Origin of the sequence: Aeromonas sp. QDB23 (genome assembly GCF_027707745.1) — a bacterium.
GTDB lineage: Bacteria > Pseudomonadota > Gammaproteobacteria > Enterobacterales > Aeromonadaceae > Aeromonas > Aeromonas allosaccharophila.
The window spans coordinates 1-41,357 of sequence record NZ_JAPCJA010000046.1 but is presented as its reverse complement, the minus strand read 5'-3'; the positions used below and the strand labels follow the sequence as shown (position 1 = coordinate 41,357).

The 41,357-nt window shown below is 58.4% G+C and carries 37 protein-coding genes and 2 pseudogenes; 28 read left to right on the top strand and 11 right to left on the bottom strand.

The window, feature by feature from the left end; genetic code table 11:
* Nucleotides 1-427 (bottom strand): DUF6444 domain-containing protein (locus tag PG888_RS17390; protein WP_270815879.1); only part of this gene is annotated, 427 nt, incomplete at its 3' end.
* Between the two features lie 55 nt (nt 428-482).
* On the opposite strand from PG888_RS17390, the gene PG888_RS17385 reads away from it, so the two are divergent.
* Together PG888_RS17385 and PG888_RS17380 are read left to right on the top strand one after the other, a co-directional pair.
* Nucleotides 483-1,799 carry a leucine-rich repeat-containing protein kinase family protein gene (locus PG888_RS17385; protein WP_270693920.1) on the top strand — a complete coding sequence of 439 codons (1,317 nt, stop codon included), beginning with the start codon at nt 483-485 and terminating at the stop codon, nt 1,797-1,799.
* A 283-nt stretch (nt 1,800-2,082) separates the two neighbouring features.
* Nucleotides 2,083-2,730 carry a thiopurine S-methyltransferase gene (locus tag PG888_RS17380; protein ID WP_042062827.1) on the top strand — a complete coding sequence of 216 codons (648 nt, stop codon included), beginning with the start codon at nt 2,083-2,085 and terminating at the stop codon, nt 2,728-2,730.
* A 331-nt stretch (nt 2,731-3,061) separates the two neighbouring features.
* Here the strand turns inward: PG888_RS17380 and PG888_RS17375 are convergent, their stop codons facing one another.
* A complete protein-coding gene (locus PG888_RS17375; protein WP_270693894.1) occupies nt 3,062-5,848 on the bottom strand; it encodes an insulinase family protein in 2,787 nt (928 codons plus the stop codon).
* A gap of 162 nt (nt 5,849-6,010) precedes the next feature.
* On the opposite strand from PG888_RS17375, the gene sixA reads away from it, so the two are divergent.
* The 3 genes from sixA (at nt 6,011) to PG888_RS17360 (ending at nt 7,900) form a co-directional block, all read left to right on the top strand.
* On the top strand, nt 6,011-6,478 hold the full coding sequence (gene sixA, locus PG888_RS17370; protein ID WP_111808517.1) for a phosphohistidine phosphatase SixA: 468 nt from the start codon (nt 6,011-6,013) through the stop codon (nt 6,476-6,478).
* Nucleotides 6,479-6,611: 133 nt separating this feature from the next.
* Nucleotides 6,612-6,818: a DUF1107 domain-containing protein gene (locus PG888_RS17365; protein WP_005336998.1), complete on the top strand. Its 207-nt coding sequence runs from the start codon at nt 6,612-6,614 to the stop codon at nt 6,816-6,818.
* A gap of 164 nt (nt 6,819-6,982) precedes the next feature.
* Nucleotides 6,983-7,900, top strand: coding sequence for a DMT family transporter (locus tag PG888_RS17360; protein ID WP_182937618.1), 918 nt, complete (start codon nt 6,983-6,985; stop codon nt 7,898-7,900).
* 171 nt (nt 7,901-8,071) lie between these two features.
* Here PG888_RS17360 and PG888_RS17355 read toward each other — a convergent pair whose 3' ends face one another.
* On the bottom strand, nt 8,072-8,557 hold the full coding sequence (locus PG888_RS17355) for a cell division inhibitor (RefSeq protein WP_182970908.1): 486 nt from the start codon (nt 8,555-8,557) through the stop codon (nt 8,072-8,074).
* Between the two features lie 229 nt (nt 8,558-8,786).
* Between PG888_RS17355 and PG888_RS17350 the strand changes: the two genes are divergently transcribed.
* Together PG888_RS17350 and PG888_RS17345 are read left to right on the top strand one after the other, a co-directional pair.
* Nucleotides 8,787-8,984, top strand: coding sequence for a DUF4250 domain-containing protein (locus PG888_RS17350; protein WP_182970909.1), 198 nt, complete (start codon nt 8,787-8,789; stop codon nt 8,982-8,984).
* 375 nt (nt 8,985-9,359) lie between these two features.
* Nucleotides 9,360-11,834 carry a glycogen/starch/alpha-glucan phosphorylase gene (locus PG888_RS17345; protein ID WP_075112373.1) on the top strand — a complete coding sequence of 825 codons (2,475 nt, stop codon included), beginning with the start codon at nt 9,360-9,362 and terminating at the stop codon, nt 11,832-11,834.
* 66 nt (nt 11,835-11,900) lie between these two features.
* Here PG888_RS17345 and PG888_RS17340 read toward each other — a convergent pair whose 3' ends face one another.
* The gene (locus PG888_RS17340; RefSeq protein WP_270693897.1) at nt 11,901-13,283 is read right to left on the bottom strand and encodes an SLC13 family permease; all 1,383 of its coding nucleotides are present in this window, start codon (nt 13,281-13,283) and stop codon (nt 11,901-11,903) included.
* 161 nt (nt 13,284-13,444) lie between these two features.
* Nucleotides 13,445-13,879 carry a thioredoxin TrxC gene (gene trxC, locus PG888_RS17335; protein ID WP_182970910.1) on the bottom strand — a complete coding sequence of 145 codons (435 nt, stop codon included), beginning with the start codon at nt 13,877-13,879 and terminating at the stop codon, nt 13,445-13,447.
* 188 nt (nt 13,880-14,067) lie between these two features.
* On the opposite strand from trxC, the gene PG888_RS17330 reads away from it, so the two are divergent.
* The 4 genes from PG888_RS17330 to PG888_RS17315 all read left to right on the top strand — a co-directional run bounded on the left by PG888_RS17330 (nt 14,068) and on the right by PG888_RS17315 (nt 21,160).
* The gene (locus PG888_RS17330) at nt 14,068-16,872 is read left to right on the top strand and encodes a hybrid sensor histidine kinase/response regulator (RefSeq protein WP_182970911.1); all 2,805 of its coding nucleotides are present in this window, start codon (nt 14,068-14,070) and stop codon (nt 16,870-16,872) included.
* Nucleotides 16,873-17,039: 167 nt separating this feature from the next.
* Nucleotides 17,040-18,776 (top strand): ABC transporter transmembrane domain-containing protein, encoded by a 1,737-nt coding sequence (locus PG888_RS17325; RefSeq protein ID WP_270693901.1) that lies wholly within the window; start codon nt 17,040-17,042, stop codon nt 18,774-18,776.
* Nucleotides 18,773-20,524, top strand: a complete 1,752-nt coding sequence (locus tag PG888_RS17320) for an ABC transporter transmembrane domain-containing protein (RefSeq protein WP_270693902.1) — start codon at nt 18,773-18,775, stop codon at nt 20,522-20,524. The genes PG888_RS17325 and PG888_RS17320 overlap by 4 nt, the downstream gene beginning before the upstream one ends.
* Before the next feature lie 162 nt (nt 20,525-20,686).
* Entirely contained in the window at nt 20,687-21,160 is a 474-nt protein-coding gene (locus PG888_RS17315; protein ID WP_270693905.1) for a DUF4442 domain-containing protein, read from the top strand.
* Between the two features lie 33 nt (nt 21,161-21,193).
* Here PG888_RS17315 and ybcJ read toward each other — a convergent pair whose 3' ends face one another.
* Nucleotides 21,194-21,427: a ribosome-associated protein YbcJ gene (gene ybcJ, locus PG888_RS17310; protein ID WP_270693906.1), complete on the bottom strand. Its 234-nt coding sequence runs from the start codon at nt 21,425-21,427 to the stop codon at nt 21,194-21,196.
* A gap of 260 nt (nt 21,428-21,687) precedes the next feature.
* Here ybcJ and PG888_RS17305 point away from each other — a divergent pair, with 260 nt between their 5' ends.
* The 3 genes from PG888_RS17305 (at nt 21,688) to pdxY (ending at nt 24,155) form a co-directional block, all read left to right on the top strand.
* The gene (locus PG888_RS17305; protein WP_270693908.1) at nt 21,688-22,257 is read left to right on the top strand and encodes a VC2662 family protein; all 570 of its coding nucleotides are present in this window, start codon (nt 21,688-21,690) and stop codon (nt 22,255-22,257) included.
* A gap of 83 nt (nt 22,258-22,340) precedes the next feature.
* Complete coding sequence (locus PG888_RS17300) at nt 22,341-23,117, top strand: DUF429 domain-containing protein (protein ID WP_270693909.1); 777 nt, start codon at nt 22,341-22,343, stop codon at nt 23,115-23,117.
* 174 nt (nt 23,118-23,291) lie between these two features.
* Nucleotides 23,292-24,155 (top strand): pyridoxal kinase PdxY, encoded by an 864-nt coding sequence (gene pdxY, locus PG888_RS17295; RefSeq protein ID WP_270693910.1) that lies wholly within the window; start codon nt 23,292-23,294, stop codon nt 24,153-24,155.
* A 74-nt stretch (nt 24,156-24,229) separates the two neighbouring features.
* Here pdxY and PG888_RS17290 read toward each other — a convergent pair whose 3' ends face one another.
* Nucleotides 24,230-24,622: an NUDIX hydrolase gene (locus PG888_RS17290; protein ID WP_182937607.1), complete on the bottom strand. Its 393-nt coding sequence runs from the start codon at nt 24,620-24,622 to the stop codon at nt 24,230-24,232.
* Nucleotides 24,623-24,960: 338 nt separating this feature from the next.
* On the opposite strand from PG888_RS17290, the gene PG888_RS17285 reads away from it, so the two are divergent.
* The 4 genes from PG888_RS17285 (at nt 24,961) to PG888_RS17270 (ending at nt 27,308) form a co-directional block, all read left to right on the top strand.
* Complete coding sequence (locus PG888_RS17285) at nt 24,961-25,806, top strand: DUF5718 family protein (protein WP_182937606.1); 846 nt, start codon at nt 24,961-24,963, stop codon at nt 25,804-25,806.
* A gap of 151 nt (nt 25,807-25,957) precedes the next feature.
* Complete coding sequence (locus tag PG888_RS17280) at nt 25,958-26,290, top strand: YnfA family protein (protein WP_042063251.1); 333 nt, start codon at nt 25,958-25,960, stop codon at nt 26,288-26,290.
* Between the two features lie 52 nt (nt 26,291-26,342).
* Nucleotides 26,343-26,783 (top strand): acetyltransferase, encoded by a 441-nt coding sequence (locus PG888_RS17275; protein WP_270693913.1) that lies wholly within the window; start codon nt 26,343-26,345, stop codon nt 26,781-26,783.
* A gap of 114 nt (nt 26,784-26,897) precedes the next feature.
* The gene (locus PG888_RS17270) at nt 26,898-27,308 is read left to right on the top strand and encodes a GNAT family N-acetyltransferase (protein ID WP_182937604.1); all 411 of its coding nucleotides are present in this window, start codon (nt 26,898-26,900) and stop codon (nt 27,306-27,308) included.
* A gap of 177 nt (nt 27,309-27,485) precedes the next feature.
* Here PG888_RS17270 and PG888_RS17265 read toward each other — a convergent pair whose 3' ends face one another.
* The 3 genes from PG888_RS17265 to PG888_RS17255 form a co-directional block, all read right to left on the bottom strand.
* Nucleotides 27,486-27,806: a DUF4377 domain-containing protein gene (locus tag PG888_RS17265; protein WP_182937603.1), complete on the bottom strand. Its 321-nt coding sequence runs from the start codon at nt 27,804-27,806 to the stop codon at nt 27,486-27,488.
* Nucleotides 27,807-27,899: 93 nt separating this feature from the next.
* Nucleotides 27,900-29,186, bottom strand: a complete 1,287-nt coding sequence (locus PG888_RS17260) for a citrate synthase (RefSeq protein ID WP_042059419.1) — start codon at nt 29,184-29,186, stop codon at nt 27,900-27,902.
* Nucleotides 29,187-29,363: 177 nt separating this feature from the next.
* Nucleotides 29,364-29,564 carry a hypothetical protein gene (locus PG888_RS17255; protein WP_124929313.1) on the bottom strand — a complete coding sequence of 67 codons (201 nt, stop codon included), beginning with the start codon at nt 29,562-29,564 and terminating at the stop codon, nt 29,364-29,366.
* Between the two features lie 64 nt (nt 29,565-29,628).
* Here PG888_RS17255 and sdhC point away from each other — a divergent pair, with 64 nt between their 5' ends.
* From sdhC to PG888_RS17210, 9 genes and pseudogenes are all read left to right on the top strand, one after another.
* On the top strand, nt 29,629-30,006 hold the full coding sequence (gene sdhC, locus PG888_RS17250; RefSeq protein ID WP_182937602.1) for a succinate dehydrogenase cytochrome b556 subunit: 378 nt from the start codon (nt 29,629-29,631) through the stop codon (nt 30,004-30,006).
* Nucleotides 30,000-30,344: a succinate dehydrogenase, hydrophobic membrane anchor protein gene (gene sdhD / locus PG888_RS17245; protein WP_005333558.1), complete on the top strand. Its 345-nt coding sequence runs from the start codon at nt 30,000-30,002 to the stop codon at nt 30,342-30,344. Before sdhC ends, sdhD begins: the two co-directional genes overlap by 7 nt.
* A 1-nt stretch (nt 30,345) precedes the next feature.
* Nucleotides 30,346-32,112 carry a succinate dehydrogenase flavoprotein subunit gene (gene sdhA / locus PG888_RS17240; protein ID WP_042059423.1) on the top strand — a complete coding sequence of 589 codons (1,767 nt, stop codon included), beginning with the start codon at nt 30,346-30,348 and terminating at the stop codon, nt 32,110-32,112.
* A 16-nt stretch (nt 32,113-32,128) separates the two neighbouring features.
* Nucleotides 32,129-32,845 (top strand): succinate dehydrogenase iron-sulfur subunit, encoded by a 717-nt coding sequence (locus PG888_RS17235; RefSeq protein WP_005333549.1) that lies wholly within the window; start codon nt 32,129-32,131, stop codon nt 32,843-32,845.
* 115 nt (nt 32,846-32,960) lie between these two features.
* Complete coding sequence (gene sucA, locus PG888_RS17230; protein ID WP_270693918.1) at nt 32,961-35,768, top strand: 2-oxoglutarate dehydrogenase E1 component; 2,808 nt, start codon at nt 32,961-32,963, stop codon at nt 35,766-35,768.
* Between the two features lie 35 nt (nt 35,769-35,803).
* Nucleotides 35,804-36,994, top strand: coding sequence for a 2-oxoglutarate dehydrogenase complex dihydrolipoyllysine-residue succinyltransferase (odhB, locus tag PG888_RS17225; protein ID WP_270693919.1), 1,191 nt, complete (start codon nt 35,804-35,806; stop codon nt 36,992-36,994).
* 175 nt (nt 36,995-37,169) lie between these two features.
* Complete coding sequence (sucC, locus tag PG888_RS17220; RefSeq protein ID WP_042059430.1) at nt 37,170-38,336, top strand: ADP-forming succinate--CoA ligase subunit beta; 1,167 nt, start codon at nt 37,170-37,172, stop codon at nt 38,334-38,336.
* Entirely contained in the window at nt 38,336-39,208 is an 873-nt protein-coding gene (gene sucD / locus PG888_RS17215; RefSeq protein ID WP_005333542.1) for a succinate--CoA ligase subunit alpha, read from the top strand. Before sucC ends, sucD begins: the two co-directional genes overlap by 1 nt.
* A gap of 200 nt (nt 39,209-39,408) precedes the next feature.
* A pseudogene (locus PG888_RS17210) lies at nt 39,409-40,343 on the top strand (5'-nucleotidase).
* A gap of 364 nt (nt 40,344-40,707) precedes the next feature.
* On the opposite strand, the pseudogene PG888_RS17205 reads toward PG888_RS17210, so the two are convergent.
* Nucleotides 40,708-41,094 (bottom strand): annotated as a pseudogene (locus tag PG888_RS17205) (amidohydrolase family protein); the annotation flags it as partial.
* Nucleotides 41,095-41,183: 89 nt separating this feature from the next.
* Between PG888_RS17205 and PG888_RS17200 the strand changes: the two are divergent.
* Nucleotides 41,184-41,357: DUF4277 domain-containing protein (locus PG888_RS17200; RefSeq protein WP_270693922.1), on the top strand; the 174-nt coding region annotated here is incomplete at its 3' end.

The following is a 41,357-nucleotide window of genomic DNA, read 5'->3' as shown; positions in this document are numbered from 1 at the left end:
TGGTGACGCACCCACGGCAGGTGCCCCGATACAGCTGATGCTCTGTCACCACATAGCTGACCTCGGGCAGGTCAAACACCTGATGAACCCGGTAGGGCTTGTCATGGGACACCACCTGCTCACCACAGCAGGCGCACTGCCGGGCAGGATAGTGTGGTATTGCCGTCAGTCGGTCGTCCTCAGGATGACGTTCACGCCGCTGCCCCTTGTGGCCAGGCTGGGCACCACGAGCCTTGCCGGAAGCGGGGCGCTTGCGCGCAGGCGGGGTCCCCGAGCCATCAGTGGAGGGGGGCTTGGAGGAGTTATTGCTGTTTTGGTTGAGGCGGTCTTCAAGCTCGGCGATGCGCGCCATCAGCTTGTAAATCAGCTCGTTGGCTTGCTCGAGGGTCAGCGGCAGGCCGGGTGGTGGCGTAATGGGTTTGCTCATGACGTGATGGTGCCAAGCTGGCGGGATCAGGCAAGGGGCAACAGTGGATCAAGGGATGATCGTCTCACTTTTTCCTGTCAATGCCATCTGGGTGAACAGTTACAAAGAGACGTTGGAGGTGCTGGATTTGACCGGCAACCAGCTAAGCGCGCTCCCTGACGAGCTGGCCGGGTTTGGCAAACTGCGCATCATCTTCTGCTCCGAGAACCGCTTTACCGAGCTGCCCGAGGTGTTGGGGCGCTGCCCGGCGCTCACCATGGTGGGCTTTAAGGCCAACCGGATTGCCACCGTCTCGGCCAAGGCGCTGCCCGCCGGTTTGCGCTGGCTGATCCTGACCGACAATGCGGTGCAGCAGTTGCCGGATGAGCTGGGCCAGTGCGACGCCCTGCAAAAGTTGATGCTGGCGGGCAACCGCCTGCGCGAGTTGCCGGCAAGTCTTGCCAACTGCCGCAATCTGGAGCTGCTGCGCATCGCCGCCAACCGTATCGAACGCTTCCCCGAGTGGCTGCTCTCGCTGCCGCGCCTTTCATGGCTCGCCTACTCCGGCAACCCCTTTAGCGAAGGGACGGAGGCGCGGGCCATCGATGATGCCCATGTCGCTCCCCTTGCCTGGGAGACGCTGGCGCTCGGCGAACTGCTGGGGCAGGGAGCATCTGGCGTTATCCATCGCGCCACCCTTGTGGGTAATCCTGCTGATGCAGTGACTCAAGCGAGCGACAGAGCTGATGCCAGTCAGGTGGCGGTCAAGCTGTTCAAGGGGGCGGTGACCAGCGACGGGCTGCCCCGCTGCGAGATGGCGGCATCGCTGGCGGCGGGCAGCCATCCCAACCTTATCAAGGTGGTGGGCAAGGTGGCGGATCACCCCTCCGGCATTCCGGCGCTGGTGATGGAGCTGATCGATCCGGCCTTTGCCAATCTGGCCGGGCCGCCGAGCCTGGCCTCCTGCACCCGCGATATCTATCCAGAGGGGCTGCGCCTGAGTGTGCCGGATGCGCTGGCAATGGCCCACGGCATTGCCTCGGTGGCGGGCCATCTGCACCGCGCGGGCATCATGCATGGGGATCTTTACGGCCACAATATTCTGTTTGCCCGCGGGCCTGATACCCCGGCTCGCGCCCTGCTGGGGGATTTCGGTGCCGCCTCTTTGTATGAGCGCAGCAACCGCGAGCGGGCCGTGGGCCTTGAGCGACTGGAAGTGCGTGCCTTTGGCTGCCTGCTGGAAGAGCTGTTGGCCCATTGCGATACGCAAGGCTCACCGCTCGATGGGTTGCATCAGCTCAAAGCGGCCTGCCTCTCGGAACTCCCCGCCGATCGTCCCGATTTTGCTTATATCGAGCGCCAGCTGGCGGCCGCTCGTGCCACGCTGTCGTGATCTAATTGACGTTGGCAGGCGCTGTTTGGCCTGCCAACGTCATTCCCTTCTCTCATTAATGGCTATCAATGCATGACTCGTTCGCATGGATTGGCGCGCCTCTGCCCGTCATCAACACACCCGATAGTGCCCATTGCGACTGCGAGGTGTGCGGCAAGGGGACGTCCCGTCATTCACCTGATAACAGGCAGAGGCTACGTGGCAAAAAGGGGAGGGCAGAGGGTTGCGCGGTGCCGGTTAAGTTGTGATATTGATGCATCTTTAGTACAGAAGGGTAATAACGATGGAAGCTGCGTTTTGGCATCAGCGTTGGGAAGAGAACCGGATTGGCTTTCATCAGGCGGACTTCAACCACTGGCTGCAATCCTGGTGGTCGGCCCAGCAAGCGGACGAGCCGGTGCTGGTTCCCCTGTGCGGCAAGTCCCGCGACATGCTCTGGCTCAGCGGTCAGGGCCATCCAATCGACGGTTTCGAGCTATCGAGCCTTGCCGTCAGCCAGTTCTTCAGTGAAAACCAGCTCGCCGCGACCGTCAGCGAAGTGGGCCCTTATCAGTGCCATCAAGTGGATAGCCTGCGCATTTTTCAGGGGGATTTTTTCGCCGCACCCAGTCTGGGTCGCCGTTACCGGCTGGTCTATGACCGCGCGGCGCTGATCGCCCTGCCGACCGCGATGCGCCGCCAGTATGCGGCCCTTATCAGTTCGCTGGTCGAGACTGGTGGCCAGATCCTGCTGGTGACCCTCGAATATCAGCCTGAGCAGCAGAGTCAGCCCCCCTTCTCGGTGGGGGAGATGGAGGTGCGAGCCCTGTTCGAGCGCGATTTTCGCATCGAGGTGTTGGGGCGCGCCGCCGAGGTGGATCACCCGCGGGTGTTGTCGGGTCAGCTCTCCTACTTCGATGAGGTTGCCTACCGGCTGGTTCGCCGTGGCTAACGGGCAGCTAACGGGTGGGCAAAGGGTGATTTGCGCCGACAAATCATCGGGCCGCGCGCTCTTCGCTACCTCCTTTGACATAGATCAACGTGACTGTCGGGGGGAGTGCCTAATATGAGGCTGTTTCTCAATCACTGTTGGCATTGCAAAGCGAGTATCGGGTCCGTCCCGCTTGCTGATCAGCAACTCAGTGTCTGATTTTCACGCTCATGTTCACTTTTGGCGGCTTTGGTCGCAATTGTTATGGTTTTTCCAGCCGACCCTGATGGGTCGGCTTTTTATTGCCTGCGATTTGCCGTGGGAAGGAAAAACGGGGAATAGCGAGGCCTGATCAGGCCTCGAAGGTGGCGGCATTGAGCCGAAATGCCCGTGGATCATCGATAAACTGGCCGGTGATCCGCTCGTCATGTTCGTGCCCCAGGCCATAGCTACAGAGGATCAGTCGATCTGAGGTGCGCGAGCGCAGCTGGGTGATAAAGCGCACCAGATCGGCACGACTCAATTTGCCCACCTCATCGCAGACCCGTTCCCGTTGATCGAACCCCAGATCCTTGTTGCCGATGCTGACCCACAGCCGCTGGCCGCGACTGCGCAGGTTGGCATCCCGCTCGCTCAGCTGGGCTTGCAGCCCCGCCTTGCTCTCCTGCCACTGCTGCTCGGTAAATTCGAGCATGGCGAGCGGGAAGAGGTCGATAAACTCCTCCACCGCATCGAGCAGGATCTGCGGCCCCGCCACCGGTGACTGGATATAGAAGATCAGGCCCGGGTGGCGATTGAGGGGCAGGTTGCCGGCGCCCACCACATACCCCAGTTGCTGGCGGGTGCGCAGCTCATGGAAGAAGGTGGAGGACATGATGTGGTTCGCCAGGGTAAAGCAGGCGAGATCCCGCGCCCGGGTGGTGCGGGACTGGTAGTAGACCAGCAGTGCCGAGTCTTCGTGATCGCAACCCTGCTCGCGAATAAGGGTGCCCCTGTCCTGAATGGAGATGAGCGGGCGGCGGGTCTCGCCGCTCGGCTTGCTGCTGGTACCATTGATATCGCTCAGGTGGCGCTCCATCAGGGCGGCCAGCTCCAGCGCTTCGGCGGCAGTCCAGTCGCCATGCACCAGCGCCTCGACATGCACCTCGCCAAACAGTTGGGCCACGAAGGCGGGCATCTCGGATAGCTCGACGGTGCGCAGGTGGCGCAGCAGCTGCTCGAACGGCGGGTTGTTTGGTTGCAACAGGCTGGTGAGCTGGTTGAACAGCTGGGAGATGGGGCGCGCCTTGGACTGGTTGTCCCAGTTGCGAATGAGCTGCTCCTTGATCTCGCTAAAGCGGCCCGGATCCGGATATCCCAGTGTGCGGTTGCCGAGGATCATGTCGAGCAAGAGCGGCTGCTTGTCGGCAAAACCGCTCAGGTTGATGGTAAAGCCCCCCTGATGGGCATAAATCTGGTAGCCCAGCCCCGCCAGCTCCGCCGGATAGGTGAGGGCGTTGAGGTGATCGGCCAAGAGCTCCACGGCGAGGCGCGCCATGGCGATATTGCGCGGATTTTTGACCGCATGTTCGCTGTCGATGGAGATATAGAGATTGCCCTTGGGCACGTTGAACAGGTGCTCATGGAGGTGCCAGAGGCGAAAACCCGGGCGATCGATAAGGCATGCAGGCATGTCGGCAGCAAGCTCGGGCGTGCGCGGATCGAGCCGGTTACTGATAAAGGGGTTGGGCTTGGGCAGCGCCAGCGCCGGATCCGGTTCGCTCTGCTGCCAGCGAATTTTCTCGGCTTCAGTAATGGTCGCCACGCTGTAGGGGGTCTGATACCAGCGGGCCAGCCGCTCGGTCGCCACTTCCGGCGCGGTGATGGTGATGCGCAGATTGTGCGGGGTGAGCTTGGCGAGGAAGCGGCGGATCAGCACCTCGTCATATTCGCGCATCATGTAGTCGCCGTAGAGCAGATCCTCAGGCTTGTAGCTAAAGAGATTGAGCACCAGCCCCGACACCGTATCGAGGGGGCGGCCGCGCTCCTGAAAGCGAAACGCCGATTCGAGCACGGTCCGTTTTTCGTCATAGCGCCAGCTCTGCAGCCCTTCGCGGCCAATCAGTTTCAGATAGCCAAACAGGGCGGCGAGGATGTCGTCCACATGTTCAAGGCCCAGGGGAGTGAGGCCGAAGTTGACGCCAAAATCCTTGAAGTTGGCGCCGCTGATGCCACCGCCCGCCGAGAGCTGGTTGACCCAGCCTTTCGCCTTGAGCAGGGAGAGCAGGCTGCCATCCCCCTCGTAACCAATCAGATGGCTCAGGAAGGTGAGGGGCTTTTTGTCGTAAAACTCGTCCACATTGGGCAAGGGGAAGCTGAGCGACAGCTTGCGAGTCTCCTTGACCGGATTGATGTGGATGCGCACGCCGAGATCATCGAGCCGATAGAGCGGCATGGTGAGGGTCGGGGTTCCCAAATTGCGATTCAAAATGGGAGCAAAATAGCGACAGCACCACTGCAACTGGGTATCGATGGATTCCGGCGAGATCATCACCAGCGCCATGCGATCCGCGCTGTAGTGGCTTTCGTAAAACCGGATAAGGTCGGAGCGCAGATCCCGCCCCGGCAGATCGGCCAGGGTATCGAGGTTGCCTACCGAGAATTTGGAGAAGGGGTGCGCCGGGTTGACCGTCTCTTTATGCACCTGATAACTGCGGCGCATGTCGTCTTGCAGCTTGAGGCGATACTCGGAGTCGACTGCGTTGCGCTCCTTGTCCACCCACTCCGGATCAAACGTGGGGCAGATAAAGAACTGGGCGAAGCGATCCAGCCCCGCTTCGAAGAAGCCGTTGTCGATCTCGAAGAAGAAGTTGGTGAATTCCGTACCGGTCCAGGCATTGTTGCTGCCGCCATGACGGCTCATAAATTGCTGGTATTCACCTGGCTTGGGGTAAGTGGCGGTGCCGAGAAACAGCATGTGTTCCAGAAAATGGGCCATCCCCTGGCGGTCGGCAGGATCGTCAAAATGGCCGGTATTGACCGCCAGAGAAGCGGCGGATTTGTCGGTTTCGGGATCACAAATCAACAAGACCCTGAGCCGGTTGGCCAGCTCCAGAAAATGGTATTGCCGATGGTCATTGGGACTGGCATATGGGCTCATTGGCGTGTGACTCACGTTGGATTTATTTGAATTTAAACATGATTATCGACCCCGCTATCCCGTCAGGCAAACCCTTTTCTGAGAGGTAGCGCAATTGTTTCCACACCCGTAGCGGGGTAAGATCCCCCGGCTATCAAAACAGGCCCGTTGGGCGAGGTTGTAATGAAGATCTATATCATGCGTCATGGCCAGGCTGGCATGAATGCGAAAACAGATGAACAGCGTCCATTGACCGAGCAGGGTATTGAAGAGTCTATCCAGATGGCCCGCTGGCTGGCGCCTCAGCTGATTGGCCCGCTGGATCGGGTGATCCACAGCAACTATCTGCGGGCACGCCAGACCTGGCAAGCCATATGCAGTGAATTACCTGACGCAGCAGCCGTTGAAGAGAGTGGCGACATTACCCCTTATGGTGATCCCGCTTTCGTGGCCAGCTACCTCACCACTCTGGCTGAGCAACATGACCAGATCCTGATGGTCAGCCATCTGCCGCTGGTGGGTTATCTGGTGCAAAGCCTCTGCCCGGCCGCAGGAGCACCCATGTTCGCCACCTCAGGCATCGCCTGTATCGAGTGGCACCATGGCAAAGGAGCCTTGCTCTGGCTCGAAGGGCCGCATACAATAGGCTAAAAGTTAATAAAAAGTTATAGATTGAATTTTTTGGGAAGAGATGGGCGAGTTTTCCGGATTTTTATAAATATTTTACGGAATTAATTCGCAGAAGCTGCTGTCATACGGATACAACTGCAAGAGGTTGCAAACGATGAGAGTGTTCAAGAAGTACCTGCCACTGATGGTGGCAAAGCATGTCAAAACCTTCTTTAAAGGTCGGATTTACATCCATGGTCGGGGGCGGTTTGATTTCCAATCCGGTTTGTTGCTGATGCCGAATCCGGCGGATATTCCCCACCGCCAGACAGTCACCGAGGTCAACGAGCTGATCTCCAGACTGCACATGGATGCCGCGTGATGCGCTTCTGAACGTGTTTCTGCACTGATATGCCCGCACTTTTGCGGGCATATTTGTTTCTGGCCACGGGCTTTCGCGCGATGCACGGCCAGCTCCGCACCTTTGTTTATCTCCCGTCGCCCCCTATACTGGCTCGCTGTTGTCTCTTCGGTCTGGATCGTCTCATGCCCCTTGCCTTTCTGTTTCCCTTCTCCTGCATTGCCATCTGGGCTGGCAATGGCATCGTCAGCAAACTGGCGGTCGGCGTGTTGTCCCCCGCGGCCTTGGCCTGGTCACGTTGGGTGGTGGCAGCGTTGGTATTAAGCCCGTTTCTGGTCCGTCGGGTATGGCGTGTACGCGCTCGTCTTCGTGCTGGTCTTTGGCAGATCGCCATGCTGGCGCTGCTGGGCATGGTGCTCAACCAGACTTTTGGTTACTACGCGGCGCAAACCATGGGGGCCACCGAGATGGGGTTGATGATGGGGCTGACGCCACTGTTGACGGTGTTGCTCAGCATCTGGCTGCTGCGCGAGCGGCCCACCTGGGGTGCCGTGCTGGGGGCGCTGCTCTCCATCTTTGGCTTGTCTATCTTGCTGGGGCAGGGGGATCCGACCCGGCTGTTTACCCAGGGTATTCATATCGGCTCGGTCTACATGCTGCTCTCGGCGGGCACTTATGCCCTCTACAGCGTGCTGCTCAAGAAGTGGGATCTGGGGCTCGACAACTGGTCGCTGCTCTACGGTCAGGTGCTCTGCAGCGTGGTGATCCTGACCCCCTTTTTTCTGCTGGTGGATGGTCAGCTGCCCGAGGGGCGGGCGCTCTGGCTGATCTTTTATGCGGGGATCCCCGCGTCGGCACTCTGTCCCTGGCTCTGGATGCAGGGGATCACCCTGCTCGGCGCCAACCGTACCGCCATCTTTATGAACCTGTTGCCGGTGATGACGGCTGGCCTTGCCATCACCCTGCTGGGCGAGCGGCTGACCAGCTATCACCTGATCGGGGGCGGTCTGACTCTGCTGGGTGTCTTGCTGGCACAGCTGCTGGTGCGTCCGGTGGTGGTAGGTCGCCGCCGGGTGACGATGGCGCCCTGTCCCGAAGAGTAAGCTTGCGCGAACGCGTAAGTTGGCCCAATGGCCCGCTGGTCGCCAATGAAAAAGCGCCTGCAGCAATGCAGGCGCTTTTTCATGTTGTTTGTTTTTTCAGGGATTTTACTGAGTAATGATGGCAATGGCTTTGTCGTTGCAGCCATGTCCAACAATGGGCCAAATTTTAACTTAGTGATTGAGATAGATATCCTGCTCTGCATAGGCCAGCAGCGGCGTGCTGGGGTTAGCGCGTTTCGCGCCAAAGAAGCGGGTCAGTACACCGGATTGTTGCCCCAGACGCTGCAGCTTGACGTGATCCAGCTCGATCTGCTCGGGTAGCCAGGTAAACACAGCGGCGCAGTGACCATTGCCCAGGCTGCGTTCCAGGGTTTGCTGCCAGTTCTTGATTTTGGGGCTGTGCACTACCAGCACTCTGTTGGGATCGATGCCTCGCTCTTCCAGGTGGCTTGCTGTGGGGCGTCCCGGCGGGGCGATCAACAAGATCCAGCCGGTATGAGAGTCACCTAACTTGCTCAGCTCGCTGAGAAACTGATCCTCAGCCTGGATAGTCACACCATAATGAGCCGACTCTGCCTTGCAGGCGGTTCTGGTTGGCCAGGGGTTGCTCATGGCACGATTCATCGCAAAGGGCAGTGAGTGCAGGGGCTGGTTCATATACGGTTTCCTGTATGAATATCCAAGCTGTATGCGCATACAGTAGTTCTATCCTGAGGCAGTGACAAGGTGTTTTTGCTGAAAAATGTGATGGTGTTGGCATGAGCCATTAATAACATCATGTTTTTAAACGTTATTTAATATAAAACTGGCTGGGTGTTTTTCGTACTATGGACAAACCTTGTGTAACCGCCCATGGTTATACAGGTCATTTAAAGGAGGTGCCGCCATGGATATCAGTACCTTGCAGCGTCTGGATGCCAACATCTTGTTGGGCGTCATCAATGAGAAGCTAAGGCTTGAGTGTGACGGGCTGGAGGAGTTGCTGGCCTATTACGATATGAGTGAAGAGCAGTTGGCAGGGCGTCTGGATCAGATTGGGTACCATTACGATCCATTGAGCAATCAGTTCAAGGCACATCGCTGAGGGTGCAATGATTGCTTCATATTTATACGGTAATTTTTCAGGCGCATTGAAACCGGTTTCAATGCGCCGTCTTGCTGCCTATTTTCAGGGATTTTCAAGGCTTGGCAATCTCTGAAAACCTATTCATGTCATATTATTTTTATTTATCCATTAACGTGCTGATAAAAAAGGGAATTTTTGTTTTTCTGTAATCAGTTAAAGGAAAGGGTTTTCAAGCTTTTCAGGCTGTTTTTATCGGTTAAAGTGTGACTTGCGTTAACTTTTAATTCTGCCGCTTTAGTTAGTATTCTCACGCCGGTACATATTTTGAGATAACAACAGCGCCGGTCCCGCAAGCGGGATAACAATTTTATTTGTAACGAAGGAATATGGTTTATGGCTACCAAGAAGAAGACAGACCAGGATCTCCAACTGGATAAAGATCAGCTCAAGGCGAGTATCGTGCGTCACCTGCGTTCTACCTTGGGAACAAGCGAACAGAAAGCCTCTCCCGAAGCGTGGTGGAAAGCCACTGCGGCGGCCGTCAATGAACAGGTGTACGAGCGCCTGACCCGCACTCAGCAGACTCACTTCAAGAAAGATACTCGTGCGATTCACTATCTCTCTGCTGAATTCCTGATGGGACGATTGACCTCCAACAACCTGCACAACCTTTCCCTCTACAAGACTTGCGAAGAGGCACTGGGCGAACTCGGTCTGGAACTGACCGATCTGTGCGAACAAGAGCCCGACATGGCACTCGGCAACGGCGGCCTGGGTCGTCTGGCTGCCTGCTTTATCGACTCGCTGGCCACCCTGAACTATCCGGCGGTTGGCTACGGTATCCATTACGAACACGGTCTGTTCCGTCAGGAGATCCAGGATGGCCGCCAGATCGAGCGCCCGGACTCCTGGCGTGAATATGGCAACCCCTGGGAGATCTGCCGTCCCGAGTCGGTGCAAGAAGTGCCGCTCTATGGTTACGTCGAGACCGTGTTTGGTGACAATGGCGGCCTGAAGAAGGTGTGGCACGCCGGTCGCAAGATCAAAGGGGTGCCTTGGGATATTCCGGTGGTCGGTTTTGGCGGTCACACCGTCAACATCCTGCGTCTGTGGGAATCCCGTGCCTCCGAGTTTTTCGATTGGGACGTGTTCAACGCCGGTGGTTACATCGACTCCCAGGCTGAAAAAGCCCAGGCCGAGACCATCTCCAAGGTGCTCTATCCGAACGATGAGACCGATGCAGGTAAAGAACTGCGCCTGATCCAGCAGTACTTCTTCTGTGCTTGCTCCATCAAGGACATCATGCGCCGCTACAAGCGGGTCCATGGTGCCGATTTCAGCAACTTTGCCGCGCAAATTGCCATTCAGCTCAACGATACTCACCCGACTGTCGCCATCCCCGAATTGATGCGGGTGCTGGTGGACGAGGAAGATCTGAACTGGGATGCCGCCTGGGCCATCTGCTATCACGTATTCTCCTACACCAACCACACCCTGCTGCCGGAAGCGCTGGAGAAGTGGTCGGTCAGTCTGTTCGAGAAGGTGTTGCCTCGCCATCTGGAAGTGATTTACGAGATCAACGCCCGTTTCCTGAGCGAGCTGGTCGAGCCCAAGTGGCCGGGTAACGACGCCATCAAGGCCAAGCTCTCCATCATCGAAGAGGGAGATGTGCGCAAGGTGCGCATGGGCAACCTGTGCGTGATCGGTTCGTCCAAAGTGAATGGTGTGGCCGAAATCCACTCCAAGCTGGTGAAAGAAGATCTCTTCCCCGAGTATGCCGAGCTGTGGCCGGAAAAAATGTGCAACGTGACCAACGGGGTGACTCCGCGTCGCTGGCTGCTGGCCTGCAACCCCGAGTTGGCCGAGCTCTATAACGAAGTGGTGGGCAAGGAGTGGCCGTTGCAGCTCGACAAGCTGCGCGCCGTCACCAAGTTTGCCGACGACAAGGCGTTCCAGCAGCAGTTCATGACCATCAAGCGTCACAACAAAGAGAAGCTGGTCAAGGTCATCAAGGACGAAACCGGTATCGATGTCAGTGCCGAGGCGATCTTTGACGTTCAGATCAAGCGTCTGCACGAGTACAAGCGTCAGCAGCTGAACCTCATTCACATCATGGCGCTCTATCGTCGTCTGCTGGCCAATCCGGATTATGACATGCACCCGCGTGTGTTCATCTTCGGTTCCAAAGCGGCGCCCGGTTACAAGCTGGCCAAAGACATCATCTACGCCATCAACAAGCTGGCGGATCGGGTCAATAACGACGCCCGCATCCAGGGCAAGCTGAAAGTGGTGTTCATGCCGAACTACCGCGTGAGCCTGGCCGAGAAGCTGATCCCGGCGGCAGATGTCTCCGAGCAGATCTCCACTGCAGGTTACGAAGCATCAGGTACCGGCAACATGAAGATGGCGCTCAACGGTGCAATCACCATCGGTACGCTGGACGGCGCCAACATCGAGATCGCTGAAGAGGCGGGTGCCGAAAACTGTGCCATCTTCGGTCTGAACGTGGACGAGGTGAAGTCGCTGAAGGCGCGCGGTTACAACCCGTATGACTTCTACTATGCCAACTCCGAGCTCAAAGCCGTGCTGGACTGGTTTGATACTGACTACTTCACGCCGGGTCGTCCGGGTGAGCTGGCCTCTATCAAGCGCTCCTTGCTGGAAGGGGGAGACCCTTACCTGACCCTGGCGGACTTCCAGTCCTACTCGGATGCACACAAGCTGATCGATACCTGGTATCGGGATCCGGCGCTGTGGGCGAAGAAGGCTATCATCAACTCGGCCACCATGGGCAAGTTCAACTCCGACCGCTCCATTCAGGACTATGTGGATCGGATCTGGGCGCTGAAGCCCTGCAACATCGGCTAATAAGATGCAGAAATGAAAAAACCCCCGCAAACATGCGGGGGTTTTTGTTTATCGGGGGGAGGTGGATCAGAGGATATCGCCAACGAAGTAGGCCAGCAGGGCGAGCAACACGGTGAAGACCACGTTGAGGGCCATACCGGCTTTCATCATCTCCTTCTGGCGGATGTGGCCGCTGGCAAAGACGATGGCATTGGGTGGGGTGGCGACCGGCAGCATAAAGGCGCAGGAGGCACCGATCGCAATCAACACCGCCATCACGATGGGGGAGACACCCAGCGCCTCTGCCACACCGGCGAACAGCGGGATCAGCAGGGCTGCGGTGGCGGTGTTGGAGACCAGCTCGGTCAAAAACACCACGAATGCTGCCAGCATCAACAGGATCACGAAGATATTGGCGTGGGAGAGTACGGCCGACAGATGGCTGGCCAGGAAGGCGCTGGTACCGGTGGCCTTGAGAATGGCGCTCAGGGTCAAACCGCCGCCAAACAGCATCAACACGCCCCAGTCGGTGTTCTGGTTGACATCATCCCAACTGGCAACGCGGCTGACCACGATGGCCACGATGGCGCCCATGGCAATCAGAGTGTCGAGTTGCGGGATACCGCCAAAGGCGTTGGAGATAGGCTGCGAGCCGATCCACAGCACAACGGTGGTCAGGAAGATTGCCAGCGTCACTTTACGTTCGCGGGTCCAGTTGATGGTGACATCCTGGATCTCGACGCGGTGGTTGAGCTGTGGCCGGGTCACCAGATAGAGCAGGGCAATGCCGCAGGGCATCAGGATCAGCACCACCGGAATACCGAACTTCATCCAGTCGGTGAAACCGATCCCCATCTGGGCGGCCGCGATGGCGTTGGGTGGGCTGCCCACCAGGGTACCGATGCCGCCGATGCTGGCGCTATAGGCGATCCCCAGCAGTACGAACTCGAAGGTAGTGCGATCTTTTTTGCTATCGAGGCGAGCCAGCATACCGATCGCCAGTGGCAGCATCATGGCAGTAGTGGCGGTGTTGCTGATCCACATTGACATGGCGGCTGTGATGGTAAAGAGCAGGATGATGCCCCAACCCAGATGGCCATTGGCCAGGTGCATCACCTTGCCTGCCATCAGGGTATCCAGTCCCTGTTTAGAAAGGGCGGCCGCGAGGGCGAAACCGCCGAAAAAGAGGAACAGGATCGGGTTGGCGAAGTCGGTGAGGGATTTGCTCATGTCAAACACCCCGAGCACGGTGGCCAGCAGGGGCACCAGCAGGGCAGTGATGGTGACGTGCAGTGCTTCGGTCAGCCAGAGAATGGCGATAAAGACCAGAATGCCCAGCCCCTTGTTGACCATGGGATCAAACGGGAGCCAGGCGAGCATGGCACAAAGTAGCAGGACATCCAGGATGACGATCCCTGATTTGATGTCCAGCCAGCGAGATGGAGCAGAGGGTACAGCCGATGTGTGCATAATGTTCTCTCGGTTAATTTATGGTTGTTTTTGTGTTGCCGAGATTACATCCATTCACTTGTTTGAAACAGGCTCACATGTTGAAAATCAGCCTCGACTCACACAAGCATTGATAAAAATGAGGAAATGAACACATAAATAAAACATGTCTGAAATATAAATCAAACATCCATGAACTGCTCCAGCCACTGCTTGAACATGCTCTTGGGCAAGGAGCCATTTATCTGGTTCACCAGTTTGCCCTGTTTGAAGACCATCAAGGTGGGGATGCTGCGAATGGCGTAACGGGCGGCAATGGCGCTTTGCTGCTCGGTATCGACTTTGATAAAGCGCATTCTTGGTTCGAGCTCATGGGCAACATCATGAAATACCGGGGCAAACTGCTGGCAGGGGCCGCACCAGCTGGCCCAGAAATCGACCACGACCGGGATATCGGAGTTGATCAGGGTATCGAAGTTATCCGCCTTCCCGAGGCAAGGGGTCTGGCTGAACAGGGGGGCCTTGCAGTGCCCGCACTTGGCGGATGTATCGATATGGGTAATGGGCAGGCGGTTCCTGGTAAAGCAGTGGCTACAATAAGTAGTGACAAATGACATAATTGGTTCCTTCTCGATCTGCGCTGGCCGGAGATATGATGAGGGGCCAGAATGACGCAATAGCGAAACAACAGCGAAATATCAGAGCAATAACGGTAACACAGTGACCGGCGGGAGTGGATAATTCCCCCCAAGGTTCATTGCCCAACCGGATAATTCAGCGACCACCAGATGAGAGTCGAGACGGGATGAAAAAAGGATCACGGAAAAACCGTGCTGTGCCGGGGCTGATCGTTGCCCTGCTGCTTGCCTTTTCGGGCTACTGCTGGCAGTCGCTCAGTCAGCAGCAACAGGCCCACGACCTGAACGAAGCGGCCGAGGTGGTGCTGAACCGGATCAACGCCGATACCGTCTATCTGCTTGGGCGAGAGCAGGCCAATGACAGCAATGTCCAGCAGCGTCTGAACCAGTTATCCATCACCCTTGACGGTTTTGTGCGCAAGGTACGCAGTGATCCCGAGCTGGCGCAAGACGAGTTGTCTCAGGCGCTGCTTGAGGATATGGATACCTATCTGATGGCGCTGGCCAGCCTCCATGCCATGGAGATGGCCATCGAGTATATCAATGCGCCCCTGCAGGCCCAGATTAAAAAGGTGCGCGAGCTCAGCCCGTCAGACAGTGCGCTGCATCGCGATGTCGAGGAGCTGGCGCAGCTGAGCAACTATCTGCAGCGCAGTTGGGACAAACGTGAGCAGACTACGCTGGCCCAGTTGCAGCAACAGATGGTATCCCGTTACGGCCACCTGCCGGAAATCGCTACCCTGATCCGCCTGAGCAAGGACATGAGCCAACAGGTGGTCGCCTATCACGCCTTGCGTTACCAGCTGATCGACATGCATGTGATCGAGAGTCTGGTGCGCTGGAAAATCGACAAGCTGGAGCGCGCCTCCTCGCTGATGAACCGCTTCTATTTGATGGCGCTGTGCGGGGCCTTGATCTGCTTCGCGCTGGTGGCCTTCACACTGTGGCGCCGCAATCAGAAGCTGAGTGAATTGTCGCGCCAGACCGGCTTGCTGGCCCAGGCCAAGAGCGATTTTCTGGCCAACATGAGCCACGAGATCCGCACCCCCATGAACGCCATCATCGGCTTTAGCTCGCTGGCGCTGCAGACCGAACTGGATCAGCAACAACGGGACTATCTGGGCAAGATCAAATCCTCATCCGATACCTTGTTGCTGCTGATCAACGACATCCTCGATTTGACCAAGGTGGAGTCCGGCAAGCTGACCCTGGAGGAGATCGACTTCGATCTCAGCGAGCAGCTCGATTCGCTGGCGGGGATGTTTGCCGATCTGGCGGAGCGCAAACATGTGGAGGTGATCATTCGCAAGTCGCCTGAGGTGCCGGTCTTCTTGCGCGGGGATCCCCTGCGGCTGGGGCAGGTGCTGGTCAATCTGGTGAACAACGCCATCAAGTTTACCGAGCGCGGTGAAGTTGAAGTTTCCATCGAGCTGGCCAATCCCCATCCAATGCGGATCCGCTTCAGTGTGCGCGATACCGGCATCGGCATTGCCGAAGAGAAGCAGAGTCAGCTGTTTCAGGCGTTTACCCAACTGGAGGCGGGTAATACCCGCAAATATGGCGGCTCGGGTCTGGGTCTCAATATCTCCCAACGGCTGGTCGAACTGATGGGGGGGAGGATCATTGTCCAGAGCAAGCCCGGTGTGGGTTCCCTGTTCCAGTTCGATATCCCGATGGCGCAGGCGGTCTACGGCGTGGCAGGTCGGAAGGTCTTCTTCGAAAACCAGCCGTTGGTGATGGTGATGGATGATAACGAGCTGGTGCTGGATCTGGCCCGGGACATCCTGACTCGCGCGGGCGTGCGGGTGCTGCCGGTCAACTCCCTGTCTCGTGCCCGTCAGCAGCTCCGTGAAGAGGGGCCAAATTTGCGGCTGGCGATCCTCGACTGGCGCATGGGTCAGGAGGATGGGCTCGATCTGGCGCTGGAGATGTATCAGCACAGCCAGTGGCGGCGGATCCCTATCCTGATGATCAGCGCCTGGGCCAGAGAGGGGTTGCACGCCCGGATGGACAGCATGGGGCTGACCCACTTTCTGCCCAAGCCGATGACCGAGAACGCGCTGTTGGCCAAGGTGGATGAGCTGCTCAACGGCAGCTCCTATGAACTCAACCTGCGCAAGGCCGAGGCGCAGGGGGATCAGCAACACTTCAAATCCCTGCTGCAGGGTACCCGAGTGCTGTTGGCCGAAGACAACCGGGTCAATCAGCAGCTGATCATCGAGTATCTGCGGCGGGTCGATGCGGTGGTGTGCGTGGTCAGTAATGGTCGGGAGGCGGTGGAGCGGGTCGCCGAGCAGCCTTTTGACGTGATCCTGATGGATTTGCAGATGCCGGTGCTGGACGGGCTCGATGCTACCCGCCAGATCCGCAAAATGGTCGACAAGCACGATGTGCCCATCATTGCCCTCACCGCCAGCGCCATGCCCGGCGACAAGGATCGCTGTCTGGGGGTGGGGATGAATGGCTATGTGACCAAGCCGGTGAGCAAGCTGGATCTCTACAACAACCTGCTGCAATGGGTGAAGCCGCAAGGGGTTGAGCAGGCGGGGATCATGGAGGTGAAACCGCCGGATATGATGGGGATCCTCGATCTGCAGGATGCCCTCAAGCGGCTGGAGCAGGACAAGGAGGCGCTGCAGATCCTGTTCAAGCTGTTCATGTCGGAGCACAAGGACGATCTGTGGGAGATCCGCTCAGCCCTGCGCCGCCAGCAACCCGAGGTGGCCAGCAAGCTGCTGCACACCCTCAAGGGGGTATCGGCCAATATCTCGGCGGCCCGCCTGCAGCTGGTGGCTGGTGAGCTGGAGTGGCGCCTGCGGCAAAACGAGGTGCTGAGCGAGACGGATCTGGAGCAGTTGCAGCAGGTCTTCAGCCAGACCCGGGAAGAGGTGTCACACTTCTTGCTGACCGGTGAGCAGCATGAAAACTCGTATAATCCCTATTCGTTAGGGGATGATCGCATGTCACAGTGAATTAAATAGTAATTATTCTCAACCATTCCTGTTCGGGATATGATGAGCTTTCGTTCGAATCGCCTCCAGCCGGAGGCGATTGTTTTCATTCTTCTATATTCTGCTTGATCTGTTTGATGGCTGCTCCTGGGAGCGGTCACGGGCAGACAGCGCTAAAGGTTGGTGGTGTGAGCGTATTTCTACGATTGAGCTGGTTTTTCAAGGAGCAGTGGCCCCGCTATCTGGCCGCCATCGCGCTGCTGCTGATGGTGGCCCTGTTGACCGTTATTCCGCCCAAAGTGGTGGGCTGGGTGGTGGATGGCATCGCCCAGGGCGGTCTCGACAATGGCACCCTGATGCGCTATCTGGCGGGGCTGTTCGGGCTCGGCGTGCTCATCTATCTGCTGCGCTACGTCTGGCGGGTGATGCTGTTTGGTGCCTCCTACCGGCTGGCGTATGTCCTGCGCAATCGGCTGTTCAGCCATTTCACCCGAATGAGCCCAGATTTTTATCAGCGTCACCGTACCGGCGATCTGATGGCCCATGCCACCAACGACATTCAGGCGGTGGAGATGACCGCTGGCGAAGGGGTGCTGACGCTGGTGGACTCCATCATGGTCGGGGTATTGGTGCTCTCCATCATGTGCAGCCAGTACTCCTGGCAATTGACGCTGGTTTCGCTGTTGCCGCTGCCGGTGATGGCCTATTTCATGAACCGCTTCGGCACCCAGATCTACACCCAGTTCAAGGCGGCGCAAGGGGCCTTCTCCAGGCTCAACAACAAGACCCAGGAGGCCCTTTCCGGTGTGCGGGTGCTGAAATCCTATGCGGTCGAATCGCTGGAAGATGAGGGCTTTGCCGAGCTGACCAGACAGGCAGGGGAGCGCAATATGGCGGTGGCCCGCATCGATGCCAAGTTCGATCCGGTCATCTATCTCTGCATCGGTTGCTCCTACTTCCTCGCGGTGGCGGGGGGCAGCGTGCTGGTGCTGCGCGATGAGCTGACCCTGGGTGAGCTTACCAGCTTCACCATGTACCTCGGTCAGCTGATCTGGCCGATGTTTGCCATCGCCTGGCTGTTCAACATCATCGAGCGGGGTAGCGCCGCCTACTCCCGTATCGAGAGCCTGCTTGGGGAGCGCAGCGATATCGAAGAGCCCGCCCAGCCAGCGGCGTTTACCTCTGCGTTTCCGCTGCAGATCAAAGGGGTGAGCTATCGACTTGAGCAGCGCACCCTGCTTGCGGATATCGACGTTACCCTAAAGCAAGGGGGGATGCTCGGGGTGGTGGGACGCACCGGGGCAGGCAAGAGCTCCCTGCTCAAGCTGTTGATGCGCCTCGCCAATCCAACGGAGGGTTCGATTGCCATGGGGGGCGTACCGATTGAGCAGCTGCCGCTCGGTACTCTGCGCAGCCAGTTCGCCTATGTGCCGCAGGAGCCATTCCTGTTTTCTACCACCATCGCCGCCAATATCGCCCTCGGCAAACCCGATGCGAGCCGCGAGGAGGTCGAGTGGGTGGCACGCATTGCCTGTGTCCACGATGATATCGTGCGTTTCCCCAAGGGGTATGAGACCGAGGTGGGGGAGAAGGGGGTGACCCTATCAGGCGGCCAGAAACAGCGGCTGGCCATTGCCCGTGCCCTGCTGCTGGAGGCGCCCATTCTGGTGCTCGATGATGCGCTCTCGGCGGTGGATGCCCACACCGAGCAGCAAATTCTGCACGCCCTCAAGACCCATCGTCGCACCCTGATCCTGGTCAGTCATCGCATGACCGCGGTGGAGCAGGCCGACGAGATCCTGGTGCTGGAGCAGGGGGCCGTCAGCGAGCGGGGTCATCACGGTGCCCTGATGGCGCACAATGGATGGTATGCAGATATGGTGCGTTACCAGCGTCTCGAAGAAGCCGTGGAGGAGAGCCTGTGAATCCGACCATTAAACGACTGCTCGCCTACTGCGCCCGCTATCCTCGCTGGCTGATTCAGGCGGGGATTTGCCTGCTGCTCGCCACCGGCGCCGAAGTGGCCGGACCGCTGCTGATCAAGCTTTTTATCGATGACTATCTGGCGCCACGCAATATCGTGCTGCCGAACATTGCCCTGATTGCGGCGGGCTATCTGGGCTTGCAGGTGCTCTCGGCGGCGGGCTTCTATTTGCAATCCCTGCGCTTTAACCGCATTGCCCAGGCGGTGGTGCAGACCTTGCGCGAGCAGGTATTTGCCACCGCCATTCGCTTGCCGGCCCGTTACTTTGACAAGCATCGCTCCGGCTCGCTGATCTCCCGCATCACCAACGACACCGAGGCGATCATGAACCTCTATGTGCAGGTGATCGGCTTGCTGGTGCAAAAAGTGGTGCTGCTGTGCGGCATCCTCATCTCCATGGCGCTGCTGGATCTGCGGCTGATGCTGGTCTGCTCCCTGTTGCTGCCCGCGGTGGGTGGGGTGATGTGGCTCTACCAGAAACTGAGCGTGCCGGTGGTGCGATCGACCCGCAGCCTGCTCTCCGACATCAACAGCCGCCTCAACGAGTCGCTGCAGGGGATGCCGGTGATCCAGGCGATGGTACAGGAGCGCCACTTTGCCAACGCCTTTGCCGAGGTGAACCAGCAGCACTGGTCGGCACGGGTCAAGAGCCTCAAGATCAACGGCATTTTGCTGCGTCCGCTCATCGATCTCTTCTACATGATGGTGCTGATTGGTCTGTTGGCGCTGTTCGCCCACGAGGGGGTGAGCCACGCGGGTGCTATTCAGGTAGGGGTGCTCTACGCCTTTATCAGCTATCTGGGGCGGATGATCGAGCCGCTCATCGAGATGACCAACCAGCTCAACCAGCTGCAGCAGGCGATGGTGGCGGGGGAGCGGGTCTTTGCCCTGCTCGATGAAACCCGCGAGAGCACCGATGGCGAGATGATCCCGCTGGAAGGGCGGGTCAGTTTCGAGCGGGTGAGCTTCTCCTACGATGGTGAGCAGCAGGTGCTGCGGGAGGTCAGTTTTGCCGCAAAACCGGGCCAGATGCTGGCGCTGGTGGGCCATACCGGCAGCGGCAAGTCCACAATCATCAGCTTGCTGATGGGCTTCTATCCGCTGGATCAGGGGCAGATCCGCTTCGATGATCACGCACTGGATACCCTGTCGCTGGCGGCGGTGCGCCGCAGCATCGGGCTGGTGCAGCAGGATCCTTTTATCTTCGTCGGCACCTTGGCGGAGAACCTGCGTCTCGGCCGCGCCGGCATAGATGACGCGCGACTCTGGCAGGCGCTGAGCGAGGTGCAGCTGGCCGAGTTTGTGCGCAGCTTACCACAGGGGATCAACACCCTGATGGAGGAGGGTGGCAAGAACCTCTCCGCCGGTCAGCGGCAACTGCTCTCCTTTGCCCGTGCACTGGTGGGAGATCCGCGTATCCTCATTCTGGATGAAGCGACGGCGAGCGTGGACTCCCAGACCGAGCTTGCGCTGTCGCAGGCTATTTCAGCTGCGCGTCGTGGTCGCACTACCATCGCCATCGCCCACCGCCTCTCGACCATCGTCGATGCGGACGAGATCCTGCTGCTCTCCCGCGGTCAGGTGAGCGAGCGGGGCAGCCACAGCGAGCTGATGGCCCTCGGCGGTCACTATGCCCAGCTGTTCGAGATGCAGAGTCAGGGAGCCTGGCTCGAAGAGAAGCGCGCCTGAGCACATTTGCTGTAACAGCGAGATGAACGAAAAGAGGTAACCGGTGCGGTACCCTCTTTTTTTACGACGGGCAAAAGGTCGTAACCGTGATCCCTGTGCTTGTCGAATGCCACAGATGCAGGCAACATGTTGTTTATATTAACTCATCGGATCAGTTCGCATATGGATTTGCAACGCTTCAAAGCCAATCTGGCGCTCCGGCTGTTTGCCTGGCGCTACATTCCCGTCATCGGGTTTTGTGCCCCGATCATCGAAGAGATGAACGCCAAGGCGCTGCGCATTCGCATTCCCCTTGGCTGGCGTACCCGCAACCATCTGGGCAGCATGTATTTTGGCGCGCTGGCGACCGGCGCCGATCTGGTAGGTGGTCTACTGGTGATGGAGAAGGGGCGGCAGCGCTGCAAGAAGGTGCACTTCGCCTTCAAGGATGTGCAGGGGGAGTTTTTGAAACGACCGGAGGGGGATGTGCAGTTCGACTGCGCCGCGGGGGAGGAGATTGACGCCATGATCGATGAATCGCTGGCCAGCGGTCGGCGCATCAATCGCCCCATCCGGGTGGTGGCCACTTGTCCGTCATTGAACGGGGATGAGGCGATGGCGCGTTTTGTGCTGACCCTGTCGATCAAGGCCAGCTAGCGGGTTGCCGGAGAGTGGCTCCCCAAGACGGGTTTAGCCAATCTCCGGGCTGACGCCCTCTTTCACCACGACCTTCATGCCGTTGAAGTTGACCACCTGTTCGGCCACGATCTTGCAGCGCTTGCGGGTCTCGACCTGACTGTCCACCTCGACCAGCCCTTCGGCAACGAGGGCTTTGGCGGCGCCGCCACAATCGGCCCACCCCTGATGTTTGATAAGGTCACACAAGGCAACGAAGGGGTGACCTTCGAGCAGAAACGTCTCCATGGGAAATCCTCTAGATGGATGAATGCCGGATACAGCAGGGCGACTATTTTAGGCAGTTCGCTCAGGCAAAGAAAGGAAGAGGGGGCACTCGCTGCGAAAAAGTGGCCGATTGCCCTTGAGTTGGCGCATTTAAAAGACCTGACATGCAGGTGAGAGGGCCACCCGTGACGTATCGTGACGCACCTCGTCCCCGCCGGTGTGCCCACACACTCCCCTGACTGTTAGGATCGGGTTACTCTCAATGGCCCAAGGAACTTCCCATGACACTCTCACGCCTGCTGCTGGTTACCCTGTGCAGCGCCCTTACTCTGTGCGGTGTTGCGCAGGCCAGTACCCCGGTGCAGGTCTCTCTGCCCGGGGTCAACCTGCCCGCGTCCCATCAGGTGGAAGGGGCGCGCGCCTCGCTGCTCTACGGTTGGACCGGTCAGGTGAAGGGTATTGATCTGCCGATCTTCGCCCTCTCCGATGTGGATCAGTTCAGCGGCCTGCAGCTCGGGATCTTTCTCGGTGCCGGTCGGGTGCGCCACCAGTTTGGCGGGGTCGCCATCAACGCCATCAACTGGCACGAAGGGCAGGATACCGGCGTCAATCTCGGGCTGGTCAACCTGACCAACAATGTGCAGGGGCTTAACTGGGGGGCGGTCAATATCGCCAAGGGCAATGCGCTGGCCAACTTCGGCTTCGTCAACTATGCCGAGCGTACCACCTTCCAGATTGGCTTTATCAATGCAACCAAGCACCTCGATGGCTTGCAGATCGGGCTGGCCAACTACGCTGCCAACGGCGTTTTCCCCATTCTGCCACTGGTGAACTTCCAGAAATCGTTCTGAGTGGGCGGTTCGCTTTGCGTTAAGGGCCTCTGCTGATTACCCTGTCCCCCTTGCAACTTGTGACAGGCGAACAGAGGTAATTGATGACGGCAGGGCAGATGAGTGCAATCGGGATCGGCTGGGATGTGCGTGGCTGGCAGGGTAGTGCCCAGGCGGTGGCTGTGGTGGGCTGGCAGGCCGGTTCCAACCGCCTGCACTGGCTCGGGGTGTCGCCGCTGTTTCGCCTGAGCTCGCGGGTGGCGCCGGATCTGGCTGCCCTGTTGCGTCCGGCCCTGCAAAACGAGCTGACCCTGATGCAGGTAGAAGCCTGCCCGCAACTGGCGCTCGGTATCGATGCGCCGCTCGCTTTCCCCCGCGCCTTGCGCGATCTGCTCAATGGCCAGCCACACAGCTGCGCCGCTCCCGAGCGGGAGATAGATAACCCCTATGCCTATCGCGACTGCGAGCGCTGGCTATATCAGCAGTATGGCAAGAAGCCGCTCTCAGCCACCTTCGACCGGCTCGGCAACAACGCCACCCTGGCGCTTTCCATGCTGCCGCAACTCTCTGATCTGCAACTGGTGCCCAAGGGGCAGGAGCAGGCCAGCCGCGCCGTGCTGGAGGTCTATCCGGCATTGGCCAAAATGGGCGGCAAGGCATCCCCTGCCAGACCCGAGCTGGCGGCCTTGCTGCCCGAGAATGTGCTGATCGGCACCGATCGCTACGATGCGGCGCTCTGCGCCCTGATGGCGCTGCAATATGCCGCAGGTGGCAAGGTGACCGTGTTGCCCGAGCTGGTTCAGCCACCCAGTGACATGCCCCGTGATGAGGGATGGGTCTATCACTTTGCCCGTCATGCTGTTGAACGTAACGGGATCTGATGGACGGGAACGCGGCGCATCATGGCGCCGCTCACCCTGTCGACGCTGGCGAAATGGCGCAAAAAACCTGTCTTTAGTCAGGAAATTGCCTGTTCATCCTGCGCCAAGGTGGCGCATCGTTATCTTCATCCGATATATTGCCCACCTTGCTGATCCTTTGCTGTGGTATTCCCGATGAAATCCGTTCTCTCTATTCAGTCCCACGTGGTCTTTGGTTGTGCCGGCAACAGCGCGGCTGTCTTCCCCATGCGCCGCCTTGGTATGGATGTATGGCCCATCAACACGGTGCAGTTTTCCAACCATACCCAATATGCCCAAGGGTGGCAGGGGATGGCGATGCCAGCGGGTCATATCAGCGCGTTGGTGAAAGGATTGGGCAATATCGAGGCGTTGAGCGGCTGTGACGCCGTGTTGAGCGGTTACCTCGGCTCCGCCGAGCAGGGTGACGAGATCCTGACCGTGGTCAACGCCGTCAAAGCGGCCAACCCCGATGCTATCTACTTCTGCGATCCCGTGATGGGTCATCCTGAGAAGGGGTGTATCGTCGCCCCCGGCGTCACCCGTTTCCTGACCGAGCAGGCGCTGCCGGTGGCCGATATGATGGCCCCCAACCTGCTGGAGCTGGAGACCCTCTGTGATACCCATCTGGCGGATTTGGATCAAACCCGCGCCGCTGCCCATCAGCTGCTGGCCCGCGGCGTCAAGCTGGTGCTGGTCAAGCATCTGGGTCGTGCGGCGCAGGACGCCAGCCGTTTCGAGATGCTGCTGGCGACCCCGCAAGGGGATTACCTGATTGCCCGTCCGCTCTACGACTTTGCCCGTCAGCCGGTAGGTGTGGGCGATCTTATCAGTGCCCTGATGCTGGCCAATCTGCTGGCAGGCCACGATGCGGTGAGCGCGTTCGAACGCACCAACGCCTCGGTGGATGCGGTGCTACAAGAGACCTGGCGCCAACAGGCTTACGAACTGCAACTCATCGCCGCGCAAGATGCCTTCGCTTTGCCGGAAGTTCAGGCGCGAGTGGTGCAACTGCCCTGAGTTGTGCAACTTGTGATGCAAAGAGGTGAGCCATTGGCTCACCTCTTTTGTTTGTATCGCTCCCGGTTATGAGATTAGCGAATAAGCCCCTGCTCAACCAGCCAGGCAAACAGCAGGCGGGAGACGGGGGAGAGTTCATCGAGGTGACTGCTGTCGAGCCAGCGCAGCTCGGCAATTTCGGCCGAGGCGACCGGGGGGCCGCTCGCGTCGCCGGTGTAGCAGCGCAGTCGCACCTCGACCCCAGCTGGCTTACCATCTGCTTGGGCGCTGAACTCGCAGGCAAAGCGCAGGGTATCAGGCTGCAAGATGACGGCCAGCTCCTCCTCAATCTCGCGGATCAGCGCCGCCTCATCGCTCTCGCCCGGTTCCCGCTTGCCGCCGGGGATGTAGTAGATCGCCTTGCCGTGGGAGCGGGCGCAGAGCAGTTGCTGATCTTTAAAGGTGAGCCAGGCGAGTTTGTCGATCATCCGTTTTCTCTCCGATGGGGTTGCCGTGATGAGCCGGGGCGCACTCAAGCGCGCTGCTGTGTTGCATGCAGGCAGCCTAACAAAGATGAAGTTGAGTCCCAAGGGGAAAGAGGGGAGAGACCGGAAACGCACTGTTTCCAGCGCGGTGAGCGCTTAGCAGAAAGAGTGCGCAAGGACTGTCTCGCCACAGCCGCCTCATCCCTAAAAAAGCGGACTGGCGCACACCACGGCAGGGCCGGACTGGGCTAAGGCGGGGCCCTTGTGGTTTAATCTTGCCACTTTAGCGGTAGTGGGCGACGAGCCTGCTACCTTGCGTGGGCAAGATGCAGGTGAGCAAGATGCAAGTGACAGCAGAGAGCAAGTTTATCGGACTCGGGGTGGCGGGCAATTTCGCCGGTCATCTGGAGCAGGCGGGCGAAGCGTCGGACTTCGTGGCGGTCGTGGTGCGCGACACCACCGCGCCCAAGGCGCTGTTCCCCTTCTTCGTGCCGGGTCACCCGGGCCAGCTCGGGGTGTTCCCGTTGAGCGACAAGGCGATCTTCTTGCCGGAGGCGGCGGTCAGCGGTGACGAGAAGGTGCAGATCGAGCCGGAAGTGGCGCTCTGGTGCGAGCTGGAGTATGCCGGCAAGCAGGTGGTGGCGATTCATCCCCGTACCTTTGGCGCCTATAACGACTGCTCTATCCGTCGTCCCAACGCCAAGAAGATCAGCGAGAAGAAGAACTGGGGTGAAGAGAGCAAGGGGTTGGCGGCTAACTTGCTGCCGCTCTCCGGTTTTGCCGCCGGTTGCGAGCTTGATGACTATCGCATCGCCTGCTATCTGGAGCGCGATGGTGAGCTGCACGCCTACGGGGTAGACAGCGCAGCCATCGATTACAGCTACTTCCACGGTCAGCTGCTCGACTGGGCCATCGACAAGTTCAACCATCAGCAGGACGAGGGACCAGCGGAGCATATTCAAGGGCTGCTGGCGCAGGCGGGACATCCTCCCCATGCGCTGATAAGTATCGGTGCCACCCGCTATACCCCGTTTGGCGAGACCCACTTCCTCAAACCGGGCGACACTTCCTGCGTGGTGGTCTACCCGGGCAGCCGTTATAGCGAAGCGGATATCCGCGAAGCGATCCGCAGCCGCAACTTTGGCGCTGATATGTCGGTGCTGCTGCAGGCGGTGCTGGCACGCTAATCAACCACAGTCTGCCCTGCTCCAGCTGGGCAGACTGCTCAGGTTTGTTGCTGAAGGTTTGCTTGAATGGACGGTCAAATAGAGCGCTTGGTTTACGTTATCCAGTGGCTTGCTTTAGTATTCCCCATTTTTCAGGGGGCACAGGCCGCTCATGCTTGAGTTAAAAACGATAGCCTTGTTTCTGATTACGGCTTTTTTCGAGATCCTTGGCTGTTATTTGCCATATCTCTGGTTGACTCAGGGTCGCAGCATCTGGTTACTGATCCCCGCAGGATTGAGTCTCATGCTGTTTGCCTGGCTACTATCGTTGCATCCTACCGCTGCAGGGCGTGTCTATGCGGCATATGGCGGTGTGTATATCTTCGTCGCCATCTTCTGGCTTTGGTTAGTGGATGGTATTCGGCCGAGTATGTGGGATCTTGTTGGTTCGTTCATTGCGCTGATTGGAATGGCCATAATCATGTTCGCTCCTCGTCATGGGTAACGAATGCGAACAACGCTGAAGGTTAGTCATTTTAAAAAGTGGATAAACAACCATGCGGATTGCACACGCAAACGAGGAAGATTATCAAACCCTCATTGAGCTATGGGAGGCCTCGGTGCAGGCAACCCACCACTTCCTGCCAGAGGCCGAGATCCTGGCTCTCAGACCCCTTATTCTGGAGCACTACTTCGATGCGGTGACACTGCACTGTGCCCGCACAGAAGAGGGGCTCATTGCGGGTTTTAGCGGCGTGCTCGAGGACAAGCTGGAGATGCTGTTTGTGGCCCCCGAGGCGCGGGGCTACGGCGTCGGCCGCCAGCTGGTGGAACATGCCATCGGCCAGTGCGGTGCGACGCTGGTTGACGTCAACGAGCAGAACGAACAGGCGGTGGGCTTCTATCTGAAGATGGGATTCACCGTGACGGGTCGCTCGCCGCTGGATGGTCAGGGCAAGCCCTATCCGCTGCTGCATATGGTGCTGGCACCGAGCTGATCGCTCCTGTTGAGTTGCAGGATCCATATAACGAGCGGGGAATAGCCGTGAATGTCCTCGTTCGTGTCTGTGCTGACACCGTGTGGATATCGTCGGTCTGGATGGAGAGAAGGGATGGAGATGATCAGAACGTGCAGAGTGACTGACTTGGCCGGGTTGCTGGTGCTCTACGGGGAGCTGCGACCCGATGATCCTCCGCTGGCAGCCGACATGGCTATCGCGACCCTTGAGTCACTGCTGAACGATCCCCGCATTCGGCTTATTGTTGCCGAGGTGGATGGTCAGCTGGCGGCGACCTGTCAGCTGGGGATCGTTCCGACGCTGACCAACGAGGGGCGGCCATTTGGCATCATAGAGCACGTGATCACCGCCAAGCGGTTTCGCCGTCGTGGTTTGAGTCAGCGGGTGTTGGAGAAGGCGTTGGCCCTCGCCTGGGAGCAGAGGTGCTACAAGGTGATGCTGCTATCGGGGGAGGGGCGCGAGGCTGCCCATCGGCTTTACGAGAAGCTGGGATTCAAGGCCTGAATCGAGCGGGGATTCGTGATCAAACGGCCGCAGGAAAATAGCGTATGCCCGGATGTGTGATACTGGGTGCGGGTGAATTAGAAAAAACGGGAGGTCGTAAGGCCTCCCGTTTTTTACAGACGAGATGCGCGGGTTGCCACCCTGCGCGGGGATGCGTTCCTGAAAGAGAGACTGCGATTAACGGGCGGCGACTTTATAGACCACTTTGATCAGCTGATAGCGCAGAGAGGACGCATCGGCCGGCACATCGGTGAGCTGCTCCTTGCTGACGCTGAGCTGGTAGCGGTAGCCCGGCTCGAACTGGAAGCCTTCAATATTCTGGTAGAACAGCGTCCAGGGCTGCTGCTCATCGCTGCGAACCTGCATGCACTGCATCGGACCGACCCCGACGCAATCGACCAGCTGGCTGTTGATATAGAGGGTCTCCCCCTGTGACGGGGCGGGGGCGCTCTGGCAGGCGGTCAGCAGCAAGGCGGCGCTGATAAACAGTGGTTTCATGATGGACTCCTTCAACGCGAAAGGGGGCATTAGAGCGGCAAACAAAAAGGCGGTCAATGACCGCCTTTGTAACAAACCATATCAGCGCAGTGGTTAGCGCTGCTCGAGCGGAGTGAACTCGCGCAGCGGGTGGCCCACGTAGAGCTGGCGTGGACGACCGATCTTGCTGTCAGGATCTGAGTGGAACTCGTTCCAGTGGGCAATCCAGCCGATGGTGCGGGAGATGGCGAAGATCACGGTGAACATGCTCATCGGGATGCCGATCGCCTTCATGATGATGCCGGAGTAGAAGTCCACGTTCGGGTAGAGTTTCTTCTCGACGAAGTAGGGGTCGGAGAGCGCAATGCGCTCCAGCTCCATGGCGACGTCCAGCAGCGGATCCTTGATCTGCAGCTCGGTCAGTACTTCGTGGCAGGTTTCGCGCATCACGGTGGCACGGGGGTCGTGGTTCTTGTAGACACGGTGACCGAAGCCCATCAGGCGGAACGGATCATTCTTGTCCTTGGCCTTGGCGATGTACTCGGGGATGCGATCCACCGAACCGATCTCTTCCAGCATGCGCAGGCAGGCTTCGTTGGCACCACCGTGGGCCGGTCCCCACAGGGAGGCGATCCCGGCGGCGATACAGGCGAACGGGTTGGCACCGGAGGAGCCAGCCAGACGCACGGTGGAGGTGGAGGCGTTCTGCTCGTGATCTGCATGGAGGGTGAAGATACGATCCATGGCGCGTTCAACGATGGGGTTGACCTTGTACTCTTCGGTCGGCACGCCAAACATCATGTGCAGGAAGTTGCCTGCATAGGAGAGGGCGTTACGCGGCTGCATGAACGGTTGGCCGATGGAGTACTTGTAACACATGGCGGCCAGGGTCGGCATCTTGGAGAGCAGACGGAAGGCACAGATCTCGCGATGCTGCTCGTTGTTGATGTCGAGGGCATCGTGATAGAAGGCGGAGAGGGCGCTGACCACACCGCACATGATGGCCATGGGGTGGGAGTCACGACGGAAGCCGCGGAAGAAGAAGGCTATCTGCTCGTGCACCATGGTGTGGCGGGTGACCAGACGTTCGAATTCGGCATATTGCGCCTTGGTGGGCGCCTCGCCGTACAGCAGGATATAGCAGACTTCCAGATAGGTGGCCTGGGTAGCAAGCTGGGCGATAGGGTAACCCCGGTGCAGCAAGACACCCAGATCCCCGTCAATGTAGGTAATGGCAGATTTGCAAGAACCGGTGGCCATGAAACCGGGGTCAAAGGTGAAATACCCCTGTGATCCCAATTTTCTGACATCGATGACATCCGGGCCGATGGTGCCGGAGAGGATCGGCAGTTCGACCGGATCTTTTCCGGGCAGGTGTAGGGTGGCTATCTTATCAGCCATAGCACGTCTCCTTTGCTCTTTATAATTTGGTTCCAGTCCTACTCTATTACGACTTTTATGACGCTGGCAAAGGTTGTTACCCATACCGAGGTGGCTGGAGCGCCTTATTTGAAACAGAGTTCCTTATCAATGTCAATTTTGCTGAAACCCCATTAATGGCATTAATGAAATGTTAAATTAAATATGCGATCGAGTTTGCGGTTTTGTGTTTTCTTTGTAGCTAATTGATTGTCTTCGGTTAAGGCCGCCGATATACTGCGCCACGTGGGTCATGGCTGCGGGTGTTTGAAACGCTTTGGCAAAGCCTGATGTGAAACCGAAAACTCGCGTTTTGGCTTTTTCAGAGTGTTTTGGTAACAAAAAACCAACAATCACCATTCCGTGCCCTCAAGTGTGAGTTAAAACAATAACTAACGTGCTCAATGGAGCTGAGTGGGCAAGCGTGAAAAACAAACAGAGACCGGTCAACCTCGACCTACAGACGATCAGCTTTCCTGTCACTGCCATTGCATCCATCCTGCACCGTGTTTCAGGGGTCATTACCTTTGTTGCACTGGGCATCTTGCTGTGGATGCTTGGTACTTCACTCGCCTCTCCCGAAGGGTTTACAACCGTGGTTGCCATCATGGACAACTTCCTGGTCAAACTCGTGCTGTGGGGGATCCTGACTGCGCTGGCATACCACATTGTGGGCGGCTTGCGTCATCTGGTCATGGATATGGGCTATTGGGAAGAGCTGGAATCCGGTAATCAGAGCGCCCGCGTGGCCTTCGTGATCACCGCGATCCTGGCTGTATTGGCGGGAGTGCTTGTATGGTAACCAATTCTGCAACCTTCGGGCGCAGCGGCGTTCACGATTACATCCTGATCCGCGCCACCGCCCTCATCATGACCTGTTATGTCCTCTATCTGGTGGGCTTTGTCGCGTTCAACGACATCACCTACGAGGTGTGGGCAGGCTTCTTCGCCAAAACCTTCACCAAGGTATTCACCCTGTTGACCCTGCTCTGCGTACTGATCCACGCCTGGATTGGTCTGTGGCAGGTGCTGACTGACTATATCAAGCCGGTAGGGCTGCGCGGGGCGCTGCAATTTGCCCTGGTCGTGGTGCTGTTTGTCTATCTGATGACGGGTTTCGTCGTGCTGTGGGGTGTGTAAGGTGACTATTCCAACTCGTGAATTTGATGCGGTGGTGATTGGTGCCGGTGGTGCCGGTATGCGCGCCGCGCTGCAGATTGCCCAGTCCGGCAAGAGCTGCGCTCTGTTGTCCAAGGTTTTTCCAACCCGTTCTCACACGGTGTCCGCCCAGGGCGGGATCACGGTTGCGCTGGGCAATGCCCACGACGACAACTGGCAGTGGCACATGTATGACACGGTAAAAGGCTCCGATTACATCGGTGATCAGGAAGCCATCGAGTACATGTGCAAGACCGGCCCCGAGGCCATCTATGAGCTTGAGAACATGGGGCTGCCCTTCTCCCGTTTCGACAACGGTTCTGTCTACCAGCGTCCGTTTGGTGGTCAGTCCAAGAATTTCGGTGGCGAGCAGGCGGCTCGTACCGCAGCGGCGGCCGACCGTACCGGTCATGCCCTGCTGCACACCCTCTATCAACAGAACGTCAAGAACAAGACCACCGTCTTCTCCGAGTGGTATGCGCTGGATCTGGTGAAAAACCAGGACGGTCACATCGTTGGCTGTACCGCCATCGATATGGAGAGTGGCGAAGTGGTCTACTTCAAGGCTAAGGCCACCGTGCTGGCCACCGGCGGTGCCGGTCGTATCTACCAGTCCACCACCAATGCCCACATCAACACCGGTGACGGTGTCGGCATGGCGCTGCGTGCCGGGGTAGGGGTGCAGGACATGGAGTTCTGGCAGTTCCACCCGACCGGCATCGCCGGTGCCGGGGTGCTGGTGACCGAAGGCTGCCGCGGTGAAGGCGGCTATCTGCTCAATAAAGATGGCGAGCGCTTCATGGAGCGTTACGCCCCCAACGCCAAGGACTTGGCCGGTCGCGACGTGGTGGCTCGCTCCATCATGATCGAGATCCGCGAAGGTCGCGGCTGCGACGGTCCCTGGGGCCCGCACATCAAGCTCAAGCTGGATCACCTCGGCAAAGAGGTGCTGGAATCCCGTCTGCCGGGTATCTGCGAACTTTCTCGCACCTTCGCCCACGTGGATCCGGTCAAAGAGCCTATTCCGATCATCCCGACCTGTCACTACATGATGGGCGGCGTGCCGACCAACGTGAATGGCCAGTGTCTGGCGCAAGACAAGGATGGCAACGACGTGCCGGTGGTCGGCCTGTTTGCGGTGGGCGAAATTGCCTGCGTCTCCGTACACGGTGCCAACCGTCTGGGTGGCAACTCGCTGCTGGATCTGGTGGTGTTTGGCCGCGCTGCCGGCATGCATCTGGTCAATACCCTGGGCGAGATGGATCACGGTCGCGATGCCTCCGAATCCGATATCGATGCCGCCATGGCGCGCTTCAACCGCTGGGAAAATTGCCGTGACGGCGAAGACCCGGTGCAGATCCGCAAAGACCTGCAGCGTTGCATGCAGAACAACTTCTCGGTGTTCCGCGAAGGGGATGCCATGGCAGAAGGGCTGGCCGAGCTGAAACTCATCCGCGAGCGCCTCAAGCATGCCCGTCTGGACGACACCTCCAAAGAGTTCAACACCCAGCGCATCGAGTGTCTGGAGCTGGACAACCTGATGGAGACGGCGTTTGCCACGGCGGTTGCCGCCAACTTCCGTACCGAGAGTCGCGGTGCTCACAGCCGCTTTGACTTCCCGGAGCGTGACGACGAGAGCTGGCTGTGTCACAGCCTCTATCACCCGGACACCGAGTCCATGACCCGTCGCGCTGTCAACATGTCACCCAAGACCCGTGAGGCGTTCCCGCCCAAGGTCCGGACTTACTGATTGCGGAGCCAGCCCTATGAACGTCACATTCTCTGTCTACAGATACAATCCGGATGTTGATAACGTCCCCCATATGAAGGAATATCGTCTTGATATTCCTGAAGGTTCCGACATGATGGTGCTCGACGCACTGATCCAGTTGAAAGAGCTGGATCCCACGCTCGCCTTCCGCCGCTCTTGCCGCGAAGGGGTCTGTGGATCAGACGGTCTCAACATGAATGGCAAGAACGGTCTTGCCTGTATCACCCCGCTCTCCGATCTGCTGAAGAAGGGCAATAACGTCGTTATCCGCCCCTTGCCTGGCCTGCCGGTGATCCGCGATCTGGTGATCGACATGACCCAGTTCTACACCCAGTGGGAGAAGGTCAAACCCTTCCTCATCAACGATGACAAGTTGCCGCCGGTGCGTGAGCACCTGCAATCCCCCGAAGAGCGCGCCAAGCTTGACGGCCTGTACGAGTGCATTCTCTGTGCCTGCTGCTCCACTTCGTGCCCCTCCTTCTGGTGGAACCCCGACAAGTTCATCGGTCCGGCCGGGCTGCTCGCCGCCTACCGCTGGCTGGCTGACAGCCGCGACACCGCGACCACCGAACGACTGGGGAATCTGGACGACGCATTCAGCGTGTTCCGCTGCCATGGCATCATGAACTGCGTGAACGTCTGTCCGAAAGGCTTGAACCCGACCAAGGCGATTGGCCAGATCAAGTCGATGTTGCTCAATCGGGCTGTTTAGTATCAGGGCCGGCCCCGCGCTGGCCCGACTTCTGGATAGCCATCCCACCCGTGGCAGGATGGCTATTTGACCCCTACAAGCTGCGCAGCAGTAACAAGAAGTACAAGGGATAGAAATGCATAACGGCGTGATGAAGGCCTGGTTGGAGTCATCTCACCTGGCTGGTGCGAATGCAAGCTATATCGAGGATTTGTACGAATCCTTCCTGGAAAATCCTGACTCCGTGTCCGACGAGTGGCGCAGCCTGTTTAGCGAGCTGCCCCAGGTCAATGGCCATGCGGTTGAACAACCTCACTCCCAGGTCCGCGATTATTTCCGTCGTCTGGCCAAGGATCCCTCTCGCTACAGTGCCCCCGTCTCCGATCCGCAAGTGGATGCCAAGCAGGTGCGGGTATTGCAGCTGATCAACGCCTTCCGTTTCCGTGGTCACCAGAATGCCAATCTGGACCCGCTGGGCCTGTGGCAGCGTGAAACCGTTGCCGAACTGGATCCTGCGTTCCACAACCTGCAGGGCGCAGACATGGAGGCCACCTTCAATGTGGGCTCCTACGCCATCGGTCGCGAGACCATGGTGCTCTCCGATCTCTACGCCTCGCTGAAAAAGACCTACTGCAGCAGCATAGGTGCCGACTACATGCACCTCACCTCCACGGAGGAGAAGCGCTGGCTGCAACAGCGTCTCGAATCCATTGAAGGGAAGGGAAGCTACACCCTCGAAGAGAAGACCCGTTTCCTCGAGAGCCTGACCGCCGCCGAAGGGCTGGAGAAATATCTGGGCGCCAAGTTCCCGGGAGCCAAGCGCTTCTCGCTGGAAGGTGGCGACGCCATGATCCCCATGCTCAAGGAGCTGATCCGTCGCGCCGGTGAGCAGGGCTGCAAAGAGGCAGTCATCGGCATGGCCCACCGCGGCCGCCTCAACGTGCTGATCAACGTGCTCGGTAAACGGGCGCAGGACCTGTTCGACGAGTTTGCCGGCAAGCATGGCGAATCCTGGGGTACCGGTGATGTGAAGTACCACATGGGCTTCTCCTCCGATTTCGCGACCCCGGGTGGCAACGTCCACCTGGCGCTGGCGTTCAACCCCTCTCACCTCGAAATCGTCAACCCGGTAGTCATCGGCTCGGTCCGTGCCCGGATGGATCGTCGCGGTGACAAGGATGGCTCCAGCGTGCTGCCCATCACCATTCACGGTGACTCGGCCATGTCCGGTCAGGGCGTGGTGGCCGAGACCTTCAACATGTCCCAGACCCGTGCCTATGGCGTCGGCGGGACGGTGCGCATCGTCATCAACAACCAGGTCGGTTTCACCACCTCTTACCATCGTGATCTGCGCTCCACCGAATATTGCACCGACATCGCCAAGGCGGTACAGGCGCCGGTGCTGCACGTCAACGGGGATGATCCGGAAGCCGTGGTGCTGGTGACCCAGATTGCGCTGGATTACCGCAACACCTTCAAACGCGACGTGGTGATCGAGCTGGTCTGCTACCGTCGTCACGGCCACAACGAAGCGGACGAGCCGAGTGCGACCCAGCCGCTGATGTACCAGAAGATCAAACAGCACCCGACCCCGCGCAAGATCTACGCCGATCAGCTGGTGGCCGAGGGTAGCCTTGCTCAGGAGCGGGCGACCGAACTGGTCAACGAGTATCGCGAAGCGCTGGATCGCGGCGAGCGGGTGAGCAAGGAGTGGCGCCCGATGGAGCTGCACTCCGTCGACTGGACCCCTTATCTGGGCCACGACTGGAACATGGCCTATGAGAGTGCTGTGCCGATGGATCACCTCAAGAGCCTCGGCGAGCGGGTAAGCCAGTATCCGGCCACCCATGTGCTGCAGCGTCAGGTCGAGAAGATTTACGAAGACCGCCGGCTGATGGCCGCGGGCGAGAAGCTGGTGGATTGGGGCTTTGCCGAGACCCTGGCCTACGCCACCCTGGTGGACAAGGGTTCCCGCATCCGCTTTACCGGTGAAGACTCCGGCCGTGGCACCTTCTTCCACCGCCACGCCGTGCTGCACAGCCAGACCGATGCCAGCACTTATACCCCGCTGTGCAACCTGCACGACGAGCAGGGGCCGTTCGAGGTGTACGACTCGGTGCTGACCGAGAACGCGGTACTGGCCTTTGAATATGGCTACGCCAGCGCCGAGCCGGCTGGCCTCACCATCTGGGAAGCCCAGTTCGGCGACTTCGCCAACTGTGCCCAGGTGGTGGTGGATCAGTTCCTCTCCTCCGGTGAGCAGAAGTGGGGCCGGATGTGCGGCCTGACCATGCTGCTGCCGCACGGTTACGAGGGGCAGGGGCCGGAGCACTCCTCCGCCCGTCTGGAGCGTTATCTGCAGATGTGCGCCCAGCACAACATGCAGGTGTGCGTGCCCTCTACCCCGGCGCAGGTGTTCCATATGCTGCGTCGTCAGGTGGTGCGCCCGATGCGCCGTCCGCTCATCGTGATGACGCCCAAATCCCTGCTGCGCCACCCGCTGGCGGTGAGCAAGCTCGAAGAGCTGGCTGACGGCACCTTCCAGAACGCCATCGGCGAGATCGATGCGCTGGATCCGAAAGCGGTCAAGCGCGTGGTGTTCTGCTCCGGCAAGGTCTACTACGACCTGCTCGATGCCCGTCGCAAGGCCGAGCAGCACGATGTGGCACTGGTGCGGATCGAGCAGCTCTACCCCTTCCCGGAAGAGGAAGTGCGCGCCATTCTGGCCAACTACAGCCACGTCACCGATTTTGTCTGGTGTCAGGAAGAGCCGCAGAACCAGGGCGCCTGGTACTGCACCCGTCACCACTACGATGGCGTGCTGCCAGCCGGAGCCACCCTGCGTTATGCCGGTCGCCCCGCGTCAGCCTCACCGGCCGTCGGTTACATGTCTGTCCACGCCAAGCAGCAAAAAGCCTTGGTGGAAGATGCCCTTACCCTGTAAAGCCTCTGGCATAGAAGTAAAAAGGAACTGATTGGATGACTATCGAAATCAAGGTACCGGATCTGCCGGAATCAGTGGCCGATGCCACTATCGCCACCTGGCACAAGAAACCGGGCGATCTGGTCGCCCGTGACGAAGTGCTGGTCGACATCGAGACCGACAAGGTGGTGCTGGAAGTACCGGCACCGCAAGCCGGTGTGCTGGGGGATATTCTGCAAGGGGAAGGGGCGACCGTGTTGTCCCGTCAACTGATTGCCATCCTCACCGCCGCCCCGGTGGCCGGTGAAGAGACCAAAGAAAAACCGGCTGACGCGGTGGCCGATGATGGCGCCGATGGCCTGAGCCCCTCGGTGCGCCGCCTGATTGGCGAGCACGACATCGACGTGGCCAAGCTGACTGGCACCGGCAAGGGCGGTCGCATCACCAAGGATGATGTGGAAGCCTTCATCAAGGCCAAGAGCCAGCCTGCGGCTGCCGCACCGGTCGTCGCTGCCGCGCCTGTGGCCAAGGTTGCCCCACTGGGTGGTCGCACTGACAAGCGGGTGCCGATGACCCGTCTGCGCAAGCGCATTGCCGAGCGTCTGCTGGAAGCGAAAAACACCACCGCCATGCTGACCACCTTCAACGAGGTCAACATGAAGCCCATCATGGATCTGCGCAAGCAGTACGGCGAGATCTTCGAGAAGAAGCACGGCATCAAGCTCGGCTTTATGTCCTTCTACGTGAAGGCGGTGGTCGAATCCCTCAAGCGCTATCCGGAAGTGAACGCGGCGCTCGATGGTGATGACGTGGTTTACCACAACTACTTCGACGTCAGCATCGCCGTCTCCACCCCCCGTGGTCTGGTGACGCCGGTGCTGCGCGACTGCGACAACATGAGCCTGGCGGACATCGAGAAGGCCATCAAGGATCTGGCGGGCAAGGGCCGTGACGGCAAGCTGACCGTGGATGAACTGACTGGCGGCAACTTCACCATCACCAACGGTGGCGTGTTCGGCTCCCTGATGTCCACTCCGATCATCAACCCGCCCCAGAGCGCCATTCTGGGGATGCACAAGATCCAGGATCGCCCGATGGCCGTTGCTGGCAAGGTCGAGATCTTGCCGATGATGTACCTGGCACTCTCCTACGATCACCGGATCATCGATGGACGCGAATCGGTAGGCTTCCTGGTCTCCGTCAAGGAGCTGCTGGAAGACCCGACCCGTCTGTTGCTGGACGTCTAAGCCTGTAGCACGCAGGCAAGGGGTTTGCGCCTCGAGCCGGTGTGTTGCCGGGCGTTTAAGCACTGTAATACCCGAGCGATTGAAAGATAACGAGGGGCCGCCCAGGCCCCCATTCACAGGGGATTGAGAAACACCAGCCCCGGACGGAAATACCTACAACACGGATAGAGCATCTATGAATCTGCATGAATATCAGGCAAAACAGCTGTTTGCCGAGTATGGCCTGCCGGTCTCCGAAGGTTATGCCTGCGCTACCCCACAAGAAGCGGCCGAAGCGGCTGACAAGATTGGCGGCAATATCTGGGTCGTCAAATGCCAGGTACACGCCGGTGGTCGTGGTAAAGCGGGCGGCGTGAAAGTGGCCAAGAGCAAGGATGAGATCCGTGCCTTCGCCCAGAACTGGCTTGGCAAAAATCTGGTGACCTACCAGACCGACGCCAACGGCCAGCCGGTCACCAAGATCCTGGTGGAATCTTGCACCGACATCGCCAAAGAGCTCTACCTGGGCGCCGTGGTGGATCGTGGCTCACGCCGCGTGGTCTTCATGGCCTCTACCGAAGGTGGCGTGGATATCGAGAAGATTGCCCACGAAACCCCTCATCTGATCCACAAAGCGGCCATCGATCCGCTGGTGGGTCCGCAGGCTTACCAGGCCCGCGAACTGGCCTTCAAACTGGGTCTGGTCGGCGATCAGATCAAACAGTTCACCAAGATCTTCTTGGGGCTGGGCCAGATGTTCCTGGATTGCGATTTCGCACTGCTGGAGATCAACCCGCTGGTGATCACCAAGCAGGGCAACCTGCACTGCCTCGATGGCAAGATCAACATCGACGCCAACGCCCTCTATCGTCAGCCCAAGCTGCGCGAGATGCATGACCCGTCACAGGATGACCCCCGCGAAGCGCACGCCGCCCAGTGGGAGCTGAACTATGTGGCCCTCGATGGCAACATCGGCTGCATGGTCAACGGCGCGGGTCTGGCCATGGGCACCATGGACATCGTCAACCTGCACGGCGGCAAACCGGCCAACTTCCTTGACGTTGGCGGTGGCGCCACCAAGGAGCGCGTGACCGAAGCGTTCAAGATCATCCTCTCCGACAGCAACGTCAAAGCGGTGCTGGTCAACATCTTCGGCGGCATCGTGCGCTGCGACATGATCGCGGAAGGCATTATCGGTGCGGTCAAAGAAGTGGGGGTCAAGGTGCCCGTCGTGGTCCGTCTGGAAGGCAACAACGCCGAGCTGGGTGGTATCAAGCTGGCCGAGAGCGGCCTCAACATCATTGCGGCCAAGAGTCTGACCGATGCCGCGCAGCAAGTCGTCAAAGCAGCGGAGGCCAACTGATGAGCGTACTGATCAACAAGGACACCCGAGTCATCTGCCAGGGCTTTACCGGCGGTCAGGGTACTTTCCACTCCGAGCAGGCGCTTTCCTACGGCACCCAGCTGGTCGGCGGCGTCTCCCCGGGCAAGGGCGGCACCACCCATCTGGGCCTGCCGGTGTTCAACACCGTTCGTGACGCGGTCGAAGCGACCGGCGCCACTGCCTCCGTCATCTATGTTCCGGCACCGTTCTGCAAGGACGCGATCCTGGAAGCGATCGACGCGGGCATCAAGCTGATCGTCACCATCACCGAAGGCATCCCGACCCTGGATATGCTGGATGTCAAAGTGAAGCTGCAAGAGACCGGCGTGCGGATGATCGGCCCCAACTGCCCGGGTGTGATCACTCCGGGTGAGTGCAAGATCGGCATCATGCCGGGCCACATTCACAAGCCGGGCAAGGTGGGCATCGTCTCCCGCTCCGGCACCCTGACCTACGAAGCGGTCAAACAGACCACTGACGAGGGCTTTGGCCAGTCCACCTGCGTCGGTATCGGTGGCGACCCCATTCCGGGCTCCAACTTTATCGACATTCTGGAGATGTTCCAGAACGACCCGCAGACCGAAGCGATCGTGATGATCGGCGAGATCGGCGGCAACGCCGAAGAAGACGCGGCCGCCTATATCAAGGCCCACGTCACCAAGCCGGTGGTCTCTTATATCGCCGGTGTTACTGCCCCTCCCGGCAAGCGGATGGGCCACGCTGGCGCCATCATCTCCGGTGGCAAGGGTACCGCCGCCGAGAAGTTTGCCGCGCTGGAAGATGCTGGCGTGAAAACCGTCCGGTCGCTTGCCGATATCGGTAAGGCCCTGCGCGAAGTGACCGGCTGGTAATTCCTATTAGCCCGTTATCTCTAATAAAAAGCCGCCCAATGGGCGGCTTTTTTATGGTCTGGTTCGTAATTTATCACTCATATCAGAATACGCGTCTCTATTCGAACCTACAGTTCTATAACTTGATTTAAATCAAGCGTCAATGCAATGTGAATGTATTAAATATGGATTTTAACTATTGATAAAAAGGAAGGTGCACCGTGGCATACGATTTAACAAAAAGATTGGTTGTTGGCTTGTCTTCTAGCGCGTTGTTTGACCTTGAGGAGTCAGATAATATATTCAGAACAGAAGGTGAAGAGTCTTATAGAGAATATCAGAGGAAAATGCAAGATGAACCATTGAGTAGAGGTGTTGCATTTCCATTTATTCGTCGCTTACTTAAGCTAAATACATTATTTCCACAAGATCCGTTGGTAGAAGTAATATTGCTTTCACGAAATGATTCTGATACTGGACTCCGAGTTATGAACTCAATTGAACATTATGGGCTAGGTATTACGAGAGCTGTATTTCTACAAGGTAAGTCACCTTATATATATATTCCTGCGTTTGATATCGAATTGTTTTTATCAGCCAATTATCAAGATGTTAGACAAGCAGTTCTTGCCGGATACCCTGCAGGCCAAATTCTGAGTGGTGATATCAAAGATGATACTGAAGACCTAGAGCTTCGAATAGCTTTCGACTTTGATGGCGTTATTGCAGATGATGAGGCGGAGGGCGTTTATAAAAGTTCAGGGCAGTTAGCTGATTTTCACTCTCACGAGTCTGAGCTGGTTGATGTCCCACATAACCCTGGTCCACTGAAAAATTTTCTGCAGCGTATTTCGGACATACAAAAACTTGAGGCTGACAAGAAAAAAGAGGATTCAAGTTATTTGCCGATGCTTAAAGTATCAATTGTGACAGCAAGAAATGCACCTTCTCACAAGCGAGTCATAAATACTATGCGCTCTTGGGGTATTTCTGTAAATGAGGCATTTTTATGGGAGGGGTGGAAAAGTCAAAAGTATTGAATATATTACGGCCACACATATTTTTTGATGATCAAAAGTTACATTTACAATCGTCTTCTATTTTACCATCGGTACATATTCCTTTTGGCGTCGCAAATAAAGATTTGGTACTTTAATAAAGCGATTTTGTTCGAATAGAGACGAATATTCGGATGATCGGGGCGTTAGTATGCTGCAGTCATTACCTGCGGCCAGAATCGAATAGCCCAAGATTGTTACGCTGCTGCAACCACGTTGGCTAACCAGTGTCTAACTGGTGAATCAGTTCTGCCGCTGTTTGGGACAACCAGAACGCGGGTTAACCCAAGGCCATTGACCTTTGCGGCAGTTTTTCTCGCTATCAGCTCTGGCTATCACGCCACGCCTATACAAATGCCGACCCGGAGGTCGGCATTTCGCTGTTACAAGGCACTGTGCTGGCGGCATATACGCTTAGAGCCCTGCTGCCTAGATCCTCACACTCGCCATATCGCCTGAACCCTATTGGCTAAAGACTGTCTGCCCGCGAAAGACGGTGCGGGTGACTTTGGTATCGGCGATCTGCTCCGGTGTGCCGCTGGCGACCAGCTGGTAGAGATCCCGGTCGAGCACGATAAAGTCAGCCGACTTGCCCGCTTCGATGGAGCCGCTGACGGCCTGCTGACGCACCGCGCGGGCGCCGTTGATGGTGTAGGCATCCAGCATCTGGTCGAGGGTGATGCGCTGGCTCGCCCGAAAGTCATCGCCGCTTTGGGGCGCATGGTTGACCCCGGCGGCCATATTGACGAAGGGGCGCGGATCGCGGCTGTCGACCGGCGCATCGCTACCGGCCACCAGAATGGCCCCCGCCTTGCGTGAGCTGGCCACCGGGTAGAGCGCCTGCTTGAGCCGTCATTCCGCACCTGATTTTGCTATTTTCAGTGCTTGACGGCGATCGGCCGTTCTGATCTATTACTCTCTTTTGCAGGTAGATCATCATGGCCGCACCCGCTATCTCGATCCGTAACCTCGATCACCTTGGTTTGGTCGCCGCACTCTGCCAGGAACTGGGCATTGCCCGCATGATCGATGCCTTGCTCCCCAAAACCCCGCCTTTCAAGGTCTCACATGGTGAAGCCTTGGTCGCCATGATAGTGAACGGCCTCGGCTTT

Bases quoted from the DNA above. Each gene is read 5' to 3' on its own strand.
- sucC (WP_042059430.1), top strand. From the start codon at position 37,170: ATGAATCTGCATGAATATCAGGCAAAACAGCTGTTTGCCGAGTATGGC.
- ybcJ (WP_270693906.1), bottom strand. From the start codon at position 21,427: ATGGAGACGTTTCTGCTCGAAGGTCACCCCTTCGTTGCCTTGTGTGAC.
- PG888_RS17265 (WP_182937603.1), bottom strand. From the start codon at position 27,806: ATGAAACCACTGTTTATCAGCGCCGCCTTGCTGCTGACCGCCTGCCAG.
- PG888_RS17300 (WP_270693909.1), top strand. From the start codon at position 22,341: ATGACGGCAGGGCAGATGAGTGCAATCGGGATCGGCTGGGATGTGCGT.
- PG888_RS17365 (WP_005336998.1), top strand. From the start codon at position 6,612: ATGAGAGTGTTCAAGAAGTACCTGCCACTGATGGTGGCAAAGCATGTC.
- PG888_RS17380 (WP_042062827.1), top strand. From the start codon at position 2,083: ATGGAAGCTGCGTTTTGGCATCAGCGTTGGGAAGAGAACCGGATTGGC.
- PG888_RS17235 (WP_005333549.1), top strand. From the start codon at position 32,129: ATGAACGTCACATTCTCTGTCTACAGATACAATCCGGATGTTGATAAC.
- PG888_RS17385 (WP_270693920.1), top strand. From the start codon at position 483: ATGATCGTCTCACTTTTTCCTGTCAATGCCATCTGGGTGAACAGTTAC.
- sixA (WP_111808517.1), top strand. From the start codon at position 6,011: ATGAAGATCTATATCATGCGTCATGGCCAGGCTGGCATGAATGCGAAA.
- PG888_RS17330 (WP_182970911.1), top strand. From the start codon at position 14,068: ATGAAAAAAGGATCACGGAAAAACCGTGCTGTGCCGGGGCTGATCGTT.
- PG888_RS17285 (WP_182937606.1), top strand. From the start codon at position 24,961: ATGCAAGTGACAGCAGAGAGCAAGTTTATCGGACTCGGGGTGGCGGGC.
- sdhD (WP_005333558.1), top strand. From the start codon at position 30,000: ATGGTAACCAATTCTGCAACCTTCGGGCGCAGCGGCGTTCACGATTAC.
- odhB (WP_270693919.1), top strand. From the start codon at position 35,804: ATGACTATCGAAATCAAGGTACCGGATCTGCCGGAATCAGTGGCCGAT.
- trxC (WP_182970910.1), bottom strand. From the start codon at position 13,879: ATGTCATTTGTCACTACTTATTGTAGCCACTGCTTTACCAGGAACCGC.
- sucA (WP_270693918.1), top strand. From the start codon at position 32,961: ATGCATAACGGCGTGATGAAGGCCTGGTTGGAGTCATCTCACCTGGCT.
- sucD (WP_005333542.1), top strand. From the start codon at position 38,336: ATGAGCGTACTGATCAACAAGGACACCCGAGTCATCTGCCAGGGCTTT.
- PG888_RS17255 (WP_124929313.1), bottom strand. From the start codon at position 29,564: ATGGTGATTGTTGGTTTTTTGTTACCAAAACACTCTGAAAAAGCCAAA.
- PG888_RS17275 (WP_270693913.1), top strand. From the start codon at position 26,343: ATGCGGATTGCACACGCAAACGAGGAAGATTATCAAACCCTCATTGAG.
- PG888_RS17360 (WP_182937618.1), top strand. From the start codon at position 6,983: ATGCCCCTTGCCTTTCTGTTTCCCTTCTCCTGCATTGCCATCTGGGCT.
- PG888_RS17315 (WP_270693905.1), top strand. From the start codon at position 20,687: ATGGATTTGCAACGCTTCAAAGCCAATCTGGCGCTCCGGCTGTTTGCC.
- PG888_RS17355 (WP_182970908.1), bottom strand. From the start codon at position 8,557: ATGAACCAGCCCCTGCACTCACTGCCCTTTGCGATGAATCGTGCCATG.
- PG888_RS17375 (WP_270693894.1), bottom strand. From the start codon at position 5,848: ATGAGCCCATATGCCAGTCCCAATGACCATCGGCAATACCATTTTCTG.
- PG888_RS17305 (WP_270693908.1), top strand. From the start codon at position 21,688: ATGACACTCTCACGCCTGCTGCTGGTTACCCTGTGCAGCGCCCTTACT.
- PG888_RS17340 (WP_270693897.1), bottom strand. From the start codon at position 13,283: ATGCACACATCGGCTGTACCCTCTGCTCCATCTCGCTGGCTGGACATC.
- pdxY (WP_270693910.1), top strand. From the start codon at position 23,292: ATGAAATCCGTTCTCTCTATTCAGTCCCACGTGGTCTTTGGTTGTGCC.
- PG888_RS17345 (WP_075112373.1), top strand. From the start codon at position 9,360: ATGGCTACCAAGAAGAAGACAGACCAGGATCTCCAACTGGATAAAGAT.
- PG888_RS17280 (WP_042063251.1), top strand. From the start codon at position 25,958: ATGCTTGAGTTAAAAACGATAGCCTTGTTTCTGATTACGGCTTTTTTC.
- PG888_RS17290 (WP_182937607.1), bottom strand. From the start codon at position 24,622: ATGATCGACAAACTCGCCTGGCTCACCTTTAAAGATCAGCAACTGCTC.
- PG888_RS17350 (WP_182970909.1), top strand. From the start codon at position 8,787: ATGGATATCAGTACCTTGCAGCGTCTGGATGCCAACATCTTGTTGGGC.
- PG888_RS17260 (WP_042059419.1), bottom strand. From the start codon at position 29,186: ATGGCTGATAAGATAGCCACCCTACACCTGCCCGGAAAAGATCCGGTC.
- PG888_RS17270 (WP_182937604.1), top strand. From the start codon at position 26,898: ATGGAGATGATCAGAACGTGCAGAGTGACTGACTTGGCCGGGTTGCTG.